We start from the raw sequence: 57,671 nt of genomic DNA, 5'->3' as shown, positions 1-57,671 counted from the left end.
GAACCAACGATTTGCTTATTAACCTGCTTATTTTTCATTTTCATCACCTAACCAAAGTTTTCTTAAGTAAGAAGATACAGAAGTTTGCAAGAGAAGTCAACCCTTTTGTTTAAATTTTCTGAATATTCATTATTTGTCATTTCTTTTTAATTATCTTATCTAAGAAGAAGAAATTCTCATTCAAAAGAATTTCGGCCTCTTTATTGGTTCATTTATCAACGTTTTAACCAGATGCATTCTTTCTCACTCTCATCTAGACTCATGGAAATTTCATGAACAAAAGACAAAGAGCTAACTTAAAGGGGAGCTTCAGGAACTGTAGCCAGCGCCTCACGTAAGATTCTTTCGAGCCTAATAAAGTGTGCAGGCAAGAAAAAAAGGCGACATCTAGTGACGTCGCCTTTTTTCTCATGACCCTTGTTTCTCTTTTTTATTTTACTCATTCTCGCCCTTTTTTGTCATCGCATGACCACCAAATTGGTTGCGTAAAGACGCAATCACTTTTTCGCCATATTTTTCTTGATCGGTACTTGCATAGCGAGTGAGCAAGGACTGTGTGATTACCGGTGCAGATAATTCCAAACGCAATACTTCTTCAACCGTCCACTTTCCTTCACCGGAAGAAGCAATTACACCTTCAATCTCGCTTAATTGTGCATCATCAGATAGGAGATTTTCCGTTAATTCCATTAACCAACTACGAATGACCGAACCATGATTAAAGACTTTGGCAACCCCTTCTAAATCATAATCATATTCCGAATGGTGTAGAATATTAAACCCCTCACCAATTGCTTGCATCATGCCATACTCAATGCCATTATGAATCATTTTTAAATAATGACCACTTCCTGCTTCGCCACAGAACAAGTAACCATTTTCGACACATAAACTCGTAAATATCGGTTCAATCGTCTGGAACACTTCGCGATTGCCACCAATCATCATACAAGCACCATTCCGCGCACCTGAAACACCACCTGAAGTCCCTACGTCAAAGAACGCAATCTCTTTTTCTTTAAATTTCTCATTATTTGTTTTACTGTCGGTATATTTCGAGTTACCACCATCAATTAAAATATCACCAGGATTTAACAACGTCAGACATTCGTCCATGACTGTATTCGTAATCGCACCTGCAGGCAACATCAACCAAACAATTTTCTGTTCCTCATTTTCTGTCAATAATTCCTCTACCGATGAATAGAAAATGCCACCTTGCGCTTCTAGTGCCTTCGCGATTTCTTTATTTTGGTCAAACGCCTTCACTGAATGTCCTTTTTCCAACAAATTTATAGCGATATTAAATCCCATTTTCCCTAATCCAATTAGATGAATTTCCACGATGGTTCCCCCTTGAATTTGAATGTCTTCTGCCATGACTCGTTATTTTATTTCCACCACGAGTCATGCAACGTGTTTCAATTTAGCATAGGATTTATTCAAGGGTCAATGATTTCTTCACAATTATTTTCAATTCTCATAGTGGAAAAAAAATACCGCTATTTTAGGTAAAATCAACCTTTTCATTACCGATAATAAGATTATTTTTTACTATAATTCACAAACAGTAGGCCATCAATCTTTCTTGTTTTTCAGTATATTTTACATAAATTCTTTTTAGAAGCATTTTATTTTATAGTAATATTTACTCAATTTAGTTACACGATTTCCATAAATGAATCTTTGATTAAATTAAAATGAGGTTCTTTCTGAAAACTTTTTTCTTTCTCTGAAAATTTCGTAAAAAAGGGAAGTGGAATAAAAGTCGTTTTGCTATGAGAAACGAGAGAGAGCAATTCGAACAATTGGCTGTTTCAATTGCTCGAATTTCGTGAAGTTTCCGAAAGGGCCGCCTTTTGTTGCCTGTTTACCCGACAAACGTTCGTAAAACACCAAGGGACTGTGATAGCTGTCACAGTCCCCTCTTTGGCCAATAATCGGCTTACTTTTTAAATTTGAAAATCATTTAATCTTTTTCTTTGAAAAGAAAGACGTCCGGTATCCCCCACAACGTAGGCTAGATAATCTTTCCGAGACACATCAAAAGATTTTCTCTCGCCATTGGACAATTCAAAAACCAACGTATAACTGGTCGAAGTGGAACCATAATTTCCACGATTCAAAGCTCGCTTATTCGCTATTTTATCAATTAACCTCGCTTGACAGACCTCTTCCATTGCATTTGTATTCTTAACCATCTCACTTAATTTATACACCATGACAACAAGAAGAAGCAGTCCAACCAATCCAAAAAAGAACGAAAACAGACTGGAAGTTCCATCTATTGAATCAACCATTAATCCACCACCAAATGCAGACATCGCCTTCACCTACTCGATTTTCTTTTATTGTAGCAATTCAACCATTTTCTGTCCAACACGGTGTAAGGGATTCACCATGCGAAGCGAGGCTGTCTTTTGGCAGCTCGGAATTGATATTGGAAGTGGCCTTGTTCACTCTTAGCTTCTAAAATACAAAGAGAATTCGGTTGGTTACCAATTATTTTTATTAATGTAAAATTTCCCCTTTTCGTAACTCGTTATTCATTTTTTTGATGATTGGTTGAACTTTCGGATACAACAAGTAACCGAGTAAGCCAAACATGACAAAAAATAAGCATAAGATTCCCAAAGCGAACCAGGCATTGGCCCAATAGATGCCTCCAACCGGTTCACGTAAAAGATTGACGGCATGCGTAAACGGTAAGAATGGATGGATCCATTGGAAGAATTTCCCTGACATCTCAATCGGATAATTCCCACCACCGCCTGAAATCGAGAGCACAAGAATAATCACTGCGGCTCCCTTACCTAAGTTTCCAAAAAGAGCAACCAGCACGTAAACCATCATCATAAAGGTCAGACCGACAAAGAGGGCAAATAAGATGCTGTAACCTGGACTCACCGCGTAGGTACCTAACAACCAATGATTGCCCAAACTCACGATTAATGCTTGGAAGAAAGAAACGACCAAGAATGTCCCCATACGTGCGGTAAATTGTTCTCTTTTGGTAAAACGTTTCTTTTCTTCTTGTGTTAGGTGAAATTCCGTTGATGCGATGCTTGAAAAAAGAACGGCCCCTACCCAAAGACACAGTGCTGTATAAAACGGCGCACTTGCTGAACCATTATTGGGTACAGGATACACATCGACTTGATCAATTTTAATTGGATTTGCCATAAAATCACTTTCGGATTGCACATCTGATTTTAATAAACGAATCACTTCTTTGACATCAATCTCGTCTTTTCCCTCACGAATAAAATTGGCACCTCGCTGGATACCACTGCGTAGACTTGGCCAATCCTCTTGAATGATGGTGGTAACTGTTGCTAATAAAGATTCCACTTTGGGCATTTTTTCATTTAACATCTCGACGGTTGCAGTCGCTTCTTTTTCAAGCGTCGGTAACTCTTCTTCGACGAACTTTGCCGCTTGATCCAGTTTAACCCCCAAGCGCGGCAAATCATTTTGGTATAAGTCAGAAGCTTGATTAATCCCTGAAGTAATCTCTGGTAAATGTTGATTGAAAATCAAATTTGCGGAATGAATTTCTTTTTTCAAATCAGGCAATTCTGCTTGGTATTTTTCTAAAAAAGCAATGGCTTGTTGCAAAGTACCGGTTGTATTTTCCAATAAATCGATTAATTGCCCTATTAAGCCTTCGTCGACAATGGTTCCAGTAATTCCGCCAGCGAGTGTTAACCCCTCTTGCAGTTGGGCAAGTAAAGGAGCAACCTTTTCTTGGATGGCTGTCGGTGTTATCGGGCTTAATCGATTCGCCAAATCATTGGCTTCTTGACTCAGTTGGTTTAACGACTGTTGAATTTCAGTCGAAGACCACTGATCAATTTGTCCATGAATCAAAGCAATTCTTTCTTGTAAAGATGGAATCTGCGCTTGGACTGCCGCTAATGTATCGATGATGCCTTGCAAGGTATCACTACCCGTTAATGCTTGAATTTTTTGCAACATCCCGATTGCGGAATGTAAGATTTGTGTCAGGCTTGAAAGTTGTGCATCTAACTGACTTAAAGCAACTTTGATTTCATTTTTTTGCTCCGGAGTCAACGCATGATCACCGATTAACTCGGACAAAAATTGACTGCTCTCAGCGACATTTTTTGAAATCGTAACAATCAACTGTATGCCCGTGCCCACGCCAGCAGAAACTTGCGGGAGTGCCGCTTGAATTTTTTCAACCTCTTCTGATAAGGTCGGGACGACTTGATTGGCTGTTTCGGCTAATTTTTGCACATCAGGTAAGACGGTTTGTGCTTGTTCAATAATCCCTAATCCCTTTTGCGCTTCTGTAATAGCTTCATTCATGATCTTGGCTAAATCATCAAAGTCTTCATCAATCATTTGGACTTGCTGCGCCGCATTTTCAATCTCGGGAATTTTTTCTTGCAAGGTTAGAACAATGGCACCGGCTGATTGCAATTGGGGAAATTTCTCATTGAGCCGTTGAACTTTTTCCCCCAGCTGATTCACCTCTGGAAGGTAGGCTAGGGCATCGTTTGCTTTCGCCAACTTTTCTTCATAGAGAGGCATTTTTTCTTCCAAACGTAAGACGTCTTGCGTGTATTGATCGATTGTTGCTAATTGTTCGTCTAAGGCTAATATTTTGCTACTAATTTTATCGAGACTCATTAAATGATCATCTAAATAAAATCCGGCTTCATTGAAGACGGTTAACAGCGTTTCACTGACTGTCTCAATGAATGATTGACTAATTGTTTCTTTAATCGTTAACGCACTCTTATCCGTGATTTTAGGCGCAATCGCGTTAATTTTTTGATTCACTTGGTAGTCAATCGTTGGTTTTTTGACCTGACCATCTAAAAAAGAAATTAAGTCTGCGGAAAAATCTTTTGGTAAATAAATCCCACCATAAAATTTCCCGCTCTTAACGCCCTGATCGAGGGCTGCTTTTGAGTCGACAAATTGCCACCCTATCGAGTCATTGTCTTTTAGATTTTCAATAATTTCATTCCCGATATTGATTTTTTTCTTATCCAGAACTTGGACCGTTTCATCCTCAGAATACACCGCAACAGCAATTTCACCTGTGTTGGAATACGGATCCCACAAGGCTGCAATATTAAACCAGGCATACAAAGAAGGGATAATCATTAATCCTATCATTAATAAATAAGTTGGTCGATTCCGGAAGATTCGCTTCCAATCTAGTAAAAATAATGTCATCATTCGTTTCAAACTTGCTTTCATCTCTAGTCACTTCTTTCACACTTACAATTCATTCCAGTTTTTTAAAGGAATTTCTTTTTCTTTCGCAAACACTTTTTCTAAGACTTCACGCACAGAAACGCTTTTTAACTTTTCTTCCCACAATTGATCCGCTTCCGAAAAGAACGTGGAAACCGTGTTATGTCCGTCCTGAGCGTAGGCATCAAACCCTGAGAAGGCACGTTTTAATACGCCGACATCAGGAAAAGAAACCAAGGGGCCTTCAATCGCCTCAACAATTTCTAACAGCGAAATATCCGTCGTTTCTTTTTCTAAGTAAAAACCGCCATTGTTTCCCGAAACACCGCCAATCAAACGGGCAACAACCAGTTTTCGCAGCAATTTCTTGACGTAAGAAGGCGAAACCGCTAATTTCGTATAAATACTTTCTGACGAGACAGGGATTTCTCGTTTTTGCATGGCCAAAATGGCCATAATCGCTAACGCTTGCTCGGTTGCATTGGTTAATTTCATTTCTTCTCCTCCTAAAACCTACTATAACGACTTGCAAAATCCATTATAGACTTTTTTTATCTCTAATTACAAATCATTTGTCTCCATCTTAAACTTTTTTAAAGAAATTCAAAACAAGGCTTTCTCACGATAAATAACAAATATTCTTTTCAACCAAAAAAAGGCTACGAGCGCCTCGTAACCTTCAAAGAATCTTCCTCTTGGACCACTTATGACTAAAGCCACGAGCATGCTCGGCTAAAAATCATCAAAACATGTACTTATTCTCGTTCGAAACGATTGAATCGTTTTCTTTGGAATGCTAAACGCCCGGTATCACCGACAACATAAAGCAAGAACACTTTGCGGGAGACATCAAACGACTTGCGTTCTTTGTTTTCAAACTCAAAAGTTAACGTATAACGAGTGGAACCCGAGTGCATACCTTCTGAATGCGTTGTGTAACTTGTTTCATTATTTTTATCAATTAAGGTCGCTCGAACCACTTCTTCTGAAGCATTGGCGTTTCTCATCGCTTCCAACAAGCGATAGCAAACAACTCCTAAAATAATAAGAAAAATGAGAACAAAAATCATCGACGGAAAAAAGAAAAAAGACGAACTTGAAAAAGGATCACTTACGGTCTCAACCATGCGACTTCTACCTTTCTATTTTTCTTTCATTGTATCAAGCCCAACAATCCCTGTCTAACATTTATTTTAAACAAAAAATCACACGAATGAAAAAACATTCGTGTGATCGATAAATGATATACCAGGAGGGATTCGAACCCCCGACCGATGCCTTAGAAGGGCATTGCTCTATCCAGCTGAGCTACTGGTACAAAATTTTGTTTGGATAATTTACCAACAAAAATGAGTTTATCATAAATTAAACTTGAAAGCAACCGTCTTTTCACTTGTTATTTTATCCGAAAATATTTTGCGAAGGAAGCTCCTTCGCAAAATACGCTTATTCCTCTACTTCAATGACAACCTCAGCTGCTTCTTTTGTAATTAAAGCGACGCCATCTCCTAAAGGTACCAGACTTGTTGTTAAGTCTGGATGAGTGTTAATTACATGTAGAAATTTCTTTAATTTCCGATGAATCGTTCTTTGACTACGAGGAATTTCCTCAATAGGATCTAAAACGGTTCCTGCTTGAAAAATATCATCGACCATCAGTACGCCACCTTTTTTGAGTAGACGTAAACATTCGGGTAAAAATTCAATATACTTTGATTTGGCACTATCCATAAAGATAAAATCATAAGGGCCAGTTAAGGTTGGAAAAAGATCTGCTGCTTGCCCTTCAAGTAACGTGACTTGTTCTTCATTTCCTAAACGGGCATACGTTTCTTTCGCCTTACGAATCATCACGTCAAAACGATCAATCGTTGTGACATGTGCCCCTTCGCCTGCATATTGCGCCATTAAGCTCGAAGAAAAGCCAATCGCCGTGCCTATTTCCAGGATTGCTTTGGGTTGAATTTGGCCCAGTAAAAATTGCATGAAGACGACGGTTTCATGGGGAATAATCGGAACTCCTTTTTCATTGGCTTCTTTTTGAATCTGCCCCAATTCACCCGGTACTTGTTTTTGTTCATTACGTAAATAGTCCACAATCTCAGGTTTGACAATGGGACGATGCATCATTTCGTTTCGCATCTTTTTTCCTCCAGTTCTTTGCTCACTGTTTGCTATTATACGAACTTCCTGCTTTTCTTGCAATGGAAAAAACTTTCACTTGCTTTTTTCACAAAATCTGATTAGTATTAGGGAGAAGCGTTGGAATAGTAGCAAAGAAATGTTTAGCAGAGAGTTTACCCTTGGCTGTAAGGTAAATAACCCCTATTTTTGTGAACCTACCAATGGGAATGATTATGAAAGTAATCGGGTTGAAGCCCTTATCCTTTAGACAAGTGGTGTTTTAAATAAAGAAAACACAATCAAGGTGGTACCGCGAAATGCAAGTGTTTCGTCCTTTTTTAGGACGGGATGCTTTTTTATTTTATCTAAGGAGGATTTTTATCAATGACTGAACAAACCAATGATTTTACCCAGTGGTATTTAAATACCGTTCAACAGGCGGAGTTAATGTCTTATTCCCCTGTCCGTGGCTCTATTATCTTCCGTCCAGACGGATTTGAACTATGGGAACACATTCAAGAAGAATTTAACCGTTTTTTACGTAGCGAAGGCATTCGTAATGCTTATTTCCCAATGCTTATTCCTCAACATTTCTTTACAAAGGAAGCCGACCATATTGAAGGCTTTGCGCCAGAACTACCATGGGTGACGGAAGTTGGGAATGAAAAATTGGAAGAACCCTTGGCACTACGCCCAACTTCAGAAACAATGATTGGCTCGGCTTTTTCCGATTGGATCCATTCTTATCGTGATTTGCCTTATGAAATCAATCAATGGGCGAACGTTTTTCGCTGGGAGAAAAAAACCTTGCCTTTCTTACGTACTTCCGAATTTTTATGGCAAGAAGGACACACGGCTCATGCCGATGAAGCCGATGCTCGCCGTCGAACACAATCGATTTTAGACGAGTATGCCCGTTTATGTGAAGAATTCCTAGCCATTCCTGTCTATAAAGGACAAAAAACGCCTTCCGAACGATTCGCAGGCGCGGTTGATACTTACTCTATCGAAGCGATGATGCAAGATGGAAAAGCCGTTCAAGCGGGAACCTCTCATTATATGGGAACCAAATTTGCAGAAGCTTTTGATATCACCTACTTAAACAAGGAAAACAAGCATGTCCTAGCACATACGACTTCATGGGGCGTTTCGACCCGTTTATTAGGCTCAGTCATTATGACCCATGGCGATGAAAAAGGCTTAATTTTACCACCTACAATTGCTGCGCATCAAGTAGTCCTCATGCCTGTTGGGCCTTGGAAGAAAAATCCAGCGATTATGGAAAAATTAGACGAAATTTATGCGACATTAAAAGGCCTAGGCATTCGGGTTCGTTTAGATGATTCAGATAATTCACCGGGCTATAAATTCAACGAATGGGAATTAAAAGGTGCATGTATCCGTATCGAATGTGGACCACGTGATTTGGAAAACGGCCATGTGATGTTAAAAGTTCGTGACTTGGCAGAAAAAGAAAAGATTCGCTTCGAAGACCTCATTGAAACGGTTCAAACGCAACTGGCTGAGATGACACCTCGTTTACTTGCGACAGCCAAAGCACGGAATCAAGCAAATGAATACTTCCATGTTGAGACACTTGATGACTTGAAAGCTCATATTGAATCGTGTAAAGCTGCCAATAAACCAACAGGCTTTGTGTTAGTTGGTTGGGATGGCACTGATGAGTCGGAAGCAATCATTAAAGAAGAAACAGGCTTCACAACTCGGAATATTCCATTTGAAGTTCCTATGGAAAAAACGACTGATATCGTGACTGGAAAACCTGCAAAACATACTTTATGGATTGCTCGTGCTTATTAATTTAATAAGCCCCTTCTTCGATTACTAACGATTGAAGGAAAAATGATGGGAAAAACCTCATCTTCTCTCTTTACAAAAAAGCTGTGATTTTAAAGGGAGTGTGACAAAAGGCTGCTCTTTCGAAAACTTCACGAAGAAGCAGCCTTTTGTTGCCCGTTTATCCGCCAAACGTTCGTAAAACAACAAGGGACTGTGACAGCTGTCACAGTCCCTCTTTTTTTTAAGCATTTTTTGGTAGGACAATTTTTCGATATAACCAGACCGTCAAGCCATAGTAAAGAAAGTAAAAACTACTATAGAGTAAAAACGGCAACCAAATTTGTTCATAGGGTTGTGGGATTAAGAGTTCAAACATCTTCAAACCAAACAAGACATGAATCATGCCTAGAATTCCAGGTATTAAGAAGACCATGAAAATTTCTTGCGCTAATGAACGCGTCAGTGCTGTTTTTTTCACCCCTAATTTGTGTAACATTTGATAGCGTTCGATGTCTTGATACGCACCCGATAAAACCTTAAACATTAGACAGCTAGCTAACATCGCTAAAAAGGCTATTCCTAAAAAGATTCCCATAAAGACAAAACCGCTGACCATGCCATCAATCATCGTATACATGGCCATCTTACTATTAAGAGCTTCTGGATCAGGCTGGTCTTTTCCAGCTATTTGATCAATCGCTTTTAAAACTGGCATTGCTTGTTTAAAATCTTGTACCTGATAGGTTACAATGTTTTGCTCTTCTCCTGCTTGTTGTTGAAAAGTCGCTTGGTCGACGACATGGTAAGTCGCTCCAGGCACATAAGAGGCATACGGATCATCTAACAAATGAAATCCTTGCATGACCGCAAAAGCATCCTCTCGTTCATACGAGTATGTTTCTCCTGCTTTCATTTTTTGATAAGGTTTTAATTGACTTTCCAAAAAGAAGTCTCCTTCTTGGACCCACAATGGTTGGTCTTGCAACTCTTCAGCTAAAAAGTAAAAATCATTTTCAACTACTTTGATATGATAGGTTTGTTCCTGCTCAACTTCTAATTTTTCAAGCAGTGGTTTGACTTCAGCCGACGGATTGTGTAGCACGACATCATAGGGAAATTGCTTCAGCAATGCTTCTTTATAATGATTAAAAGCATTTCCGACCGTGATGGCACCTAAAGACAAGGCAAATAGCATTCCGACCATCCCTAAGACTCGACTGAGCGCATGGGCCTTAAAACTAAGTTGCGACAAAGTAAACATCCGTAACCCCTTATTTGCAAAGAAATGACGATTTTTTAAGAAGTTCACCGCAAAGGGAAAAACCGCTCCAAAAAAGAGAAAGGTACCAAATGTGATCGTGAACAAGGCAATGACTAGTCCAGTGATTCCTAAGGTCATTAAGTTTCCTAAACTATAATAACCAATTGCAAATAACACCAAGGCAATCAACGTCAAGCCAAACGTCAAGATCGTATTTTTTTGAATGTTTTCACTGGAAGACTCTTCTTGCAATAAAGTGAATAATTTCGTTTTTGAAAACTTGCGCCCATTAAAAAAAGAAGTAATCAAAAAGAGCAACCCGAAAAAGGCCGCGGTGACAAGAATGGCCATACCTGAAAATGCCTGATACTGTCCAGAAGCAATCGCTAGACGCTGCATCAAGGCTTGTGTCATCACCTTGGCTAAGCCGATTCCTAAAACAATTCCGGTCACTAAGGAGAAGAGTCCAATCACAAAAGTTTCAATCCGCATCATTTGCTTGATTTTCTTTTTCTTTGCCCCGAGCATTAAATACATGCCATACTCTTTCTTGCGCATGGCTAATAAAAAGGAGTTTGCATAAAAAATATAAACAATCGTAATCATTCCAAGTAATACTGCCCCTAATTGAAAAATAATCCCGACAAGAGCAATCGTTGGTATCACTTCTTGTAAGAAAACGGTATTTAAGGACAAAGTCTGAAACAAATAAAAGGTTGCAACAGCGATCACCAAGCCCGCTAATAAAACGACATAGTCTTGCCAGCGTTTTTTCACACTCATTAAAGCTAATTTCCAAGTCATGACTACACCTGACTTTCATTAAAATCAACGTGTGACAGCGTTGCTAATATTTCTTGATAAAAGGCTTGTTGGCTCTCTTGACGCTTGATTTCTTTGTAAATTTTTCCATCTTGAATAAACAAGATGCGTTGACAATAACTGGCGCTCATTGGATCATGCGTCACCATTAAAATAGTCGTCGCATAAGAAGTATTCAAATGACGCAAAGCTTCCAACAAGTTTCTGGCATTTTTTGAATCCAAAGCACCCGTGGGTTCATCTCCAAGTAAAAGTTTGGGTTGGTGAATCAAGGCTCGAGCAGCTGCCGCTCGTTGTTTTTGTCCACCAGAAACTTCGGTTGGGTATTTTGATAAGACTTCTTGGATTGCTAGAATACTGGCCATTTTCTCAACTTTTTTAGCAATTTCTTTCGGTGGAACACCTTGTAAAGACAGGGGCAAAGCAATGTTTTGAAACAAGGTTAAATTTTCTAACAAATTAAAATCTTGAAAGATAAAGCCGATGTTTTGACTCCGAAAGTCAGCCAGTTGATTTTCTTTCATTTGTGTGAATTCTTGTCCGCCAATTTGCACGTCACCACTAGTGGGTTGATCCAATGCGGATAACATATTAAGCAAGGTCGTCTTACCTGAGCCTGACGGACCCATAATGCCAACGAATTCTCCTTCTTCAACAGAAAAAGTAATTTCTTTCAAAGCTTCGTATGATTCTCCACCTCTTTTTCCATAAACTTTTTTGACTTGATTGACTGATACAACATTTTGATTCATTCTTTTTCCTCCATTATTTTATCTTTATCAAATCTAACACAGCTTTTTCTGAAAAAAATCAGCCTTAAGTCTATATCTTTCATTTTTTTGCAAAAAAAAAGCATCGTTTCACTATTCATGAATCCGATGCTTTCTTTATTAATAAATCAACTCAAGTAAATCTTCTGCTGTGATATTACCGAAATATTTGCCAATATCAATTGTAGCAATCACTTGTTTTAATGCCTCTTTCTCATATTGCGTCCCAATCAATTGGTCTTCCACGTCTTTAATCTCTCCTAAGCCAAAGAAATCACCATGGATTTTCAACTCTGTAATTTTCCCTTTATTGACGTTCATTTTCATTTCAACGGAACCAATTGGGAAACGTTTACGACGTTCTAATTCAAATTTTGGTGATTTTCCGTAATTCCAATTCCAATTATCATAATATTTCTTAGATAAAGCATCAACTTTTTGCCAATCTTCAGTCGTCAATTCATAGGTTTTAATTTCATCAATTGAATCGACGCCAAAAATCTTCAATAAAATTGCTTGGCGGAAATCTTTGGTATCCATGGTTTCATGATTCGCATCTAGAAACGGTTTAATATTCGTTACACGAGAACGAATCGATTTAATTCCCTTAGAAGCAATCTTATCCGCACGGACTTTTAAAGCATTGACGACTTCATCAATCTCACTGTCAAACATAATGGTTCCATGAGCAAACATCCGGCCATTCGTCGCGTACATCGCATTCCCTGAGAATTTCTTGTCGCCAATGACTAAATCATTCCGCCCTTTCAATTCCGCTCCTTCCACACCGAGTTCGTGCAAGGCTTGAATAATCGGTTGGGTTACTTTGGCAAAATCTCGGAAGGAATTGCCATCATCTGGCATAATGAAACTAAAATTCAAATTGCCAAAGTCATGATACACCGCACCACCACCGCTTAAACGACGGACAACATGAATGCCTTTTTCATCGACATATGCCTGATTGATTTCTTCAATCGTATTTTGGTTCCGTCCAATAATAATTGAAGGCTCATTAATATAAAAAAGTAAAATCGGCTCCTCAATGACCATCTCTTGTAATAAGAAAGTTTCTAACGCTAAGTTGATTCTTGGATCGGTTAATTCATTTGGGACAAATAACATGGGTCGCTTCCTCCTAAATTGTAAAAACTTTATTAACTGCCGCTAGTGAAACACGGATATCTTTTCCAGCTGCCTGTTGCGCTTCTGCTTTTAATTGATTTAAATCGCCAAATTGGGGCAAATGTGTCAGAACTAAGTGTTTAACACCCGCAGCTGCCGCAATTTCCCCAGCTTCTTTGGAAGTGAAATGAGCAAAATGATTTTCATTCCCAGCAAACAAATAAGTGTCGGCTAAAAATAAATCTGCCTGATCAGTAAATTCGATAAAATCAGCCAGATAACCTGAATCTCCTGTAAAAACCAAAACCTTCCCTGTCGACTTTTCCACAATCCGCATCGCATAACAAACAACTGGATGAATTGTTTCCATAAAAGTAATAGAAAAAGGGCCGATTTCAAGGCTTTCTTCAGCTAAATAGTTCCACCCCTGTGAAACATTTTTAAGGGTCAACGATTCAAAATGGGTCAAATCACGTGGATGACCATAAATGGGTAAGATTGGACGCGCAGACGTTTTGGGATACAGTTGCCAGTAATATTGCAACACACCTAAATCTGCAATATGGTCATGGTGATAATGGCTTAAAATGACAGCATCTAGCGCTAAGGGATCCAGAATTTTTTCCAACTGCAACAAGCTTCCACTCCCAGCATCTAGCAATAGATGAAAGCCTTCTGATTCTAATAGAAAACTTGTTGTTCCTTGTCCTTGGTAGGGGTAGGCTCCTAGACAGCCTAACGTTGTTATTTTCATCGACAAACACCTCCAACAATAGCTTAGCATAATTTGAAAAAAATGGATAAAAAGAAGACCTTTTTCAAAAAAAATACAAGAAAAAGGTTAAGGCCGCTAGTTGATAGCAAGAAAAGAGAGTACAAAAGTTGTCTTGTGCTGAAAAATGTCACGAGATTCGAACCGTTGACTTTTCAATTACTCGAGTCTCGTAACGTTTCTGAAAGCGTAGACTTTTGTTCTCGTTTGTCGCTCAAATATTCGTAAAAGAGGAAAGGGACTGCGACATCTGTCACAACCCCTTTTCTTCATGGATTATTAATAGCTTAATAGTTCTTTAACTGCTGCATCATCTAAACGACGAACCACTTCGGTTACGAGTTTCACCGTATTTAAATAGTCATCTTCGTGCATAATTGAAGTATGTGAGTGTAAGTAACGAACAGGAACGGTAATCGCAATCGTTGGCACACCATTACGATTTAAATGCATTTGTCCTCCGTCTGTTCCACCACCTGGAATCACCGTGTATTGGAATGGAATCTCTAATTCTTCGGCAACCTTAATGACAAAATTCAATAATTTTTTATGCGGAATCATGGAAGCATCAAAGATTAGTACTTGTGGGCCTTTACCTAAAACAGAATCTGATTCTTTCGGAGTCATTCCTGGTGTATCGCCTGCTGTACCAGTATCTAATGAAATGGCAATATCTGGGTCGACTAAATAAGAACTTGTGCGCGCGCCACGCAGACCTACTTCTTCCATCACACTGCTACCGGCAAAAAGACAGTTGTCATGCCCTTCTTTGGCTAAATTTTCAAGTACACGTAAAGAAACGGCTGTACCTGCTCGGTTATCCCATGCTTTGGCTAGTAAAAACTTACTGCCATTTAAGCGTTTGTATTCAATATGAGGGGTAATCATGTCGCCGGGACGAATTCCCCACGCTTTCGCTTCTTCTTCACTTGATGCCCCAATGTCAATGAACATTTCTTTCACATCGTAAGGTTTAGTCCGTGCATCTGGTGTTAAAACGTGTGGTGGTTTTGAACCAATGACACCATGAATGGTTTGCCCTTCTTGTGTTTTGATTTCAACTTGTTGAGCCAACATCACTTGTCCCCACCAACCGCCAAGTGTTTGGAATTCAATAAAACCTTTTTCTGTAATTTTTGTGACCATGAAACCAACTTCGTCCATATGACCACTAATAAATATTTTCGGTCCGCCACCATGACTTCCTGCGTGTTTCGCGATGACACTACCTAAGCCATCAAAGAAAATATCTTCTGCATAATCTTTTGCATAGGCTTTAAAGACTTCTCGAACCTCTTCTTCATTTCCTGGAACGCCACGAGCAGAAGTTAAATCAATCAGTAGCTGCTCTTCTTTTTTCTCTAACATTTCTTGCCACTCCTTTATAATTGAATACGTTTTTATTATAACAGTTCTTTTTTTCAATGCTAGTCTTTCTGCTTTTTTCTAAGATTGAAATATACAATACAATCTTTTTTTATTCACTTTGTGTAAGTTTTATCAACGTATAAATCTTATACCTCGCCCTTTCTTACTAGGTGACAAAAATGAATAAACACTATATATAGTGTTATTATCAAATGTCAATAGGTTTTAGCACAATATATAGATTGATTCTCGCATCGTTTTATCTTATGATAGAGAAGACCAATTAAAGGAGTGAGTACAATTGATGAACTTAAAGAGAAAAGATACACAACTAAACACTGTACAAAAGGGATTGGCTCGTATGAAAATTATCAAACGCGACGGCCGCTTAGTTGATTTTGATGACCAAAAAATTTATGATGCCCTCGTAAATGCCAAACGCCAAATTTCAGGTGAACTTTCTCCTCTTGATCATGAATTAATTTTAAAAATTGTCGAAAAAGTCGATGTCGAAATCGCACAACGCTTTGTCGATAATATCAAAATTTATGAAATTCAAAATATCGTGGAGCATACTTTGCTTGAAAATAGCGAATATGCCTTGGCTGAACATTACATTCATTATCGGACGCGCCGTGACTTCGAACGAAGCAAAGCGACGGACATTAACTTTACAATTGAAAAATTAATGAACAAGGACCAAACCGTAGTCAACGAAAATGCCAATAAAGATAGCGATGTCTTTAATACGCAACGCGACCTAACAGCTGGGATTGTCGGCAAATCGATTGGGTTAAAAATGTTGCCTCCCCATGTGGCTAATGCCCATCAAAAGGGGGATATTCATTATCATGACTTGGATTACCATCCATACTCGCCAATGACAAACTGTTGTTTAATTGATTTTAAAGGCATGTTAAACAACGGGTTTAAAATTGGTAACGCAGAAGTCGAATCGCCAAAATCAATCCAGACAGCGACTGCACAAATTTCACAAATTATTGCAAACGTGGCTTCTAGCCAATATGGTGGTTGTTCCGCCGATCGAATCGATGAACTCCTTGCCCCTTTTGCAAAGTTGAATTACGAAAAACACCTCACCGATGCCAAACAATGGATTGAGGGGGAAGCACGCCAAGAAGAATATGCACGCTTACAAACACGTAAAAATATTTATGACGCGATGCAAAGCTTAGAATACGAAATCAATACCCTGTTTACATCAAACGGTCAAACACCTTTCACTTCTTTAGGTTTTGGCTTAGGAACCAATTGGTTTGAACGAGAAATTCAACGAGCAATCTTACAAAATCGAATAAAAGGACTTGGAAAAGAAGGACGGACAGCAATTTTTCCAAAACTTATTTTTTCAATGAAACGTGGCATTAATGCCAACCCAGAAGATCCAAACTATGACATCAAACAACTCGCTTTAGAATGCGCAACCAAACGGATGTATCCGGACGTTTTAAATTATGATAAAATTATTGAACTAACTGGCAGTTTTAAAGTACCGATGGGCTGTCGTTCCTTCTTACAAGGATGGAAAGATGAAAATGGTAACGAAGTGAACTCCGGGCGGATGAACTTAGGGGTCGTGACTTTAAACTTACCTAGAGTCGCTTTAGAAGCCAATGGCGATCGCGACCGTTTCTGGAACCTCTTAGAAGAACGCCTCTTAATTGTTAAAGACGCCTTGCTTTATCGCATTGATCGTTGTAAAGAAGCTGCTCCCGAAAATGCCCCGATTTTATACATGTACGGTGCTTTTGGCAATCGTTTAAAACGCGGAGAAGCGGTAAATCAACTCTTTCAAAATCGACGCGCAACAATTTCGTTAGGTTATATCGGTTTGTATGAATCAGCGGCAGCCTTTTTCGGTGGCGCTTGGGAGACGAACCCAGAAGCCAAATCCTTTACGCTGGACATCTTAAAAACCTTAAAAGCGCATGTCGATGCTTGGTCGGATGATTACGGCTATCATTTTAGTGTCTATTCTACCCCAAGTGAAAGTTTAACCGATCGCTTTTGTCGCCTTGATACAGAAAAATTTGGAATTGTCGAAGACATTACGGATAAAGACTACTACACCAATAGTTTCCATTATGATGTTCGAAAAAACCCAACACCTTTTGAAAAATTAGATTTTGAAAAAGCGTACGTCCCTTATTGTTCGGGTGGATTCATTCACTATTGTGAGTATCCTGTTTTACAACAGAACCCAAAAGCCCTTGAAGCCGTATGGGATTATGCCTACGACCGTGTCGGTTATTTGGGGACAAACACCCCAATTGACCATTGCTATGCTTGTAACTACGAAGGTGATTTCTTGCCAACGGAACGCGGCTTTGAGTGTCCGCAGTGTGGCAATAACGATCCAAAAACATGTGACGTCGTAAAAAGAACTTGTGGGTATTTAGGCAATCCGCAAGCCCGTCCAATGGTTCATGGTCGTCATAAAGAAATTTCTGCCCGTGTGAAACATATGAAATAAAAAAAGGAGTGCTTCGAAGTGAGAAATCCCCAACCAAAAGAGTGGCTAGCAGAAGAATACAGTCAAAACTACATCGCTGATTATAAAGCTTTTAACTTTGTTGACGGGGAAGGTGTGCGCAATAGTTTGTACGTAAGTGGTTGTCTCTTTGCTTGTGAAGGTTGTTTTAATAAAGCAGTGCAAAACTTCCGTTACGGGACCCCTTATACCAAAGCCTTAGAAGACCAAATTATCGAAGATTTGGCCCATCCTTCTGTTCAAGGCCTGACATTACTTGGTGGCGAACCTTTTCTAAATACAGAAGTTTGTTTGACGGTTGTTAAAAGAGTCAAAGAGACCTTTGGAGAAACAAAGGATATCTGGAGCTGGTCAGGCTATACCTTTGAAGAACTTCTCTTAGAATCCGAAGACAAACTCGCTTTGCTTGCCTCAATTGATATCTTAGTCGATGGCCGTTTTGAATTAAGTAAAAAAGATTTAAATTTGCAATTTCGTGGAAGTAGCAACCAGCGGATTATCGATGTCAAAAAATCCTTGACGGCGCAAAAAGCCATTCTTTGGGATAAATGCCGCGATGGCGAACAATCATTTGATCAAATCAAAAAATCAATTTAAAGAAACGGGGCTGCGAAAAAATCGCAGCCCCGTTTGGGTTCTTTCTTTCTCTTTCCTACTTGGCAACAATCGACTCAATTGCAGCCAGACAATCGCTTGCTAGCTGCATCGATGGTGTCTGTAACCAAATTTCTACTTGTTCTTCACCCGTTCGAACCAAGACGCTTTTCATTTGTGCATTTTGAGCCAAACCGAAGTCATTGGTCACTGAATCGCCCACAATGTAACATTGCTCCCGGTCAAGCTCATGTTGAAGCAAGGCTGCTTCGACAAAGAAAGCTTGTGGTTTCTTACAATGACAACCATCTTCTCGACGATGCGGACACGTGTAGACAGCCGTTACTTCTGCCTGGGCTTTCGACAATTGTTCCAATAGGCCTTCTAAGGCTCGTTGATAGTCTTCAATCGTCATTCGACCATGAGCAATCTGACTTTGATTGGTGATGATTAGATTGAGATAACCGTGACTTTGAGCGAGCTTTAAGGCTGGAATCGCTTCTTCAAAAAAAGAAAAACCTTGACTGATCAAAGTGTGGCTCTCCCCACCTAAAGTTCCTAATAAATCCCAAAAAATAGCTTTCTTTTTCATGATTGAATGCCACCTTTCATTCTTTTTTTTTGAGCGAATTCTCTCTGACTCAAACAGCCAGAACTAGGTCTCCCATAAAGGCAAGACGATGTTTTCATAAGTCAAGGGATCCAAATTGGTTATCATAATCCCTAATAACCGAATGCCCTGTTCAAAGCCAATGATTTCTTCCCAAATTTGTGTACTTTGGAAAAAGATTGCTTCCTTTTCAGAAAGATAATCAGGCAACGTTACACGCCGGGTCAGCGTCGTAAAATCATCGTAACGAACTTTTAACACGACTGTTTTCCCATGTTTTTGATGACGTTTTAAGGCCTTCTCCACTTCTTCCGAAAGTTGTCTTAATTGTCGTAAAACCTCCGCTTCAGTCACGAGAGCGGTGCCATATGTATGTTCTTTTCCAATGGATTTTCGTTCCCTTGAAATTTCTACGGGTGCATTATGAATGCCACGTACTTTTCGATAGAAGGAATAGCCTCTTTTTCCAAAACGTTGAATCAGTTCCATTTCTTTTTTCTCATATAGGTCTCGCCCTGTATAAATGCCAAATTCATGCATCTTAGGCAACGTTTTTTTCCCGACGCCATGAAATTTTTCAATCGGTAAAGGAAATAAAAAGGCTAAGGCATCTTCTGGGGTCACAACCGTTAAGCCTCTAGGTTTTTGAAAATCCGAAGCGAGTTTCGCCAAAAACTTATTATAACTTACCCCCGCCGAGCAAGTCAGGTGGAGTTCTTGCCAAATATCTTGCTGAATCAACTTCGCCACTTTAATGGCTGAGCGGCTGCCTATTTTATTCTCGGTGACATCTAAGTAAGCTTCATCAATTGATACCGGCTCAATGATATCCGTGTAACGATGGAAAATTTTTCGGACCTCTTGAGAGATTTTTTGATATTTTTCATAGCTCCCCGGAATAAAAACGGCCTGAGGACAAAGTTCATACGCTTTTTGCGCACTCATCGCTGAATGAATCCCATATTGTCTAGCTAAGTAGTTTGCCGTCGTTACGACTCCTCGACCTTTGGTATCATTGGGGTGACGAGCAATCACGAGCGGAGCCTTAGCCAGTTCAGGATTGTCTCTTTCTTCCACAGAAGCAAAAAAAGCATCCATATCGATATGGATAATTTTTCTTGACGTATCATTTTTTAAAGGAAATGCCATCACCGTCATCTTGCTCACCTCACCGTCATTATAACCCAAACAGACGTTCTTATGCAAGATTCATTCACCGAGTGCGCGTCCTTACTTCGGCCACAAGAGGCCCGTTAATAAGCCTGCCAAAAATAATAACAGCCACGGCCAGATTTTTCTTTTTTCATGCTTCTTCTCCTTCCAAAGTCGGCGTTTACTGCTCACGCTCTGAAAAATACGTATCGATCATCGTTTTGATTTGATCGACTTCTTTCGTCAAAAAGAGGATACTCGGAAGACGGATTTCAGGGATTTGATGTTCGTTTAAAATCGGCGGAAAACGGTCTGGGACAATGAAGGCATCAACGGTTTGTTCTTTTGCAGCAGCCTCCCAATGAAAGGTCACCTCGTAGGTCTTCCCTAAGGCTTGCTTCAAGGCCTTTTCGAGCGGTTTCGTTGTCGGTAATCCATTCACATACATCACACTTAATAATTGATACGTATACAAAACAAAAGCAATTTTTTTCATTTTTTTCCACGCCCTTTTCTTCTCATTTTACGCTTTCCCTGATCAAAGCGCAAACCCTTTCATTTTTACTTACAAATAAGGTTACGCCAAACAAGCAGAAAATCAACGCTTTTCTGCTTGTTTGGCAACGCTCCTTTAAATCCCATGATATTCATTATAAACCACTTGCTTTTTCAATTGATTGCGCTTGGCAACTTCCTTAATGCTTTCGTTGGGCTTTTTTCCTTCATGAATCAAGGCTTCGACTTGTTCTTTCAAACTGCGGGAATCAACGACGACTTCCGCGACGGTCGCATCCCCTGCGACAAGAAGACAACATTCACCTTTGATTGGTTGTTGCGCTAAGTAATTGTCCAACTCTGCTAAAGTGCCACGTAAATACTCTTCATGTAGTTTTGTCAATTCGCGACAAATGACTGCTTGGCGAGTTGCACCAAACACTTCCATCATCGCTTGAATCGTCTTTTGAATGCGATGGGGCGACTCGTAAAAAATCGTTGTGGCAGACGAGTCCTTAAATTCTTGTAAGACTTCTTGTTGCTCTTTTTTCTTTCTAGGTAAAAAACCATAAAAAGTATGGGGCTGTGGTGTTAGACCAGAAGCGATCAAGGCTGTTAGTCCCGCTGTCGGTCCCGGTAAGGCCACGACCTTGATGTCTGCTGCCAGACAAGCCAACACCAATTCGTGTCCCGGATCACTAATGGAAGGCATGCCGGCATCACTCACTTGTGCAATGGCGTGGCCTTGTTCTAACAAGGTGATTAATTGAGGAATGCGTTCTTTGTAGTTGTGTTCATGAAAACTTTTTTGAGGCGTCGAAATATCAAAATGATTTAACAATTTTTGCGTATTTCTAGTGTCCTCACTGGCAATTAAATGCACTTCTTTCAACGTACGCACACTGCGAAAGGTCATATCTTCTAGGTTACCAATCGGGGTCGGTACTAGATAGAGAATACCCGACTCAACCCCTTTAAAACTCATTTGTACTTGCATTTTTTCCCACCTCTTAAAAAAAGACTGGTGACCATCAAATGACACCAGTCTGACTTTCATCTGTTAGGACATCCCGCTTTCACGGTAAATCACCTCTAAACAAAAAGCACAAGGCTCGTCGTTTTCGCGACGTGAACCGTAAAGGTCATAACAAACGTGAAAGCCTTCTTCGTAAATTTTTTCTAAATTTAAACGTGACTTAGAAAGCTCTTGCTTTACTTTGCCACTGGCCGTTTGCGCGGGTTGATCGATTTCTCTTAAATGTTGACGCAAACGTTGATTTTCCATTTCCAAGGTCGTATTTTTTTCAACGACTTCTTGTAAAGCGGATTTCATCTCAGCCATTTTCTTTAGCAATCCTTGTAATTCAGATTCGAATTCATTCAAACCATCGTATAAGGAACGTTTATCCATGGACATGTTTGCCACCTGCTTTTGCAACTTTTTCAACTTCATCCGCATCGTATTCAACAGGGACTTCTTTCCCTACTAGACGAACCTTTAAGACGCGACTAAGTAAATTTAAGCCAACAATGCGCCCTCGACCGTCTGGCGTCATCACTTCCGTCCCGTAATCAGGCAACTCACGTTTAGCGACTTCATATTCATCGTTTTCATATTTTAAACAACACATCAAGCGGCCACATAGCCCTGAAATTTTTGTCGGATTTAAGGAAAGTCCTTGATCTTTGGCCATTTTAATCGAAACTGGAACAAAATCGCCCAGAAAGGTCGAACAACAAAGCTGGCGACCACAAGGACCAATCCCGCCTAGAATCTTGGCTTCATCGCGCACGCCAATTTGACGCAATTCAATTCGTGTTCGGAAAATTCCCGCTAAATCTTTCACGAGCTCACGAAAATCAATTCGTCCATCGGCTGTAAACTGAAAAATCATTTTACTACGATCAAAAGTATACTCGACATCAACGAGCTTCATCGCCAAGCCATGTGCTCGAATTTTTTGTTTAGCCACTTGTAAGGCGTCTTTGGCATCTTGTTGATTGCGCTTCTCTTGTTCCATTTCTTTTTCAGAGGCTAAATGTAAAACCGGTCGCAAGGCATCCGGTAAATCTTCTTCGGCCATTTCTTTATTAGGAATCGCCACTTGGGCCATGTATTTTGCTTGTTGAGATTCAACCAATACGTAATCGTCGTATTTGAATTGCGTCTTGCCGGGAGAAAAATAGTAAATATGACCCGCTCTACGGTAACGCACACCTATGACTTCAACCATCGCTTTTCCTCCTATTCGCTGACTCTTATTCTTTGAAAAGTATTCTCAAGGTCAACTGCTCCGCGACTCCTTGGAACGGCACGTTCGCTGCTAATTTCTGCTGCGCTTTTAAGATTAATTCCAACTCACGGTTCACTTGAACGCCAGATACTTGATGTTGTAGCATTTGGTTTCTTTCGTTTTGGAAATAAAACAACAACATGGAAAAAAGGTCCTGTTGCTGTTGCTTTTCTTTCGCAACGGCTAAGATGCTCTTTTGCACATAAATAAATGCTTGTGGGTCCTTCTTTTTCAAGTAAGAAAACCACTGTTCAATTACATCCTTAGCACCATTAAACCATTCATCTTGAGAGATTTCAACTGCTTTTCGATAACTATTTGTCAGATGCGCAAGGAGGTTGGCACTTTGTTCATTGATCCCAGTCGCTTGCAAATTTTTCGTTAATGCCATTTTATTTAATGGTTTAAAGTGAATGATTTGACAACGCGATTGAATCGTCGGCAACACTCTTCCTAAACTTTCCACTTCTAAAATGGCCAACATCTGCCCGTCTGGTTCTTCTAAAAACTTTAACAAACTGTTGGCAGCACTGTTATTCATCGTATCCGCTTGCTGGATGATAAAAATTTGCATCCCTTTTTCAAACCCTTTTTTTGAAAAATCATTTTGTAACTGGCGAATTTGATCAACTTTAATCGATTGGCCATCCGGTGCAATCACGCGAACGTTCGGGTGCTCCCCTAGACGAATTCGTTTACAATTCACACATTCTCCACAAGGCGCTTGCTCAATGACTTGTTGACAAAAAAGGCGCTGTGCAAACCATAAGCTGAGTTGGTGTTTCCCTGTCCCTTTATCCCCTTCAAAAAGATAAGCATGGGCAATCCGCCCATGCTCGACATTTTTTTTCATTAGAGAAAAGACATAGGTTTGATTCGTTGCTAAAAAATCTTGCTCAACCATTTCTCTCCCCCTCAATTAATATTGATGGAAACCATCAATTGGCAGCACAAAAACCGTCGCGCCACCCACTTCAACTTCTACCGGATAAGGGACTTGTCCATCCATTGAAATATCCAAGGACATGGAACTAGACAAGTATTGTTTTCTCGATTGACACGTCTTCTTAATTAAATCCAACGTTTCTTGCACACGATTTTCTTCAACCCCGATTAAAAAAGTACTGTTTCCAGCTTTTAAGAAACCACCAGTGGAAGGGAGTCTTGTTGCTCGAAGATTCGCATCAATAAATTCATTTGCTAAACGGTTACTATCTTTGTCTTGAATAATTGCCATTACTAATTTCATTCGGGTCCATCTCCTTTAAAATAATCTGGGTAACTTTCAATAATCGCTGTAAAACTTTCATCGACGACTTCTTGCAATCCTTTACGCGCATCAATTCGATGCATACGTGTCGGATGGTCTTCTAATAATTTCAAATAGGCGTGGCGAACACGTTGGTGGAATTCTAAGCCTTCTGAATCAAGGCGATCAATCTGATGGCTACGATTTTGTTGGATTCGTCGTAAACCGGTATCCGAATCGACATCCAAATATAAAGTAAAGTGAGGCGTCGTTCCCTCTGTCGCAAAAGCATTTAACTGAGCGATTTCTGCCATCCCAATTCGACGACCTGCCCCTTGATAAGCGAGCGAACTATCGACAAACCGATCACAAATGACGATTTTCCCTTCATTTAAAGCAGGTAAAATCACTTCAACAAGATGTTGACGGCGTGCAGCGGCATACAGTAACGCCTCTGTTCGTTCATCCATTTCACCGTTTCGTGGATCTAAAATAATTTGACGGATTTTTTCTGCAATCCGTACGCCACCAGGTTCCCTCGTCTTAATGATTCCTTTCTTCGCAATCATTTGCAAACGTGGATATAGTTCATTAATGACACTTGTTTTTCCTGCGCCATCGGGTCCTTCAATTGTTATAAAAATTCCACTCACGATAAATTCCTCCACCTAATCCTTCATTTTCATTCACAACAATTAAAGTTCTCGACGACCTTCAACTGCTTTTAATAATGTTACTTCATCCGCGTATTCAATGTCGCTTCCCACCGATAAACCATGCGCCAAACGTGTGACTTTAATGCCCGCTGGTTTTATCAAGCGCGAAAGATACATGGCGGTTGCTTCCCCTTCAGTCGTTGCATTCGTAGCGATAATCACTTCTTTTACGGTTTCATTGTGCAAACGACTAATTAAGCTGGATAGATTAATATCTTCTGGTCCCGTTCCTTCCATGGGAGAAAGCACACCATGTAACACATGATACAACCCGTGATATTCGCGTACTTTTTCTAAAGCCATCACATCTTTAGGTTCTTCGACCACTAAAATGGTACTTTGATCTCTTGTTTGATCGCGACAAATACTGCACGGGTCTTCTTCGGTTAAATTGCCACAAATTTGACAAAAACTTAAATCTCGCTTAGCACTCAACAAAGATTTCGCAAATTCGTTCACCACTTCGTCTTTCATCTCAATCGTATAAAAGGCCAGACGCGTGGCGGTTTTTTGGCCAATACCTGGTAAATTCATATAACTTGCGATTAATCTTGCAATCGGCTCAGGATACTGCACAGTTTATTCCCCTTACTCTTATTAAAATCCGGGTAGCCCTTTGGTATATTTCCCCATAACGGCTTCGGTTTCTTTTTCAATTTTTTGAATCACGTCATTTACGGCCATCGTAACTAAATCTTGTAACATTTCTGGATCTTCTGGATCGATAATCGCCGGATCAATGACCACGTCTTTGACCGTCTTATCTCCCATGCCATAAACTTTTACGTAGCCATTGGTAGATTCACCAACAAATTCACGCTCATTTAATGCTTCTTGCGCTTTGACCATCTCTTTTTGCATTTTTTGTACTTGTTTCATCATGCCTTGCATATTTCCCATGCCTCGCATCATTTGCTATCGCTCCATTTCTTTCATTAAACTTCTTCTTCAACAATTGTCGCGAGTTCGCCAAAAAGTTCTTGTGCTTTCTCAACGACGAGTGCTTGTTGTTTTTGCTGTTCCTCTTGTTTCATTATACCATTTTCTGCCTCGCTTGGTTCAATCGCTTCAATTTCATCTGTCTGCGTCTGATGGCCATTCACAAATTCTTGGCGTAATTCCCCCCAATTTTCAAGCGGGATAAAGACCACTTCAGGTGCGTAGTTTTGAATTAAATTACTCAGGTGATTATGAATGGAAAGTGCTAATTCCGTATCATTGGCTGCTCGTTGACAAATAATTTCATACTCAAAGGCAATCACTAAGCCTTCCGGACTGGCTGCTTTGGGTTCACTGGAACGCAACATGGCCTTATGGGTGACGGGTAGCAAACCAAGCAATTCTTCCCAAGCAAATTTGACTTGTTCCAAATTGGTTCTTGTGGCAGCTCGTAACACACGAAAGACTTTCTCACGCGGCAAACGGTATGGATTGGCTGACGGTTTGACTCGTTTGGCTACTTGTTCGCTGGCTTGAACGCTTGTTTGCGCAAGACCCGTTTGTTGTAAATTTTTCACTTCTTGTTGCAACTGCTTTAAAGCAGCCTTGAGTTGTTGGAGTTCCGCCTGATCAACAGCTGGCGCTTCGTTTGGTTGTCCGCTTGGTAGTCCTTGCGGCTGACTCAGTTTGACCATGGCAACTTCCAAATAAATTTTAGGATTGGTCGTTAAACGAACTTCGTTTTGCGTCGCGTTTAATACTTCAATCCATTGATAAATTTGATTGGCGGGTATTTTTTCCGCCAGCGCTTTAAAAGCTGCCGTCAAGGTACTTGCTTTGTCCGCTAATAACTGAGGGGCTTGTTGGTAAATCAACAAATCACGACAGTAAGAAAGCAAATTTTCAAGCAAGCGGCGAGCTTCTTTCCCAGCCGCTAACAGTGCTTCTAGCTGCTGCAAAGCTAAGGCCGCTTCTTGTTGTTGCCAAGCGTCAACTAATTGATCCATCCGTTCAAAGGTTAAACTCCCCGTCACTTCAAAGGCATCTTCTAGGGTGATTTGTCCCTCACTAAAAGAAATCGCCTGATCCAAAATACTTAGTGCATCACGCATGCCCCCTTGGGCCGCTTGGGCAATCACTTGCAAGGCCGCTTCCTCATAGGCAATTTGATTGACCGTTAAAATATGAGCTAAGTGCCCAATGATATCGGCTGTTTGAATTCGTTTAAAATCAAATCGTTGCGTTCTTGAAATAATCGTCGCTGGGATCTTGTGTGGCTCTGTTGTTGCTAAAATAAAAATGACATTTTTTTTCGGTTCTTCTAACGTTTTTAACAAAGCATTAAAAGCACCCGTCGAAAGCATGTGTACTTCATCAATAATGTAAATTTTATAAGTTGCTTGCGTTGGTGCATAGTTGGCCCGCTCACGAATAAAACGGATTTCCTCCACGCCATTATTACTGGCTGCATCAATTTCAATCACATCTTCTTGTCTTCCTGCAGTAATTGAATGGCAAATTTCACACTCATTACAAGGTTCGCCCGCTTGCTTATTCGGACAGTTAATTGCCTTGGCAAAAATTTTAGCGGCACTCGTTTTTCCGGTCCCCCGAGGGCCTGTAAATAAATAAGCGTGGGATATTTGATTTTGCACAATTGCATTTTTCAATGTCTGGGTAATCGCTTTTTGACCAACAATATCTTCAAATCGTTGCGAACGCCAGACACGATATAAGGCTTGATAAGCCATCTTCATCCACCTCATTTTTTAGTCACTAACTTCTATTATACGAAAAAAAACAGAAAAAAACCACAGCTTGCAAGAAAGTATTCGATTTTCTCCAACTTAGGTCGGATACAAAAAACAAAAGAACTTATGGTATAATTTTATTATCATCATATTTTCATCATACAATACGAACGGAGGATGCAACATGGGATTAATAAAAGCAGCAACAAGTACAATCGGTGGTGGCTTGGCCGATCAATGGCTAGAAGTCATTGAACCAGATGAAATGAGTGATACCACTGTTTTTACCAAAGGTGTCAAAGTCCGAAAAAACAGCAAGCGAGGATCCAATCGTAAGGGAACCGACGATGTCATTACAGATGGTTCCGTTGTGCATGTTTATCCGAACATGATGATGTTGTTAGTCGATGGTGGGAAAATTATTGATTATACGGCAGAAGCTGGCTACTACACGATCAAAAATGACCTTGCGCCTTCGATGCTAAATGGTTCGATGAAAGCAGCGATCGCAGAGTCTTTCGACCGATTTAAGTTTGGTGGGGTCACACCACAAAAGCAACAAGTCTTTTATGTTAATTTACAAGAAATTAAAGGGATTCGTTTTGGAACGTCTTCTCCTTTAAATTATTTTGATAACTTTTACAACGCGGAACTTTTCTTACGTGCACACGGTAACTACTCGATTCAAATTACCGATCCGATTCTCTTTTATACCAACGCGATTCCTAAGAATAAGGACCGCGTGGAAATAAATGAAATCAACGAACAGTACTTAGCGGAATTTTTGACGGCTTTACAAACGACGATTAATCAAATGTCAGCAAATGGCGAACGGATTTCTTATGTGCCTTCAAAAAGCATGGAGCTCAGTCAGTATATGGCAAACGTACTCGATCAAAGTTGGAACCAACTCCGCGGTATGGAGATTGTTTCGGTGGCCGTGGCTAGCATTTCTTATACGGATGATTCAACAAAACTAATCAATATGCGCAATCAAGGAGCGATGCTTGGTGACCCTTCGATTCGTGAAGGATTCGTACAAGGCGCTGTTGCGAAAGGCATGGAAGCGGCCGGGAGCAACCCTGCCGGAGCAACGACCGGTTTCATGGGCGTTGGTATGGGGATGAACGCTGCCGGTGGTTTCTTCCAACAAGCTTCACAAAATAACCAACAGCAAATGCAACAACAACAAGCACAGTCACAGCAGGCAAATCAATGGACTTGTCCGCAATGTGGAACGACGAATACGGGGAATTTTTGTAGCCAATGTGGGACAGCAAAACCACAGGCGGCCGCAGCGAATCCTGTGAGTATTCAGCTAAAATGCCATGCTTGCGGGAAACCAGTCGAACTTTCAACTGGCGTGCCGAAGTTTTGTCCAGAATGCGGCCAGCCCTTCCAAGGAGTCCCGCTCGATCAATAAAGGAGGATTTTTATGGAAATCATTACACATAAATGTCCCAACTGTGGGGGCGCCTTAACGTTTGACCCCAGCGACCAAAAATTCCATTGCCCCTACTGCGGCAGTATCTTTACGGAAGAAGAAGTGACGGCTTTTGAGGCCAAACAAAAAGAAGCAACTTTACAAACAAGCACTGAACCGTTCGTTGAAGAACGACCGGATTCACCACCTGAGCATACGATGAGTCTCTTTTTATGCCCCAGTTGCGGTGCTGAAATTGTCACAGATGAAACAACGGCAGCGACTTACTGTTATTTTTGCCACAATCCAGTTGTCTTATCGGGTCGTTTAAGTGGGGACTTTCTACCAAACAAGGTCTTGCCTTTTACGATTGAAAAAGAAGAAGCGATTCAACAATTTCTTGCTTGGACAAAGAAAAAGTGGTTCGTCCCTCCTTACTTTTTTGACCAAAAGCAAATTGAAAAACTTACGGGCGTCTACTTCCCTTATTGGGTCGTGAACGCCAAAGGTTCTGGCGAGCTTTCTGGTACAGGAACTTCCATTCGTGTTTGGCGCGTAGGTGAAATTGAGTATACAGAGACCAAACAATTCTCGGTCCATCGCCAAGGAAAAGTCCAATTTCGAAACTTAGTGAAAAACGCCCTTTCGAAAAACACCCAACAAAAAATGGTGGAAAGTGTCCAACCTTTTCCAATTGAAAAGGCTATTGATTTTAAAAATCAGTATTTGGCGGGCTTCCAAGCAGAAAAACGCGACATCGAATATCAAGACCTACAGGCGAAAGTGCAAGGGGAACTCAATGACTACGGCGAAACACTTTTGCGAAATTCCGTGAATGGCTACACCAGCTTTCGCAAATCAAACAGCCAGCTCTCTTTCGATCAAGTGGAGAAGGAATACATGCTTTTACCCGTTTGGTTAGTGACTTATCGAAACAAACGAGCAGCCGACAAGACCTTCTACTATGCCATGAACGGCCAGACAGGCAAAGTAAGTGGGATTTTACCAATTAGCTACAAACGCTTAGGGCTTGTTACCGGTGGAATTTTTCTAGTAATTGCGACACTCCTGATGATTGGAGGGTACTTTTTATGAGACACAAAAAATTTTTCTTCAGTCTATTCCTCTTTCTCAGCTTTTTTCTAAGTCACTTAACGAATGTTCCCGTTTGGGCAGACAGTCCTACGGTGACCGACGAAGCCGGGCTCTTTACTGCCGAAGAAAGAGACGAATTAACCCGTCTGGCTCAAGAAATCAATCAGGCAATTAAAGGGGAGATTTTTATTACCACGCAAATTGCCAATGAGACAGACCCTGAAACTTTTTCAGATAATTTTTTGAGAGACCGAATCGGCAATGACCAGAACGGTTCGGTGCTGTTGCTCGATATGACTCAACGCGAAATTTATATTTCGACATCGGGCAATATGATTGATTACTTAGATGATGCCCGAATTGAGACGCTTTTAGATGCCGTTTACGATGGCATGGCGAGTGGCGATTACCTGCAAGCCGCTCAAAGCTATTTAAGTTTAACCAAAGAGTATGTCGCCAAAGGAGTGCCTAGAGGGCATTACCGGGTCGACCGGGAGACAGGAAAAATTACCTATTATAAAGTCTTAACCTTAGGTGAAATGCTTTTCGCTTTAGCGATTGCGCTGGTTATTAGCGCGGGTTTCTTTATCGTTATCAAATCACGCTACCAATTAAAACGTGGTACCTATACCTATCCTTTTTTAGAACAATCTTCCTTTCAGTTGAAAAAGAAAGAGGACCACTTAACGAATTCTTTTGTCACTACACGTCGAATTCCAAAGCCTTCGTCCAATAGCGGCGGCGGTTCTGGTGGCGGTGGCAGTACCACCCACTCAAGCGGTGGCGGTTCATTTGGCGGAGGCGGTCGTAGTTTTTAGCTTTCCAAAATCAATGAAGCAAAGAAACGGTGAATCAATCATCGTTTCTTTGCTTTTTTCATTAATTATCAGAAAATAATGACAATAACTTTCATTAATGCTATACTAGTAAAAATTAAAAAAAGGTTGTGACACAATGAAAAATAAATTAGATTGGCAGACGCTTGGTTTTAGCTATATTAAAACTCCGTGGCGCTATCTTGCCAAATGGAAAAATGGTGCTTGGGAAACAGGCCACTTAACGGAAGAAAACCAACTAACAATCAGTGAAGCATCTACGGCTTTACATTACGGACAACAATGTTTCGAAGGGTTAAAAGCATATCGCCGAAAAGATGGCGGTATCAACTTATTTCGCCCTGATGAAAATAGCAAACGACTCAATCGTAGCGCGCAGCGTTTATACATGCCTGAAGTGCCAGAAGAAATGTTTATTGACGCGATAAAACAAGTGGTCAAGGCCAATGAAGCGTATGTTCCACCTTACGGGAGCGGCGGAACACTTTACATTCGCCCGCTACTCATTGGTGTCGGTGACATGATCGGCGTTCAACCGGCACCAGAATATCTCTTCACCGTTTTTTGCATGCCGGTAGGACCTTATTTCAAAGGTGGGTTGACACCTACGAACTTCATCGTTTCTGATTATGACCGCGCGGCACCTAATGGTACGGGCGCAATTAAAGTCGGTGGAAATTATGCGGCCAGCTTACTTCCTGGAAAGGAAGCGCACGCGAAAAATTTCTCCGATTGTATCTATCTTGATCCCCAAACGCATACAAAGATTGAGGAAGTCGGTTCGGCAAACTTCTTTGGTATTACCGCCGAAAATGAATTTATCACACCAATCTCGCCATCAATCTTACCAAGCATTACGAAGTATTCGTTACTTTACTTGGCCCAACATCGCTTAGGACTCAAAGCAATTGAAGGAGACGTCTTAATCGATGAATTGGACCGTTTTACAGAAGCAGGTGCTTGTGGAACGGCGGCGGTTATTTCACCGATTGGTGGCATTCAAATTGGCGAAGATTTTCACGTATTCTACAGCGAAACTGAAGTTGGTCCAATCACGAAACAATTATATGATGAACTAACCGGTATTCAATTTGGCGAGAAAGAAGCGCCTGAAAACTGGATTGTCCAAGTCCTTTAAGTTGTTAAAATACGCACAGAGGCTGTGACAGCTATCACAGCCCCTGTGCGTATTTTACGAACGCTTGACGGATAAACGAGCCTAAAAATCGACTCTTTCGGAAATTTCACGAAAATAGAGACAAAAAAAGCTAGTAGACTTGATTGCTCAAGTTTCCTAGCTTTCAAAATATTCAAAAGAATTATTTTACAGTTACAGATGCGCCAACTTCTTCTAAAGCTGCTTTTAATGCTTCAGCGTCTTCTTTAGAGATGTTTTCTTTAATAGGAGCAGGAGCGCCGTCTACTAAACCTTTTGCTTCTTTTAGACCTAAACCAGTTGCTTCACGAACTGCTTTGATTACTTTCACTTTTTGGTCGCCAGCAGCTGTTAATTCAACAGTGAATTCTGTTTGCTCTTCAGCAGCAGCGCCACCAGCAGCAGCTACAGCTACAGGAGCAGCAGCAGATACGCCAAACTCTTCTTCGATTGCTTTTACTAAGTCATTTAATTCTAAGATTGTTGCGCCTTTTAGCTCTTCAACAATGTTTTCAATGTTTAATGCCATTTTAATTTCCTCCATTTAATAGATATCTTTTTTATTTTTAAGCAGCGATTAAGCTACTTCTTCTTCGTCTTTGCTTTCGATTACTGCATTGACAGCGTAAGCCACGTTGCGGACTGGCGCTTGTAATACAGATAATAGCATTGATAATAGACCTTCGCGGCTTGGTAATTTCGCTAATGCAACAACTTCTTCCAAAGTTGCTACTTTCCCTTCAATTACGCCACCTTTGATTTCTAAAGCTTTTGCTTCTTTTGCAAACTCATCGATGATTTTCGCAGGTGCGACAACATCATCGTTACTGAATGCAACGGCTGTTGGTCCAGTAAACACTTCATCTAATCCTTCTAAACCTGCTGCTTGCGCCGCACGTGAAAGAATTGAGTTTTTGATTACACGGATTTCAACGTTTGCATCACGTAATTGTTTACGTAGTGTTGTCACTTCGTCTACTGTTAAACCACGGTAGTCAACGATCACAACGGATGCTGCTGCTTTGAATTTTTCTGTTACTTCTTCAACCATTGCAACTTTTTTTGCCATAATTGCGTTACTCATTATAATTTCACCTCCTGATTTTGATGGGAGAGTTCTCGTATAAATACAAAAAACCCTATGCCACCGTAGACATAGAGGGACTATTGAATGCTTGCATCAATAAACGTCCTCGGTAGGAATTATGACGATTGTCACCTACTGTCTTCGGTACAGTTAATATTTAACCTCAGTCATCTTACCATAGGTCCGATGACTGAGTCAAGTATTTTTATTTCATTTTATTAAAATGAATCTTCTGCAACATGTACTCCAGGTCCGAATGTTGTCGTTACTGAAATATTTTTCATGTATTGACCTTTAGCAGCAGCAGGTTTTGCTTTTACTAATACGTCATGAATTGTTTTGAAGTTTTCTACTAATTTTGCATCATCAAAGGATACTTTACCGATTGGAACATGAACGTTACCTGCTTTATCTACACGGTAAGTTACTTTACCAGCTTTTACTTCTTCAACTGCTTTTGTTACGTCCATTGTTACTGTACCAGTTTTCGGGTTAGGCATTAATCCTTTTGGACCTAAGACACGACCTAATTTCCCAACTTCAGCCATCATATCTGGTGTCGCTACTACAACATCAAAGTCGAACCAGCCACCTAAGATTTTTTGTGCTAAGTCGCCTTCACCTACAAAATCTGCGCCAGCAGCTTCTGCTTCTTTTGCTTTTTCGCCTTTAGCGAAGACTAAAACAGTTTGTGTTTTCCCTGTTCCGTTTGGTAAGACAACTGCTCCACGGATTTGTTGGTCCGCTTTCTTAGGGTCGACGTTTAAACGGTAAGCAACTTCAACCGTTGCGTCAAATTTTGCAATGTTTGTTTCTTTTGCTAAGGCAACTGCTTCTTCTACTGAATAAGCTTTCGTCGCATCAATTTTTTTCAATGCATCTTGCATTTTTTTGCTTTTTTTAGCCATTTTTGTGTTTCCTCCTTATGTGGTTATAACGGTAGAACCTCCCACGTATCCTATATTTTTCAATATAGTACGAACTGAGAAGCTACTCCTTAGGGTCATAGAAATTACTCTACAGTGATCCCCATGCTTCGTGCAGTTCCTTCAACCATACGCATAGCCGCTTCAATCGTTGCTGCGTTTAGGTCTTCCATTTTCAATTCAGCGATTTCTTTAATTTGGTCGCTTGAAACTTTTGCAACTTTATCTTTGTTCGGCGTACCAGAACCTTTAGTAATGTTTGCAGCTTTCTTTAATAATACTGCTGCTGGTGGTGTTTTTGTAATAAATGTGAATGAACGATCTTCATAAACAGAAATTACTACAGGAATGATTAGTCCTGCTTGGTCAGCGGTACGAGCGTTGAATTCTTTTGTGAATCCCATAATGTTCACGCCTGCTTGACCTAATGCTGGTCCTACTGGTGGAGCTGGTGTTGCTTTACCTGCAGGAATTTGCAATTTAACGATTTTTTCTACTTTCTTTGCCACGAGACATACCTCCTTGGGTCCGTGATGTGGTTAATTGGAGATCCAAATTTCTCCTCCCACTTTAAAACTGTTACTTGTGAACGTGCACAGACACGCACACTCAGAAAATTATAACAGAAAAAAAATATATTTCAACTTTTTTCGTTTCTTTTATTCATTTCCTAAAATTTCTTGTGCCAAGCGTTGACCAGTCGGGCTCATTGCTAAGCCTCCTTCGGCAGTTTCTTTGAAAATACCTGGCATTTGACGTCCCACGCGATACATCGTCTCCACGACTTCATCTGGTGGAATCACACTTTGAATTCCCGCTAAGGCCATATCTGCTGAAATAAAAGCTTGTGAAGAGCCAAGAGCGTTGCGTTTGACACACGGCACTTCCACCAGTCCGGCTACCGGATCGCAAATCAAGCCCATCATATTTTTCAAAGTAATGGCAACGGCTTGAGCGGAAGCTGCGGCACTTCCTCCTTTGGCAGAGACCAGAGCTGCTGCAGCCATCGCACTGGCGGATCCGACTTCTGCTTGACAGCCTCCTTCGGCACCAGAAATCGAGGCATTGTTCGCCATTACGAGGCCGAAAGCACCGGCTACAAATAAAAAGTCCAACTGTTCTTCTCGCGTCAAATTTAAACGTTCCCGACAAGCCATGAGTACCCCCGGGACAACTCCCGCACTTCCCGCAGTTGGTGTCGCGCAGACCAAGCCCATCTTGGCATTGACTTCATTGACACCAATCGCATTGCGGACGGCATTTAAAATGACTTCCCCGCTTAAAAAATCACCGGCTAACAAATACGCATTCATTCGCTTCGCATCGCCACCTGTTAATCCGGTCACTGAGGTCACACCGGCTACCCCTTCAGCAACCGATTGTTCCATGACCGTTAAATTTCGGTCCATTAATTCAAGGATTTCCGCTCGGCTTCGACCGGTTAATTCGATTTCTGTTGCAATCATTAATTCTGCCACCGATGGGTAAGCCTTACTTTGTTCGACTAGTTCTTCGATTGAATAAAACATTTTCTTGCTCCTTTATCCAAAATAAGATGCGCTATGGATGGCATCGATTTGTTGAATTTTTGCTAAAAAATCATCGCGGCGTTCATCGGTTTCAATAATCATAATCGCTTTTTCGCCTTTTGATTCTCGGGTGACCGTCATCGTTCCGATATTCACATCCGCTTCAGAAAATAACTGCGTCACTTTGGCAATCATTCCCGGAACATCTTGTTGCACGATAATAAACGTGGGGGTACCTAGCGAAAGGGAGAGTTTAAAGCCATTGACTTCCGAAATTTGGATATTCCCACCGCCAATTGAGATACCAGTCACGGTCAGTTTATGATTGCCTTTGGTGACTTTTAGTTGAACCATGTTCGGATGCTCTGCTTTTTCTTTTTTCGGAACAAAGCACACTTCCATTCCTGACTCATAAGCAATTTTTAAGGAATCAGCTAAACGCGGATCGTCGGGCTCCATTCCTAACAAGCCACCAACTAAAGCAATGTCCGTTCCGTGACCACGATACGTTTTTGCAAATGATTCGTATAAATAAATATCCACGCTTTCCGGTTGTTCACCAAAAATCCGTCGGACCACTTTCCCAATTCTAGCTGCTCCCGCAGTATGCGAGCTACTCGGACCAACCATAATAGGGCCAATAATATCAAAGACACTCCGGTATTTTAATTGTTCCATTTTTTTCGCTCATCCTTTCTTTTTCAACCAAACTTCATATTGTTTGGCGATTCATTTGTGAAAACCCCTACATGTATTCAGGCAAGAGAAAAGAGCTGCAACGCGAGTTACAACCCTTACTTTTTGAAGAGAATTAATCAATTTTATCGATTTGATCAAAATCAAGTTCGGTGCTTGTTTCACGACCAAACATCTCAATATTCACTTTGACTTTATGTTTTTCATCATCGACTTCTGTCACTTGTCCTTCAAGACCAGAAAATGCCCCTTCAATGACTTTCACCGTTTCTCCTAGTTCCACTTGAATCTCGGAAGTTCGTGTGCTCATACCTAACGAGCGTAAAATTGAGTTAATTTCTTCTGGTAACAAAGGAGCGGGCTTGCTTCCTGCACCGTGTGAACCAACGAAGCCTGTTACTCCCGGCGTGTTCCGCACGACATACCAAGACTCATCCGTCATCGTCATCTCAACTAATACATAACCTGGAAACGTTTTGTTGATGACTTCTTTTTCTTTGCCATTTTTTACTTCTTTCGTCGTTTCTTCAGGGACAACCACACGGAAAATGTAATCCCCCATACGCATGCTTTGCGCACGTGACTCGATATTTGCTTTCACGCGGTTTTCGTATCCTGAATAAGTATGTAAGACATACCAGCTTTTCTCAAAAGATTCCATTTTTATTGGCTCCCTATTCTTTAGTCTCTTCTTCTGCAAATAAAAAAACCTCAGACCATCCGAAGTTTTTTTCTCAAGAAGTATTATACCATTTTTTTTTATGCTCTGCTAGTGAAATCCTCTTGCGCTTACTTCAAAATCCAACTGAAAAGCGATTGAATTCCCGTATCCATTACATAGAATAATAACGCAAAGATCAATGATGTTTCAATCACAACAATCGTATCCTTACGTAATTGTTTCCCTGTTGGCCAAGTGACTTTTTTCATTTCTTCATTGACACTACGTAAAAATTTCATGGCACGCCCTCCTCTACTTGGTTTCTCGATGCAATGTATGTTCTTTACAATACTTACAAAATTTATTGATTTCTAATCGGTCGTTCTGCTTCCCTTGGCTGACTGCTCTTGCGTAGTTACGTGAACCACAAACAGAACAAGCGAGAGCTGATTTTTTAACTGCCATCTCACGGCCTCCTTTGTTGCCTAACACATCGGTCATTCTTAATAAATTTAGCACGATTTCAAAAAACTGTCAATTCGAACTAGGACTTTCTTTCGTAATGTGATATTATAATCAAGTTAGAAATGAATGAGATTTGGAGGTGCAAAAAATGTTATTGGAGTCCATCGTCACATTTAAAAAGGACTTAACTGTGGTCAACGAGTCTCAGACACTCGCTGAAGCTTTGACGATTTTAGAAACATCAAATAACCGTTGTGTACCGATTTTAGATGATGTCAATCAACTATTTAGAGGCAATATTTATAAAATGCATATTTATCGTCATTTAGCCAACGGAGGCGATATGAACCTCCCTGTGACCTATTTATTAAAAAATGCAACAAAATTTATTTATGATGATTCTTCTTATTTTAATCTTTTTTTCTCAATAAGAGATTTGCCTTATATTGCTGTTCTCACACACGATAAAAACTTTTTAGGAATTTTACCTCATGATCGCTTGCTAGAAATTTGGCATGAACGCCTGGGTCTCAATCATTATAGTGATATTTTAACGATTGAAACCAACGGCGCCCAAAATGACTTGGCAATCATTACGAAAATTATTTCCAAATATACCTTTATTCAAAATTGCCTTACTTTAAATAGCTTCCCTCACGAGAAAAAACAAGAAGTCTTAATTACATTACCACCAACGCTTCCATCTGAAGTAAAAGAAAAAATTGTTCAACGTTTAGAAAGAAAACGTTACACGATTACACGGATTGATTCTTCTGTCCCCCGGCCTTCTCTCTAAACAAAAACATAAGAAATGAAGAAAGTTTGATTCTTTTTTCATTTCTTTTTCATTTTAAGCTTAAATTATTCTTTCATTCACCGATTCTTAAAAAGGAGTGACGTCTTTTTTTACTAAGATTAAAAAGGAGTTAGGAATGAATGAAAACAAGCATCATTAAAAAAATCACCAGTTTTGTTGTCTTAATTGTTTTCACCAGCATTGCTTTGCTTGGCAGCCTCACCTTGTTCTTTAGTTATCGCCAAACATTAAGTGCTGCTGGCGTTGAGTTAACCAGTTGTGCCAATATTACAACGGGAATTATTGGAGCCAAAGATCTCATGAAAGTACTCGAAGGTGATCCAGAAGCGACTCTGATTGTTAATCAACAAATTGAGTGGACCATCGAACACAAGCCAATTTTTGCGACCAACTATATTTTAGCGCTGGATGGAACCATTATCGCGAGCGATTCCCACTTAGCGGACATTGGGCGCTCGACAGGCGATCAGGTCGAACTCTCTGAAGAAGCACTTGCGCAGTTACAGGCCGGACATACGTATCACACGGGCCTTTATACAGTCAATGGACAGGAACGCCAAACAGGGTACGCCCCGATTTATCGTGACCACAATCCTAAAAATGAACTCATTGCCATTAACGCGATTGACTTTGAAGGTGCGCTCATTCGGCAACGAATTTGGGAAACCAACCAAGCAACATTATTATTGACAATTCTTTTGCCTCTCACTGTCGCATTGCTTACCTTTCTTTTCATCAAGAAAACCATGGCGCCCATTCAAGCTTTGCAGGCTCATGTACAGGAACTCGCAAGCGGCAATTTGACTTCAGACGACCTCGTCATTCAGCAGCAAGACGAGCTTGGACAATTAGCTACCGGCTTTAACCAAATGCGTCGCGAGTTAAAACAACTGATTTGTGAAATGGAAGCGTCCGCTACCACGACCAATGAAAGCGCCCAAGAGTTACTTGCCAGTTCCGAACAAACACAACAAGCCACACAAGTGATTGCCAAGGCTTTTGCAGAGACTGAAATGCTCATTAACGAACAATCTACCTTAACTGCACAAGCCGATTCTGAATTAACGGAAATGTCTCAGCAAGTCCAGTCGATGACTGAAAAGATTCATCGCTCAACGACCACTGCGACAGAAACAGCTAACTTTGCTCATTCCGGTCACCAAGTAGTCGAGCAAACGTTAACCCAACTGGACAAGATTCATACGAATACAACGGAAGCCAATCAAATTTCAGAAACCTTAAATCAAAAAGCACAAGAAATTAATCAAGTGATGACCTTAATCACTCATATTTCAAATCAAACCAATTTATTGGCGCTCAATGCATCGATTGAGGCAGCTCGTGCCCAAGAACACGGAGCAGGATTTCTCGTTGTTGCCGAAGAAGTTCGTGAGTTATCGGTCCAGACAAAAGAAGCTGCGGAACAAGTTTCTGGCTTAATTCAAGAACTACAAGCCAACGCGACACACTCACTAACAAAAGGGCAAGAAGGCCATACGATTGTCAAACAAGGAGTGCAACTCATCCATCAAACCAAAGAAGCCTTTGCGCAAATTTCTTCCAATGCGATGAAAACAGCCGAACAATCTCAAGCCCTCTCACTTGAAACAGAGACGATTAAAAAAAGAATGCTAGACTTGGTTGATGAAGTCCAAAATATTACGACTTTAGCGAAGCAAGTGACCGAAAACAGCCAACAAACGAGTGAAACCAGTCAGGAACAAACCATCGTAATGGGTGAACTCGTTGAAGTTTCTCGTGGCTTATCTATTCTCGCAGAGCAATTACGCTTTCATATCAAGAAATTCCAACTCTAGGATATGAGGCAACCAACTGATTGTGCGAACAGAAAAGTCAAATAGGAGGCGACAAAAGCACTGCCTTTTGTGGCCCGTTCACCCGCCAGACCTTCGTAAAATACCAAAGAGGCTGTGACATCTGTCACAGCCCCTTTTTTTAGGTTGTTTTTTATCTTTGTTAAACTTTTTGATCAAAACGAACGGTTTGGTTAATCCAGTACATGAGCGGTGCCGATAGACTCATGATAATGAACTCACTCAGTGCTGTTGTACCAAATGTTAACCAAAAAGGCAATTCGGCTGTAATCATTAACATAATGGCAATTAAGAACATACTTGCAGTAAAAAAGAAAACATTTAAGGCAAGGCGTTGTTTTACATTGGGAACGACTCGATACAAACTAGCGGTTAGTAATAAGGCAAGTAATGTCTGCCCGCCACCAAATAAAACATCGAGTGGTCCAAAACCAAAAAATAAGTTGTAAACGATGACTCCTCCAAAGACTCCCCAAAGAAGCTTTCGATTGAACACGACTAAATGATTCAAACTTTCAGATAAACGAAATTGGATCGCTCCGGATGAAAAGGGTAAAACTAAACTTAGGACGACATAGAGCCCCATAATCATTGCATTTGCTGCAAATACTCGAATTCTACTACTGTTAGTACTCATTTTTTTCCTTCTTTCTCCAAGTTTTTTTAACGCGGGATGGTTGATGAACCGCAAAGGGTATTATAGCATATCTTAGATACGTGTCAAATGACCTTGTTTTAGTCGGTGCCCTCTCCTTTTCCCATTGTTTGAAAGCGACGCCCTTGTTTTTTACGATGAACCCTCCGTGCAACGAAATAAGTGAAATACAAAATAAGATAAATGAAAAACAAAAAACCTTGCGCACAAGCGAAGAGCACTCGGAAAAAGGGCGCTAAGTCAAAAAAAGTTAATAGGAAAAATTCGAAAACAACTAAAAAAAACGACACACCAATCAAGTGATAAAACTTCATTTACTCTCTCCTCCGAAAGAGAGTATAGCAAAAAATCGCGCAAACCTTTATTTTTTTGCCTCACCTCTCTTTTTCCTCCCCCCTCCGAGTGTAAACGCTTGCATTTATTCAGATTTATGCTATATTATAAGTGTAAGGAGACATAGGAATTCCCGGTAGGGTAGCCGAAAAAGGTGCTACATGAAAAGAATGATTGTGATTTCTCTGAAACATCAAGAAAAGGACGTGGGAATTTGAAGAACTCCTTACTAATTGAATAGGGATCCGATGAGTTTACACCAATAAGAAGTGGACATAAGAACCTTCTAGTGTAAAGTAGCCGTAAAGGTCGAACGCAACAGGCGTAGACAAAACACATAAAAAGGCTCATCGGATTCTATTTTTTTGCCTTTTTTCGCTCCTTTTTCTACATTCATGGTATAATTATAGGAAAATTTAAGATAGATGAGGTTCGTCATTTTGAAATTCCATTATCATTTACTGATTAATCCCGCTTCAGGCGGTGGTAAAAATAAGCAACTCAGTCAAGAAATCATTGGTTTACTCGAAAAAAATAATTACCTTTATACGACTTATCAAACAACCTATGCTGGGCAAGAACGGTTGTTTACGAAAGAACTGCTTGAACAGACCTTAATTCCGTGGAAAGAAACGAGCATTGATTCGGAGACTCCCTTCCCACTTTTGATTGTCATGGGTGGAGATGGTACCTTGCATCAAGTGATTGATGAGTGTTACCAGTTAAGAAAAGAAATTCCTATCGCCTATATCCCTGCTGGATCAGGCAATGATTTTGCTCGTGGTTTTGGGATTTCTCGTGAAGCGAAAAAGGCCTTTTGGCAAATCGTGAAGACCCAGTCACCAAAGACCATCAATATTCTTTCCTATCAAGAAAAGATTTCAGGTGATACTGGGATCATCCTCAACAATATGGGAATGGGCATTGACGGGGCTGTGATTCATCAAACGACCCAAACGACGACAAAAAAATGGTTACGTCACTTGCATCTAGGCTCGATGACCTATCTTTTTTCTGTTTTCAGTGTGCTCTTTAAGCAAAAAGGCTTTCCGATTTTAGTCGAAGCCAACGGGCAAACATGGAACTTTAAAAAAGCTTTCTTGTGTACGATTACCAACCACCCTTACTTCGGTGGCGGGATCGCCATTGCCCCCATGGCCAACAGCGCCATTGCCAATTTTGAATTTGTCTTAGTCGAACGGCATTCAATGCTAAAAATATTTCAACTAATTTTAATGCTCTTATTTAAACAACAGGAACGCTCCAAGCATTTTATCCATTTTTCAACCAATCGACTCCGACTCGTTTCAACCGTTCCCCAATACGGGCAGGTCGACGGTGAAGTCATTCAGAAAAAGCCACTTGACCTCCTATTCACACCTATCAAGCAACAAATTTGGTTGTAGAAAATCGCATGCTAATCAAAAGAGGTGTGACAACAGTCGTTTTTCTCTGAGAAACGGGAGGGCAATGGACCCAATTGACGGTTGCAAGCGCCCGGATTTCATGAAATTGCCGGTTTATCCATCAAAAACTCGTAAGCACGAAGGTCCTGTGGCTATTGTCACAGGACCTTCGTGCTTATTTTTAATTCACTGGCATAAAATCAAATGGACTGAGATTTTCCATGCCAATCATCGGATCCACTTGTGCTTTTTGGACCATTTCAATCGTTAAATAGTCTGGGGCTTCAGCGGTTTCTTCCACTATTTCAACAGGCATATCCTTTACGGTACGTCCGTTTGAACTCGCTGCTTCCTGCTTTTCTTCTCGCACAACAGAAACTGCGATTTCTTCACCTAAAATCCGTTCTTTTAAAGCAGTCAAGCGAATGTGCGACTCTTGCTCAATGCTTCGTTGATAAGCAGACGGCTCTCCGAGTAAGATCAAAAGTTCCTTACTACGCGTTACTGCTGTATACAAAAGATTGCGTTGCAGCATACGCCGATACTGATGAACCATCGGCAAAATGACCATCTTAAATTCGCTTCCTTGCGCTTTATGTATGGAGCAACAATAAGCCAGCGTGATTTGTTGCCACTCATTCCGAGTGTAGCTGACCTCATTCAAGTCAAAACGAATCAGTAATTCATCGACCTTATCTTCCGATTCTTTGGCATAAGTAATCCCAACAATCTGCCCCATATCACCGTTGAATACATTTTTTTCTGGGATATTTTGTAACTGCAAAACTTTATCGCCAATTCGATAAGCCACATCATTAAATTGGACTTCTTTTTTCTTCCCGTTTTCATTCGGATTAAAAATTTCTTGCATCATTTGATTTAAGGCATTAATCCCTGCTACCCCACGGTACATTGGCGCTAGAACTTGGATATCTTGTGGAGTAAAGCCTTTTTCTTTTGCCTTGGTCACAATATTGGCAATAATCGGCTCAATTTGCTGCGCATCACAACGAAAATAAGAACGATCCTTTTGATTTTCGAGCAAATTCGCAGGAACTTCTCCATTTTTAATTTCGTGGGCTAAAGGAATAATACTCGAACCATCTCCCTGACGATAGATTTCTGTTAACTCTTGTTTGGGGATTGTCGGTATTTCTAACAAATCATGCAACACTTGTCCCGGTCCAACCGAGGGCAGTTGATCTTTATCTCCTACCAAAATGACTTGCATCCCTTCAGGAATCGCTTTTAATAACGTATTCGCCAGCCAAGTATCGACCATAGACATTTCATCGACGATTAACAAGGCGCCTTCTAGCTCTTTTGTGCCTTCTTCAGAAGGGGTTTCATGACTGTTTAGACCCAATAATCGATGAATCGTACTGCTAGGCAGTCCAGTCGTTTCGTTCATCCGTTTTGCAGCTCTACCAGTTGGTGCTGCAAGTAGAATCGGAAAGTTTTCATCCGTCTGTTTCTTTACATCAAGTTCGATGTCATGTAAATCAGCAAACATTTGAACGATGCCATTAATCACGGTCGTTTTCCCGGTCCCTGGTCCACCTGTCAAAAGAAAGAGCGGCGAGGAGATTGCTGCTTTAATCGCGACTTCTTGAGAGGGACCATAAGTCATCCCAAGACGCTTTTCTGTTTTTCGAACCAGTTTATTTAACGTTTCTTCTGGGTAATTCAAGGACGCTTGTCCGTCCAACAGCCGCTGAATTTGCGAGGCAATCCCGACTTCAGCAAAATACAAACTGTTTTCAAAAAGACGTGTTCCTTCTTGCTGGATTTTCCCCTCTTCTACCAGTTGAATCACACAATCCGCTAGTTTTTCCGGTTGAATTTCAACCGGTCGACTAGTTTCTAAAAGCGTTAAAGCTTGCTCCAACAATACTTGCGCCTCGACATACGTATGCCCTGTCTGTAGGGATTGCTGCATCACTTGAAAGAGAAGTGCCGCTCGTAACCGTTGAGGCGAGGTCGACTCAATCCCAATTTCTTCTGCAATCTGATCTGCTTTTTTAAACCCAATCCCTTCAATATCTTCGACGAGACGATAAGGATTTTCCTCGATGATTTCAAGCGCTTCGTTTTTATAACATTTATAAATGGCAAACGAAAAATGACTGCTAAAACCATAGCGGTTCAAACCAACAATTACTTGGTCCATTCCATAATTCAGCCGTAAGGTTTCCACCAAGGTCACCCGACGTTTTTCGTTTAGTGCAGGGATGCTTTCTAAGACACTCGGATCCTCCAAAATGCGATCAATCGCTTCTTCGCCTAGTTCATCAATAATTCGTTCGGCGGTTTTTTTCCCAATTCCTGGAAACTGATCACTGGACAAATATTGAATCAAGCCACTCTCAGAAGTCGGTTGCTCTTTTTGATAGGTATCCACTTGCAATTGTCTCCCATACTTTGGGTGTTCAACAAACGAGCCAAAAAAGCGATACAACTCCTCTTCTTGAATCTCGCCAAAACTGCCAGTCACAACGAGTTCATCGTCGCGGCAATCACTATTTGTTTCGACAATTTTAATTAAAATAACTTTATAAAAATTGGATGGATTTTGATAAAAAATCGCGACAACTTTGCCGACGATATACAGACTCTCAGACACCGTTGTACGCTCCTTTCCCTATGAATCATCTCTCAATCAATTTTATCATTTTCATAATGATGTGTCACTTCTAATCCTGGAAAACCTTGTTGGCGCAAAGCCTCATAAACAATCATACAGGCCGTGTTGGATAAATTTAACGAACGAACGTGTTCATCATTCATTGGAATGCGTAAACACTTCTCCGCATTTTCACGCATGAAACTTTCTGGCAACCCAGTTGTTTCCTTACCAAAAATAAAAAAATGATCTTCCCCATCGGCGTAGTTTACTTCGCTGTATGAACGATTCGCGAATTTCGAAATCAAATGGAGGGAACGATCACCTACAAAGGATAAAAAAGCCGCTAAGTTCGGATGGTAATAAATTTCAACGTCATGCCAGTAATCTAAGCCCGCTCGTTTTAGCTGCTTGTCATCGACTGAAAAGCCCAATGGTTCAATTAAGTGTAAGGGCGTATTGGTTGCTGCACAAGTTCGAGCGATATTTCCTGTATTGGCTGGAATTTGCGGTTCAAATAATGCGATATGGTTCATGACTTTTCCCTCTTTTTCTGTAAATTTACATTTTTTCAAAAAAAAAACGCAGCAACTCGGTGTCTAGCACGGCGAGTCGATACGTTAGTGAAGTTCTTTTCACTAACTTTTATCAGAACAGGATGCTGATAAAAACCAATGAAAATTAACTTGTTCTTAATATACCATTTCCTTCTGAGTAATTCAATAAAATACTATAAGAATTTTCACATAATGTTCATAATTTCGCGTGAATTCCGACCAATTAGTACTTCTAAGTCAATTGTAATCTTTTTTAGCGGATTCTTTTGTAATTCTTTTTTTATTTCTGGCGCAACTCCCCACTCTAAGGGTGACATTTCTAACAAGGAAAGTTGTGAATTTTCAGGGACCTCAAAGACATACGTCAACAAATGACGCTCACTTTCGTGAAAAGTTTCTTGAAACTTATCCACTACTGCCTGATTCGAATAGTTTTGTTTGGCTTGATCTTCAGGGTAAAAAGCCGCCCGTAATTCTTTCAAATACCCACTTCCAGGAACCACTTTAATTAACTGTCCTCCTGGAGTTAAGACACGTGTAAATTCTTGATAGTTCGATGGTGAAAAAAGATTAAGAATGGTCTCAAAACTTTGACTTTGAAAAGGCAAATTCGTTAAGTCGGCCACACACCAAAACAACTCCTCGCCATAGTCTGAAGCTAAATAGACCCCTTCTTTCGATAAATCAAAGCCAATACTTGGCAACAATGGCGTCTGGGTCTTTAATTGATGTAAAAAACTCCCCTCGCCACAACCAACATCTAAGACCCTTTGTTTCGCACAATAAGGTGCAATGAAATCAAGGAGCGGCTGATACATGCCCGCCAAGATTAACTGCCGACGATGTTGAAACATGGCTTGATTATATTCTGTTTTCACTTGATGATTTAAAAAATATGGCGTCCCTTTTTTCGATAAATCAAAACGATGCCCTTGCTCACAAAGCAACGTTTTTTCTTTGGCCAACATTTCTTGATGGCAAATCGGGCAACGGAAGCGTTGTGCTTCCTCTTGAATAAATAATGCCCCTCGATCAATTTTTTTTAACATTTGATTTCCCCTACGCTTTCTTCCTTACTTTAGCACACTTTTATGCTAAAATGGAACTATCTGTGAGAGAAATTTAAAGGAGAATGAATACATGCTAAAAGAATTTTGTGCTGAAAACTTTACCGATATTCCAAAAGCGATTGCCCAAGGAGCAAAACGAATCGAACTATGTGACAACTTAACAATGGGCGGAACAACCCCCAGTGCAGGTGTCATCGAAAGTGCCGTTGCTTACGCTCATGAACACGGCGTACAAATTATGACGATTATTCGTCCTCGTGGTGGTGATTTCGTCTACAACGACCATGAGCTAAAAATTATGGAAACGGATTTAATTGAAGCGAAAAAATTAGGGACAGATGGTGTCGTGCTAGGCTGCTTAACTGCAGAAGGTGATTTGGATGAAGAGGCTTTAGAAGTCTTAATTGACCGTGCAGTTGGCCTCCCCATTACTTTCCATATGGCTTTTGATGCGATGCCTGTCGACAAACAATTTGCAGCGATTGATTGGTTAGTGGCGCATGGCGTCGATCGTATTTTAACTCACGGCGGTGTCGCTGGAACGCCAATCAGCGAGAACTACTCACACCTACAAGAACTGATTGCCTATGCCAATGGACGTATCATCATCTTGCCTGGTGGCGGTGTCAATTTTGAAAATGCTGCAGAAGTAGCTGAAGTTTTAGGTGTTTCAGAAGTGCATGGGACGAAGATTGTTGAATTATAAGCATTAGAAAAAAATCACTGAGATTGTAAAATCTTGGTGATTTTTTTCTTTGTTTGAGTGAAAAAAGAGCGAGTAATCAATGGTATTGATTGTTTCACTCTTAACGAGAAATACAAAGAAGAACTCGATGAAGATCAAAAACCTTTCTTACATCACTATTTATTAGAAGTAGTCAGAACTTCATTACGCGAGCTAGGTACTGTATCTGATTTCACAAAACATGCACACTTCATTTAAGAGATCGAATTTCTATCATTCAGGGTTTGATTTTTTCTACCTCTTAAATGATTTGACAATCGATAAATGTTGTTCAAGCAACATTAGCGAATCGGAGAAAAAGGCCTTGTGCTCGCTACGTCAAAAGACGAAATGTGAATGACTCGAGGTTAGTGCCTTGCACTTATCCTCGAGTTTGAAGCTTTCGAGCTGAGAGACTACGGGCTCGAAGTGGTCTCGCAGCTTACATCCACAAGGAAATTTTTCGTAGAAGAGCGGCAGGTTTCCCCTCTTTTTTCAAGCAAAAAAAACGATAGAGAAATCATTTCTCTACCGTTTCCGACGATTTTTTACTCATTCGGGTCCATCCACACGATTTGACGAACAACCCTCTTATTTAAATAATTTCTCTAAGAAACCATCAATGTCTGTTTTTGTCGCAAAGACTTCGCCTGATTGCTTTTGCATCACAGCAAATAAAATCGGTGAGGCATTCGTTAACACTTCTTCTTCTGTTTGCGCTTCTGGACGGTCACTCCAAATCGCAACAGCCACACCCGGTAATTGAACTGGATCTAACGCGACGACTTGGTCTTGCGGCCACATCTCTGGCGTCCACTTATCCGTAATCTTCTCGTATTCTGGATACGTATACCCTGCATGTTCCCCTAACACATAGTAGAAGTAATTATCGTTAAAGTTGGTAATGGTATACCCTTTTTCAACAAAAGTGTCCACAGGTGCCATGTTTTGGTTCCATTTCGTCCAGTAACTGATTTCTACTTCCTTTGAAAGTTTCACAATCTCAGCACGATTCAAACGGAAGAACCCGTCATTCCAAACTTGCGGGATGAAACCAAGGCCGTTGATTTCTTCAATCACACGATTCACGTAGCCAACGAAAGCATCAATACCTTCTGCTGCTTCGCCATACATTTCTTTCGCGTAGCCACGAATTTCTGGATAAGCTTCCATTTCATCAAAGTCAACAAACTCATCGGCTCCAATATGGAAATAACGGCTACTTGAAAAGAGTTCTGCAAATTCACGATAGATGGATAAGATAAAGTCAACGGCTTCTGGGTTTGAAATATCCAAAGCAGTTGGATTTTTTTCCCAGTCTCCCTCTGCATTTTTCTTAACCAATTGCCATTCTGGACGGTCTTTCAAAATTTGTTTCAAATGCCCAGGGCTATCAAAGTCCGGAATAATTTCAATCCCTGCAAATTGCGCATATTGAATAATTTCCCTTATCTCAGCTTTAGTTAAATGCTCTTCTGATACAATTTCAGGTGCCGTTTCACATTCGATTCGGAACCCTTCATTTTCAGAAAAATGCAATTGTAAGAAGTTAAATTGCGCAAAACTTAAGGCGTCAATCAACTTCATAATCATTTCTTTCGAAAAGAATTTCCGACCCATATCCAACATCAGTACTCGACGATCTTGTGCGTAATCAACCTTTGTTTCACCAGCAGTCAATTGTCCTAAAGTTTCTCGTAAAATCGCATAAGCCCCTGTACGAAGAACGCTCTTCGTACAAGTACCTGTAATCACAATTTTACCAGACTTTTCAATTTTATTGGTTGAAGCTTTTCGATCCAAATTTAAAGAAATCGCACCATCTGTTGCAGTCTGAGAAATTGCTCCAGCAACCCCACCAGTTTTTTCAATCAATTGGTTTAAACGTCTTGCAACCACTAAAAGGCTCGGATGGTTTATAGAAAGTGTCCAATCATTTTTAAAAGTCATTATTTTTCTCCTATTGTAAATCCATTGTTATTGATAACATCTTTCATCCAGTAGCTACTTGCCTTATCTGAACGACGGTAATTATCATCGCGATTAATCCGGTAGTAACCGTAACGGTTTTTGTAGGCATTTAACCATGACCAACAATCAGAGAATGTCCACATGTGGTAACCAAAACAGTTGCTTCCTTCATCGATTGCTTTTGCTAGGAACTCTAGGTGTTCTTCTAGGAATTCAATTCGGTAATCATCTTGGATAATTCCGTTTTCATCCATGAATTTCTCTTCGCCTTCCACACCCATACCATTTTCAGAAATGAACCAAGGCATATTGCCGTAGTCATTTTTCATGCGCATCGCAATCGTATAAATCCCTTCTGGGAAGATTTCCCATCCACGGTGAGGGTTAATCCGTTTTTCAGGCCAGTTGTAGCCACGTGCCCATGCCCCTGGTGACTGCGCTGGGAAGACTGGATTTTCTGGTGCTTGCACACGTAATGGTTGATAGTAGTTAACACCGACAAAGTCAACGGTATTGGCTTCAAAGATTTGACGGTCACCTTCTAAAGTCGTTGGTAACAAATCGCTTTCACGGAACATCTCGATTAATTCTTCTGGGAAGTAACCATTTACAACCGTATCAACAAAGCTACGGATATAAATTAAATCTGCTTTATGACGTGCTTCTTGGTCAGCAGGCTCGTCACTTTTCGCGTAGACCGGAGATAAGTTTAAAATAATTCCGATTTTCCCATCGTTGTTTGGTCCTTTTTTGTATTCTTCGACTGCTTTCGCATGCGCTAACATTGTATGGTAACCGACTTGAATGGCACGTTTGAAGTCACGTACTTTCGGCCAGTGCGCATCCCCCATGTAACCACATTCGATATGAACTAAAGGTTCGTTGAACGTTGCCCATGATTTAATTAAATCACCGAATTGTTCAAAAGCAGTTTTAGCATAAAAGGCAAAATGGTCAACGGATTCTCTTGCTTCCCAACCACCTTTTTCCATTAACCACCAAGGCATATCAAAGTGAAATAAGTTAATCATTGGCTCTACGCCATTATCAATCATTTCTTGGAAGTAGTTACGGTAAAATTCAACTGCTTTTAAGTTCAACGTTTTACCGTCTGGTAATAAACGTGTCCAAGCAATTGACGTACGGTAGGAATTCATATCCATTTTCTTCATTAATGCTACGTCATCTTTATATTGGTAATAGACATTTGATGTATCATTTGGTCCGACTTGATCGAAGAATAATTCTGGTTCCATTTCAAACCATTTGTCCCATGTCGACGGGCTCTTGCCATCGGCTAATGCTGCTCCTTCAGTTTGCGGTGCAGAAGTTGCTGCGCCCCATAAAAAATCTTTTGGAAATTTAATCATCTTTTCTTCAGTCCTCCTCATAGTATTAACTCTACTTTACTAAGTAAACGAATACAAAACAATATGTGTTTCTCTTATTCGCGCTTTCGCAAGGAATACACATCAGTCATTTTTGATCATTTTCGCAGCTTTAAACGACCAGGCTTCCCCCAGTGCTAAAAACTTCTCTAAGAACCAAGCATACACGACACTAAAAATTAAACCAATTGCAACCGCCTGCCAGCCGTACGTCACAAAGCCTAAAATCAAAACAAGGACATTTAAATGTCGAATCATCTTGGCTAAATTTCGTTTGGGATTTTTTTTGTACAAAACAAGCGCAATCACATCGACGCCGACCGTTGAAGAACCTTCGGATAGGCAACAGTAATAACCAAAAGCAATGACAAAACAAGCCAACAAGAAATCAATCGGTAAGGCAATGCTTAGCGAAAAAGGGAGCGAATAAAACAGCGTGAAAAAAAACATATAAGATAGGCTGCTCACAATTGATTTCATAAAACTCGCTTTTCCAAGGAAGATGCCACAAATGATTAACAAAAGAACCGTTAGGCTATTCGTTAATACAGGCAAAGGCAATTGCGTGACTTTTTGTAAAACCAGAGACAAACTGGTGACGCCCCCGTTAATAATATTATGAGGAACCATCCATTTGGCATAAGCCAAAGCTAACAAAACATTTCCAAACATAATTTTAATAAGCGATCGGCTGATTTCTAGCACATTTTCTTTTTTCATCCAAACCCCATCCAATAAAATAGAGGATAACAAAGGGGGTACCTTTGATCCTCTAACTATTTTTTCTTTTTAAATGTTCAAGTTTTTAACGGTTAATCGAGCGTGACATAATTTGAATCGTGTGTTTCATTCCGCGAATCGCCACGGATAAATGATAAATATTTTCGCAAGGTGCCACGCCACTATAGCCAGCATCCCCGATGTGCTGCAAGTCGACACCACACATTTTATTCCATAGAGCAATCTGACGAATCGTTTCTGGTGACGCGCTTTCTTGACTCGTACCAATCGCTGACATGGTTAACATCCCTAAGCGCTTGGCTAATTTTACCGCTTCTTTTAATTCTGCTTGATCAAAACCTGGAACGGTCCCCACAGCTGGCAGCAATAAAATATCTGCCCCAGCCTGAGCAAAGGCATGAATTGCTTCTGAAGTCATGATTGGTTCGTCCACGCCTGAACTATGCATTTTCCCAGCAATAATTAAGCCGTTGAAGTTTTCTTTACCGACCTTAATGGCTGAGGCAATTTGTTCATTTGTCACTCCAGTACCTGGGTTACCTGTTAAACAAATATAATCAACACCTAATTTTTCTGCAGCTTGAAAGGTTGCGGCGGTACTTTTCCGCCCGTTGCCAATTTCAACTTTTTGACCCATGGTTGCTTGCTCTTCAGCAACTGGCTCTAAGTTGACCCCAATCAACCGACCGGTTAAATGTTTCAGTTCCTCAATTGGATTTCGTGTGTTTTTTTCTGGGTGCGCCCAGTAATCAAAGGCTTCCGATAGACCAATTCCTGGCAAGCCAATCACGACTGGATTGAAGCAGTCAAATAAATTCAGTAAAAGCATGTCTGCCCCAAAAGCGGCGGCTAGTTCCGCATTCGTTGTACTATCCGAAGCGGTTGCCGAACAACAAACGTTCTCGCTAACAATGACGCGCCCTTCACTTGCTTTGATCGACTCAAACAGTTCCTCTCGATTCATTTGACGAATTTGTGATGCTGTCGCACTAATTAATCTGTTAACCACAATCAAATCTCCTTTTTTTTAACGATTTTTTTCGCGATATTGTCCAGGAGTCATCCCGACAATCGACTTAAATTTTCGAGTGTAATTTGATACATCGTAATAACCAGCTGCTGTAATAATATCTTTAATCGGCGCACCCGTTTCAATTAGATCCCGTTTAATTTTTTCTAAACGACGGTCTTGAATATATTTAGAGAACGTGACGCCACTTTCTTTTTTGATAAAGCGACTTAAATAAGAAACGGAGACTTCAAAGGCCTCGGCCACTTTTTCTAATGAAAAATCTTGTGAGGCATAATGGGCGTCTAAGTAAGCAAAAATGTCTTTTTGCAACTGCGATTCTTGGTTTTTTGGATTTTGTTCCACAACCAAACAAATGCGTTGACTCATCTTAAGCAGCTCTTTTTGTAGTTCAAAAATATTGGTGAATTCTGCTGTTTTCTCAGCTTCTTGGAAGAAATTTTGACCGACAATTTCAACCCCTATTGTGACAACGCTATTTAATAAATAGTAGCTATAAAGCTTCATGCCCGCAATCGTGGGCTGTTCTTGGATGCCTTTTTGTACCAGCTCATTAATCGTTTCTTCTGCAATCGCGTAGTTCCCTTGTTGCAAACTTTGACGAAGCTTCAATTGCTCTTCTGTTGGGTAAGAAAAATCTTCATTTTTCTTCGTGTATTTAATATCGTTGAAGAATAAAATCTGATTGGGTAAACCAGAGATTGTATGATACTCCAACGCAGCTAACCCTTCAATATAGGAATGGTTAACGGCCGATAACTCTTGTACAACGGCCCCGACACCGACGGCCGGTGCGACCACATTTTCTAGAACGATCTTCGCCAGAATCTCTTTCACAATTTGATGTGGATCGCTGTTTTTTTCCATGCTGACCAGTAAAGCAATTGCTTGGCTAGAAAGTAATTCGGAACCGTAGGCATGGTAATCTTCACCTGAAAGGTCATCTAAAAAACTCATTAGGAATTCTTGGTTTTGAATACTCGTTGCTGTCGTCACCATTTTCGTATCGACCAACATCACAAAGTAGCCTGCTTGAAAGAGTTGAACATCCACCGCTTTTAGTAACAATTGGATTTCTTCTTCATCTCTAAAACGGCCAACCAGTAATTTCCGTAAGACTTGTTCTCGCGCATGTGGCGTTTGGCGACGAATCTCTTGATGGAGCTCTTTGTTTTGTTTTAAGAAAGTCACCACTTGATAGCCAATTTTATCTAAGCTATCAAGTTCCTCATCCGCAGCCACGTCACCGACTTGTTGTTCCATTAATTTTTCAAGTTCATGGATGGGTTTGTACTGACGACGACTAATAAAGAACACGACACTCACACCGGCTCCAAGTAAAAAGAGCACCAGTAAGAGGGAACGCATCTGAGTCGCTTTCACGTCTTTTAAAGCTAAACTGGCATCCGTCATCGCTAAATAAGTAATGCCAAAATCCTCATCTTGAACGGCCGTCACTCGAAAAACGCCATCCTCTGTTTTTTTAGTTGTTTCTTTGAGTAAGGCGTTCACCGCAGCAGGTCGACGCATGAATTCAGGTATCGTTGTCGGAGAAGAGGCTGCTAACAAGCGGTTCTCACGGTCAAACATAAAGACTTTCCCAGTTTCTTCATTCACGGCTTTTTCTAAGGCACGTTGAATGTCTGTCATCTTCATGGTATACATGACCGAACCATAAGGACTCCCTTCTGGCGTGGTCAGTGGCACAAAGTAAGACATCAATCCGAGTCCATCCTTATATGCCACTTCCGGAACCGTCAGAATCAAAGGAACCGTTGTCTTTAAAGATTCTCTTAATTCTTTTTCATTAAAGACAAAGTTATCATAACGGCGACCGATAAATGTCGACAAATCTAACTGTCCACTCGATGAAAAAATTTTGTCTGGTAAATCATAAAAATACATGTATAACTCTTCAATAAGCGAACTATACAGTTTGTAACGCTGTAATTCTTTTAACATTTCACTTGCATAGTATGGATGCGTTGCCATCTTTTCGGTTAGTGCAGAATTATAGGTCATTTGTTTGGTAATCAAGTCTAATTGACTCAAGTTACCAGACATGATCGACTGGACTTGGATTAACTGATTTTTTGCCGATAAGTCAATTTGGTCGTTAATACTCGTCGTCGATGTGCGATACCAAATAAACGAAACAATCGAAAACGGTAACAAGAAAACGAGTAGGTAAGAATAGACATAGCGGTGAAAGGTACGTCGCTTGAAATCAAACCGTAGCTTTGGGATGGAACGAATCGAAAAGGTTGGCTTTTTCATAAAGACTCAACCTTCGCTTCTGTTTTCTTCATCCCTTGTAAGGCAAACCAGATGACCGGTGTGACAATTAAGGGAATCCCTGCAATCACGAGTAAGATCGGTAAGCCGACATAAATCCACATCACGACAAAGGTACCCACAAGCATAGCGATTGATTCCGTTAAATTGGTGAAAAAGAGTGCGACTGCTTGACGCAAGTACTGTTTATACGTCAGTTCATAACGGCATAAGACTGGAAATACGAACAGGCAGGCCCCTAAAAAGAGCACTAAGACAATAATTAAACCGTAGTGAATGAGTGCTGAACGAATAAACGTTTTATTCACTTGTAAATCGAAGTATAAAAAACCTCCGATGGCGGACATCGTGTAACCTAAGTAATTACTCATTTTAAAGTATTTTTGATAAAACCGCCCAAATTCTTCACGAATCTTTACCATTTCTTTTCCACGAATGAAAAAGAGATAAATGACTTGGAAGACTGACGCGAGCGCCGGAAAAATGCCCAGGATGATTGCTCCTCTTAAGGTGTATAAGACGAATAAAAGTTGTAAAAACAACCCATCAATGATTGTCTGCCCGAGAACATAACTTCCTTTGATAATTCCTTTCATTTCTCTCATAAATTGGTTGCCCCCTAAAAGCTGATAAAAAACCTATAGTCATAGCTTAACATAAAACGTTAAAAATTTTTAGTTTAAAACAATGAAAATACACTAAGAATCCACATTTTTCTGTTAATTTTAATGATTTTTCCTTCTTTTTTTCGTCAGGAGAAAAGACAGCAACCCCTTTCAGGTTCTTTGTCCTGCTTTTCTTCCAAAAAGGCCATGACCTTAAGCCAGCGGAACAAGGATTTTTTGCTAAAAAAAACGAAGACGCGAGAGCTTTTCTCTGTCTTCGTTTTTTGATTATACATTATTCTGCACTTGCCCAACGATCATAAGCTGTTTGGTAAGTCGCAATGTATTGCTCTAGACCCATACCTTCGATTGTTTTCACATAGTTGTCCCAACCTTTATCGATTGACTCTAAACCAGTGATAAACTTCGCTTCCATTTGTTCCACATAAGTACTTAAGTCCGTTGCAGAGTCACGTACTTTTTCAGACTCTTCCGTTGTTAAGTATAATAATGGGAATGTTACTTTTGCAAATGGCGTAATTTTTTCTTCTGTTTCAGCAGTAATGAAGTCTTGGAATGTTGTATCGTTGACTGCATCTGGCTCTGGTAAAACAGAAGCTGCTGGATCATCGGTATCTGTTGGGAATTCTACTTTTGGTACCATGATTCCGTAGTCAGGTGTGACTTTTGAACGAGCATCTTCTGACTCAGCTGGATCAACGCCTTTGGCAAAGACACGTACTTGCTCACCTTTTGCATTTTCAGCATATTCCCAGAATCCGCCTTCTGGTCCTTTGTTCAAGTAGTCTGAACCTTCTTCGCTGTAGAAGTAGTCAACCCAACGTAAAGTTGCTTCTGGTGAAGGGTTATTACTTGTAATTGCAAATGTTGAACGACCCATTCGTGGGCTACCTGGGGTGATACGCTCAGGATTGATGTCTGATGTTAATGGGTAGAACATCGGATCCATGATTGCTTCATTTTCTTGACGACCCGTTGTAAAGAATGAGAACCAATCTGGGAATAAACCGATTTGGTTATTTTGTCCTTTGGCTTTCTTTTGTTCATCCGCTTGCGAATAAACTTCTGGGTCTAATAATTTTTCAGAATATAATTTATTCATGAATTTTAAATACTCTTTATAGTTTTCTGTTACTGGTGTAAAGACAACTTCCCCGTCAATTTCTTCGATGGTACGGTCTGTAATCCCAAATGCCGCCATTAACCATGGACGAGTCGAATCCATTTTAACGTCAGTCAATGGAATTTCATCTTTTTTGCCGTTCCCATTTGGATCTTCATCACGGAAACGAACAAGCAATTCATAAAATTCATCGGTTGTTTTTGGTAATTCTGTTACGCCTAATGCGTCTAACCACTCACCATTGTACCAAATTGGACCACGTGGCCAGATTGCAGTATTTCCACGGTGCACCATTGGTAAAGAATAAATATGACCGTCTGGTGTCGTAATTGATTTACGGATTTCTGGATTTTCTTCTAAAATTTTGCTAAAGTTTGGCATATTTTCAGCAATCAAGTCTTCAATTGGAACTAAGATGCCTTGACTACCATAATCCATTTCCATGGCAGGTGTTAACGTATTTGTATCTGTTCCGAATAATACGTCTGGTAAATCACCGGATGCGAACGCTAAGTTTAGTTTTGTTCCAAAGTCAGCCATTGGTGGCGTCGTGAATGAAAATTCAATATTTGATTTTTCTTCCATTCCTTTGAAAAAATCCATATCTGCCCACTCAGCGGAACCCGTACCTGGTCCCATCATTGTCATTTTTAATTTTTCTTTGACAACTGGGAATTCACCTGCGGTACCTAATTCAACGTTTGCCGCTTCTTTGTCTTTTCCTCCGCCGTTACCACATGCTGCAAGTAAAACACCACAAGCAAGTAGACCGACAAGTACTTTTGTTTTCTTCATTTCCTAATATCTCCCCTTGTAACATTTTTATTAAACAGTGTTTTTACACTTTTAATCAAATTTAGCGGTATCGAATAAAAGACTAACCTTTTACCGAACCAACCATCATTCCTTTTACAAAGTATTTTTGTAGGAATGGATAAACCACAATGACTGGTAAAGTAGATACAATCATGACACCGTATTTAATAACGGCTGCCAATTGTTGTTTGGAATACATTA

54 protein-coding genes, 1 tRNA gene, 1 pseudogene and 2 other annotated features are annotated in these 57,671 nt (G+C 40.4%); of the genes and pseudogenes, 11 read left to right on the top strand and 45 right to left on the bottom strand.

The window, feature by feature from the left end:
- Nucleotides 1-435 precede the first annotated feature (435 nt).
- From gnd to ACYSNO_RS11540, 7 genes are all read right to left on the bottom strand, one after another.
- Nucleotides 436-1,344, bottom strand: a complete 909-nt coding sequence (gnd, locus tag ACYSNO_RS11570) for a phosphogluconate dehydrogenase (NAD(+)-dependent, decarboxylating) (protein WP_461731235.1) — start codon at nucleotides 1,342-1,344, stop codon at nucleotides 436-438.
- Nucleotides 1,345-1,952: 608 nt separating this feature from the next.
- Nucleotides 1,953-2,324 (bottom strand): DUF2500 family protein, encoded by a 372-nt coding sequence (locus tag ACYSNO_RS11565; RefSeq protein WP_461731234.1) that lies wholly within the window; start codon nucleotides 2,322-2,324, stop codon nucleotides 1,953-1,955.
- 187 nt (nucleotides 2,325-2,511) lie between these two features.
- Complete coding sequence (locus ACYSNO_RS11560) at nucleotides 2,512-5,235, bottom strand: YhgE/Pip domain-containing protein (protein WP_461731233.1); 2,724 nt, start codon at nucleotides 5,233-5,235, stop codon at nucleotides 2,512-2,514.
- Nucleotides 5,236-5,256: 21 nt separating this feature from the next.
- Complete coding sequence (locus ACYSNO_RS11555) at nucleotides 5,257-5,727, bottom strand: RrF2 family transcriptional regulator (RefSeq protein WP_461731232.1); 471 nt, start codon at nucleotides 5,725-5,727, stop codon at nucleotides 5,257-5,259.
- 260 nt (nucleotides 5,728-5,987) lie between these two features.
- Nucleotides 5,988-6,359 carry a DUF2500 domain-containing protein gene (locus tag ACYSNO_RS11550; protein WP_461731231.1) on the bottom strand — a complete coding sequence of 124 codons (372 nt, stop codon included), beginning with the start codon at nucleotides 6,357-6,359 and terminating at the stop codon, nucleotides 5,988-5,990.
- A 117-nt stretch (nucleotides 6,360-6,476) separates the two neighbouring features.
- Nucleotides 6,477-6,550 (bottom strand) — tRNA-Arg (locus ACYSNO_RS11545).
- A 128-nt stretch (nucleotides 6,551-6,678) separates the two neighbouring features.
- Nucleotides 6,679-7,374 (bottom strand): O-methyltransferase, encoded by a 696-nt coding sequence (locus ACYSNO_RS11540; protein ID WP_461731230.1) that lies wholly within the window; start codon nucleotides 7,372-7,374, stop codon nucleotides 6,679-6,681.
- Nucleotides 7,375-7,486: 112 nt separating this feature from the next.
- Nucleotides 7,487-7,695 (top strand) — a binding site (T-box leader).
- Nucleotides 7,696-7,740: 45 nt separating this feature from the next.
- Between ACYSNO_RS11540 and proS the strand changes: the two genes are divergently transcribed.
- The gene (gene proS / locus ACYSNO_RS11535; RefSeq protein ID WP_461731229.1) at nucleotides 7,741-9,177 is read left to right on the top strand and encodes a proline--tRNA ligase; all 1,437 of its coding nucleotides are present in this window, start codon (nucleotides 7,741-7,743) and stop codon (nucleotides 9,175-9,177) included.
- 220 nt (nucleotides 9,178-9,397) lie between these two features.
- Here proS and ACYSNO_RS11530 read toward each other — a convergent pair whose 3' ends face one another.
- The 5 genes from ACYSNO_RS11530 to ACYSNO_RS11510 form a co-directional block, all read right to left on the bottom strand.
- Nucleotides 9,398-11,221 (bottom strand): FtsX-like permease family protein, encoded by a 1,824-nt coding sequence (locus ACYSNO_RS11530; RefSeq protein ID WP_461731228.1) that lies wholly within the window; start codon nucleotides 11,219-11,221, stop codon nucleotides 9,398-9,400.
- Nucleotides 11,222-11,223: 2 nt separating this feature from the next.
- Entirely contained in the window at nucleotides 11,224-11,991 is a 768-nt protein-coding gene (locus ACYSNO_RS11525) for an ABC transporter ATP-binding protein (protein ID WP_461731227.1), read from the bottom strand.
- Nucleotides 11,992-12,129: 138 nt separating this feature from the next.
- The gene (locus ACYSNO_RS11520) at nucleotides 12,130-13,134 is read right to left on the bottom strand and encodes a lipoate--protein ligase (protein WP_461731226.1); all 1,005 of its coding nucleotides are present in this window, start codon (nucleotides 13,132-13,134) and stop codon (nucleotides 12,130-12,132) included.
- Between the two features lie 13 nt (nucleotides 13,135-13,147).
- Entirely contained in the window at nucleotides 13,148-13,888 is a 741-nt protein-coding gene (locus ACYSNO_RS11515) for an MBL fold metallo-hydrolase (protein ID WP_461731225.1), read from the bottom strand.
- A 297-nt stretch (nucleotides 13,889-14,185) separates the two neighbouring features.
- Nucleotides 14,186-15,274, bottom strand: a complete 1,089-nt coding sequence (locus ACYSNO_RS11510) for a M42 family metallopeptidase (RefSeq protein WP_461731224.1) — start codon at nucleotides 15,272-15,274, stop codon at nucleotides 14,186-14,188.
- A 304-nt stretch (nucleotides 15,275-15,578) separates the two neighbouring features.
- Between ACYSNO_RS11510 and nrdD the strand changes: the two genes are divergently transcribed.
- Both nrdD and nrdG read left to right on the top strand, forming a co-directional pair.
- Nucleotides 15,579-17,768: an anaerobic ribonucleoside-triphosphate reductase gene (gene nrdD, locus ACYSNO_RS11505; protein WP_461731223.1), complete on the top strand. Its 2,190-nt coding sequence runs from the start codon at nucleotides 15,579-15,581 to the stop codon at nucleotides 17,766-17,768.
- Between the two features lie 18 nt (nucleotides 17,769-17,786).
- Nucleotides 17,787-18,383, top strand: coding sequence for an anaerobic ribonucleoside-triphosphate reductase activating protein (nrdG, locus tag ACYSNO_RS11500; protein WP_461731222.1), 597 nt, complete (start codon nucleotides 17,787-17,789; stop codon nucleotides 18,381-18,383).
- 55 nt (nucleotides 18,384-18,438) lie between these two features.
- Here the strand turns inward: nrdG and ACYSNO_RS11495 are convergent, their stop codons facing one another.
- From ACYSNO_RS11495 to dnaX, 12 genes are all read right to left on the bottom strand, one after another.
- Entirely contained in the window at nucleotides 18,439-18,972 is a 534-nt protein-coding gene (locus ACYSNO_RS11495) for an HAD-IIIA family hydrolase (RefSeq protein ID WP_461731221.1), read from the bottom strand.
- Nucleotides 18,973-19,035: 63 nt separating this feature from the next.
- A complete protein-coding gene (dinB, locus tag ACYSNO_RS11490; protein ID WP_461731220.1) occupies nucleotides 19,036-20,148 on the bottom strand; it encodes a DNA polymerase IV in 1,113 nt (370 codons plus the stop codon).
- 175 nt (nucleotides 20,149-20,323) lie between these two features.
- Nucleotides 20,324-20,638, bottom strand: coding sequence for a hypothetical protein (locus tag ACYSNO_RS11485; RefSeq protein WP_461731219.1), 315 nt, complete (start codon nucleotides 20,636-20,638; stop codon nucleotides 20,324-20,326).
- 135 nt (nucleotides 20,639-20,773) lie between these two features.
- A complete protein-coding gene (rsmI, locus tag ACYSNO_RS11480) occupies nucleotides 20,774-21,634 on the bottom strand; it encodes a 16S rRNA (cytidine(1402)-2'-O)-methyltransferase (protein WP_461731218.1) in 861 nt (286 codons plus the stop codon).
- Nucleotides 21,635-21,697: 63 nt separating this feature from the next.
- On the bottom strand, nucleotides 21,698-22,048 hold the full coding sequence (locus ACYSNO_RS11475; RefSeq protein ID WP_461731243.1) for a DNA replication initiation control protein YabA: 351 nt from the start codon (nucleotides 22,046-22,048) through the stop codon (nucleotides 21,698-21,700).
- A complete protein-coding gene (locus ACYSNO_RS11470) occupies nucleotides 22,041-22,871 on the bottom strand; it encodes a PSP1 domain-containing protein (protein WP_461731217.1) in 831 nt (276 codons plus the stop codon). Before ACYSNO_RS11470 ends, ACYSNO_RS11475 begins: the two co-directional genes overlap by 8 nt.
- A gap of 25 nt (nucleotides 22,872-22,896) precedes the next feature.
- A complete protein-coding gene (gene holB / locus ACYSNO_RS11465) occupies nucleotides 22,897-23,835 on the bottom strand; it encodes a DNA polymerase III subunit delta' (protein WP_461731216.1) in 939 nt (312 codons plus the stop codon).
- Between the two features lie 15 nt (nucleotides 23,836-23,850).
- A complete protein-coding gene (locus ACYSNO_RS11460; RefSeq protein WP_461731215.1) occupies nucleotides 23,851-24,180 on the bottom strand; it encodes a cyclic-di-AMP receptor in 330 nt (109 codons plus the stop codon).
- Complete coding sequence (gene tmk, locus ACYSNO_RS11455; RefSeq protein ID WP_461731214.1) at nucleotides 24,177-24,833, bottom strand: dTMP kinase; 657 nt, start codon at nucleotides 24,831-24,833, stop codon at nucleotides 24,177-24,179. The genes ACYSNO_RS11460 and tmk overlap by 4 nt, the downstream gene beginning before the upstream one ends.
- 42 nt (nucleotides 24,834-24,875) lie before the next feature.
- Complete coding sequence (gene recR, locus ACYSNO_RS11450) at nucleotides 24,876-25,472, bottom strand: recombination mediator RecR (protein ID WP_461731213.1); 597 nt, start codon at nucleotides 25,470-25,472, stop codon at nucleotides 24,876-24,878.
- Between the two features lie 21 nt (nucleotides 25,473-25,493).
- The gene (locus ACYSNO_RS11445; protein WP_461731212.1) at nucleotides 25,494-25,808 is read right to left on the bottom strand and encodes a YbaB/EbfC family nucleoid-associated protein; all 315 of its coding nucleotides are present in this window, start codon (nucleotides 25,806-25,808) and stop codon (nucleotides 25,494-25,496) included.
- 23 nt (nucleotides 25,809-25,831) lie between these two features.
- Nucleotides 25,832-27,586, bottom strand: a complete 1,755-nt coding sequence (gene dnaX / locus ACYSNO_RS11440) for a DNA polymerase III subunit gamma/tau (protein WP_461731211.1) — start codon at nucleotides 27,584-27,586, stop codon at nucleotides 25,832-25,834.
- A gap of 184 nt (nucleotides 27,587-27,770) precedes the next feature.
- On the opposite strand from dnaX, the gene ACYSNO_RS11435 reads away from it, so the two are divergent.
- The 4 genes from ACYSNO_RS11435 (at nucleotide 27,771) to ACYSNO_RS11420 (ending at nucleotide 32,078) form a co-directional block, all read left to right on the top strand.
- On the top strand, nucleotides 27,771-29,009 hold the full coding sequence (locus ACYSNO_RS11435) for an SPFH domain-containing protein (RefSeq protein WP_461731210.1): 1,239 nt from the start codon (nucleotides 27,771-27,773) through the stop codon (nucleotides 29,007-29,009).
- A gap of 12 nt (nucleotides 29,010-29,021) precedes the next feature.
- Nucleotides 29,022-30,104, top strand: coding sequence for a TFIIB-type zinc ribbon-containing protein (locus tag ACYSNO_RS11430; RefSeq protein WP_461731209.1), 1,083 nt, complete (start codon nucleotides 29,022-29,024; stop codon nucleotides 30,102-30,104).
- Nucleotides 30,101-30,922, top strand: coding sequence for a TPM domain-containing protein (locus ACYSNO_RS11425; RefSeq protein ID WP_461731208.1), 822 nt, complete (start codon nucleotides 30,101-30,103; stop codon nucleotides 30,920-30,922). The genes ACYSNO_RS11430 and ACYSNO_RS11425 overlap by 4 nt, the downstream gene beginning before the upstream one ends.
- A gap of 136 nt (nucleotides 30,923-31,058) precedes the next feature.
- Nucleotides 31,059-32,078, top strand: a complete 1,020-nt coding sequence (locus ACYSNO_RS11420) for a branched-chain amino acid aminotransferase (RefSeq protein WP_461731207.1) — start codon at nucleotides 31,059-31,061, stop codon at nucleotides 32,076-32,078.
- Nucleotides 32,079-32,259: 181 nt separating this feature from the next.
- Here ACYSNO_RS11420 and rplL read toward each other — a convergent pair whose 3' ends face one another.
- The 9 genes from rplL to rpmG all read right to left on the bottom strand — a co-directional run bounded on the left by rplL (nucleotide 32,260) and on the right by rpmG (nucleotide 37,460).
- A complete protein-coding gene (rplL, locus tag ACYSNO_RS11415) occupies nucleotides 32,260-32,625 on the bottom strand; it encodes a 50S ribosomal protein L7/L12 (RefSeq protein WP_461731206.1) in 366 nt (121 codons plus the stop codon).
- 48 nt (nucleotides 32,626-32,673) lie between these two features.
- Entirely contained in the window at nucleotides 32,674-33,180 is a 507-nt protein-coding gene (gene rplJ / locus ACYSNO_RS11410; RefSeq protein ID WP_461731205.1) for a 50S ribosomal protein L10, read from the bottom strand.
- Between the two features lie 37 nt (nucleotides 33,181-33,217).
- Nucleotides 33,218-33,346, bottom strand: a sequence feature (ribosomal protein L10 leader region).
- 55 nt (nucleotides 33,347-33,401) lie between these two features.
- Nucleotides 33,402-34,091, bottom strand: a complete 690-nt coding sequence (gene rplA, locus ACYSNO_RS11405) for a 50S ribosomal protein L1 (protein WP_461731204.1) — start codon at nucleotides 34,089-34,091, stop codon at nucleotides 33,402-33,404.
- 104 nt (nucleotides 34,092-34,195) lie between these two features.
- Entirely contained in the window at nucleotides 34,196-34,618 is a 423-nt protein-coding gene (gene rplK, locus ACYSNO_RS11400) for a 50S ribosomal protein L11 (protein ID WP_461731203.1), read from the bottom strand.
- 150 nt (nucleotides 34,619-34,768) lie between these two features.
- Nucleotides 34,769-35,638: an L-serine ammonia-lyase, iron-sulfur-dependent, subunit alpha gene (sdaAA, locus tag ACYSNO_RS11395; protein ID WP_461731202.1), complete on the bottom strand. Its 870-nt coding sequence runs from the start codon at nucleotides 35,636-35,638 to the stop codon at nucleotides 34,769-34,771.
- A 12-nt stretch (nucleotides 35,639-35,650) separates the two neighbouring features.
- The gene (gene sdaAB, locus ACYSNO_RS11390) at nucleotides 35,651-36,316 is read right to left on the bottom strand and encodes an L-serine ammonia-lyase, iron-sulfur-dependent subunit beta (RefSeq protein WP_461731201.1); all 666 of its coding nucleotides are present in this window, start codon (nucleotides 36,314-36,316) and stop codon (nucleotides 35,651-35,653) included.
- A 133-nt stretch (nucleotides 36,317-36,449) separates the two neighbouring features.
- Nucleotides 36,450-36,995 carry a transcription termination/antitermination protein NusG gene (gene nusG / locus ACYSNO_RS11385; RefSeq protein WP_461731200.1) on the bottom strand — a complete coding sequence of 182 codons (546 nt, stop codon included), beginning with the start codon at nucleotides 36,993-36,995 and terminating at the stop codon, nucleotides 36,450-36,452.
- 128 nt (nucleotides 36,996-37,123) lie between these two features.
- On the bottom strand, nucleotides 37,124-37,294 hold the full coding sequence (gene secE / locus ACYSNO_RS11380) for a preprotein translocase subunit SecE (protein WP_461731199.1): 171 nt from the start codon (nucleotides 37,292-37,294) through the stop codon (nucleotides 37,124-37,126).
- A gap of 13 nt (nucleotides 37,295-37,307) precedes the next feature.
- On the bottom strand, nucleotides 37,308-37,460 hold the full coding sequence (rpmG, locus tag ACYSNO_RS11375; protein ID WP_461731198.1) for a 50S ribosomal protein L33: 153 nt from the start codon (nucleotides 37,458-37,460) through the stop codon (nucleotides 37,308-37,310).
- A gap of 148 nt (nucleotides 37,461-37,608) precedes the next feature.
- Here rpmG and cbpA point away from each other — a divergent pair, with 148 nt between their 5' ends.
- Both cbpA and ACYSNO_RS11365 read left to right on the top strand, forming a co-directional pair.
- Nucleotides 37,609-38,256, top strand: coding sequence for a cyclic di-AMP binding protein CbpA (gene cbpA / locus ACYSNO_RS11370; protein ID WP_461731197.1), 648 nt, complete (start codon nucleotides 37,609-37,611; stop codon nucleotides 38,254-38,256).
- 140 nt (nucleotides 38,257-38,396) lie between these two features.
- On the top strand, nucleotides 38,397-40,094 hold the full coding sequence (locus ACYSNO_RS11365; protein WP_461731196.1) for a methyl-accepting chemotaxis protein: 1,698 nt from the start codon (nucleotides 38,397-38,399) through the stop codon (nucleotides 40,092-40,094).
- A gap of 160 nt (nucleotides 40,095-40,254) precedes the next feature.
- On the opposite strand, the gene ACYSNO_RS11360 is transcribed toward ACYSNO_RS11365, so the two are convergent.
- Nucleotides 40,255-40,749 (bottom strand): QueT transporter family protein, encoded by a 495-nt coding sequence (locus ACYSNO_RS11360; RefSeq protein WP_461731195.1) that lies wholly within the window; start codon nucleotides 40,747-40,749, stop codon nucleotides 40,255-40,257.
- Nucleotides 40,750-41,540: 791 nt separating this feature from the next.
- Between ACYSNO_RS11360 and ACYSNO_RS11355 the strand changes: the two genes are divergently transcribed.
- Nucleotides 41,541-42,506: a diacylglycerol/lipid kinase family protein gene (locus ACYSNO_RS11355; protein ID WP_461731194.1), complete on the top strand. Its 966-nt coding sequence runs from the start codon at nucleotides 41,541-41,543 to the stop codon at nucleotides 42,504-42,506.
- A gap of 181 nt (nucleotides 42,507-42,687) precedes the next feature.
- Here ACYSNO_RS11355 and recD2 read toward each other — a convergent pair whose 3' ends face one another.
- The 3 genes from recD2 to ACYSNO_RS11340 all read right to left on the bottom strand — a co-directional run bounded on the left by recD2 (nucleotide 42,688) and on the right by ACYSNO_RS11340 (nucleotide 46,735).
- Entirely contained in the window at nucleotides 42,688-45,129 is a 2,442-nt protein-coding gene (gene recD2 / locus ACYSNO_RS11350; RefSeq protein ID WP_461731193.1) for an SF1B family DNA helicase RecD2, read from the bottom strand.
- A 32-nt stretch (nucleotides 45,130-45,161) separates the two neighbouring features.
- Nucleotides 45,162-45,665, bottom strand: a complete 504-nt coding sequence (trmL, locus tag ACYSNO_RS11345; protein ID WP_461731192.1) for a tRNA (uridine(34)/cytosine(34)/5-carboxymethylaminomethyluridine(34)-2'-O)-methyltransferase TrmL — start codon at nucleotides 45,663-45,665, stop codon at nucleotides 45,162-45,164.
- 206 nt (nucleotides 45,666-45,871) lie between these two features.
- Nucleotides 45,872-46,735, bottom strand: coding sequence for a methyltransferase domain-containing protein (locus ACYSNO_RS11340; protein WP_461731191.1), 864 nt, complete (start codon nucleotides 46,733-46,735; stop codon nucleotides 45,872-45,874).
- A 91-nt stretch (nucleotides 46,736-46,826) separates the two neighbouring features.
- Between ACYSNO_RS11340 and ACYSNO_RS11335 the strand changes: the two genes are divergently transcribed.
- Complete coding sequence (locus ACYSNO_RS11335) at nucleotides 46,827-47,462, top strand: copper homeostasis protein CutC (protein ID WP_461731190.1); 636 nt, start codon at nucleotides 46,827-46,829, stop codon at nucleotides 47,460-47,462.
- Between the two features lie 609 nt (nucleotides 47,463-48,071).
- Here ACYSNO_RS11335 and ACYSNO_RS11330 read toward each other — a convergent pair.
- From ACYSNO_RS11330 to ACYSNO_RS11295, 8 genes and pseudogenes are all read right to left on the bottom strand, one after another.
- Nucleotides 48,072-49,430 carry a family 20 glycosylhydrolase gene (locus tag ACYSNO_RS11330; RefSeq protein ID WP_461731189.1) on the bottom strand — a complete coding sequence of 453 codons (1,359 nt, stop codon included), beginning with the start codon at nucleotides 49,428-49,430 and terminating at the stop codon, nucleotides 48,072-48,074.
- Entirely contained in the window at nucleotides 49,430-50,821 is a 1,392-nt protein-coding gene (locus tag ACYSNO_RS11325; RefSeq protein ID WP_461731188.1) for a glycoside hydrolase family 1 protein, read from the bottom strand. The genes ACYSNO_RS11330 and ACYSNO_RS11325 overlap by 1 nt, the downstream gene beginning before the upstream one ends.
- A gap of 102 nt (nucleotides 50,822-50,923) precedes the next feature.
- Entirely contained in the window at nucleotides 50,924-51,559 is a 636-nt protein-coding gene (locus ACYSNO_RS11320) for a YitT family protein (RefSeq protein ID WP_461731187.1), read from the bottom strand.
- Between the two features lie 85 nt (nucleotides 51,560-51,644).
- On the bottom strand, nucleotides 51,645-52,589 hold the full coding sequence (locus tag ACYSNO_RS11315; RefSeq protein ID WP_461731186.1) for a DUF7916 family protein: 945 nt from the start codon (nucleotides 52,587-52,589) through the stop codon (nucleotides 51,645-51,647).
- An 18-nt stretch (nucleotides 52,590-52,607) separates the two neighbouring features.
- Nucleotides 52,608-54,887 carry a helix-turn-helix domain-containing protein gene (locus tag ACYSNO_RS11310; protein ID WP_461731185.1) on the bottom strand — a complete coding sequence of 760 codons (2,280 nt, stop codon included), beginning with the start codon at nucleotides 54,885-54,887 and terminating at the stop codon, nucleotides 52,608-52,610.
- Complete coding sequence (locus ACYSNO_RS11305; RefSeq protein ID WP_461731184.1) at nucleotides 54,884-55,510, bottom strand: YesL family protein; 627 nt, start codon at nucleotides 55,508-55,510, stop codon at nucleotides 54,884-54,886. The genes ACYSNO_RS11310 and ACYSNO_RS11305 overlap by 4 nt, the downstream gene beginning before the upstream one ends.
- A gap of 295 nt (nucleotides 55,511-55,805) precedes the next feature.
- Entirely contained in the window at nucleotides 55,806-57,449 is a 1,644-nt protein-coding gene (locus ACYSNO_RS11300; protein WP_461731183.1) for an extracellular solute-binding protein, read from the bottom strand.
- An 82-nt stretch (nucleotides 57,450-57,531) separates the two neighbouring features.
- Nucleotides 57,532-57,671 (bottom strand): annotated as a pseudogene (locus tag ACYSNO_RS11295) (carbohydrate ABC transporter permease); the annotation flags it as partial.

Source organism: Enterococcus sp. LJL98, assembly GCF_054871745.1.
Note: the sequence above shows the minus strand (reverse complement) of the source record. Positions and strands in the feature narration are given on the sequence as shown.

Bases quoted from the DNA above. Each gene is read 5' to 3' on its own strand.
- ACYSNO_RS11460 (WP_461731215.1), bottom strand. From the start codon at position 24,180: ATGAAATTAGTAATGGCAATTATTCAAGACAAAGATAGTAACCGTTTA.
- ACYSNO_RS11550 (WP_461731231.1), bottom strand. From the start codon at position 6,359: ATGGTTGAGACCGTAAGTGATCCTTTTTCAAGTTCGTCTTTTTTCTTT.
- secE (WP_461731199.1), bottom strand. From the start codon at position 37,294: ATGAAATTTTTACGTAGTGTCAATGAAGAAATGAAAAAAGTCACTTGG.
- ACYSNO_RS11560 (WP_461731233.1), bottom strand. From the start codon at position 5,235: ATGAAAGCAAGTTTGAAACGAATGATGACATTATTTTTACTAGATTGG.
- ACYSNO_RS11485 (WP_461731219.1), bottom strand. From the start codon at position 20,638: ATGAAAAAAATTGCTTTTGTTTTGTATACGTATCAATTATTAAGTGTG.
- ACYSNO_RS11325 (WP_461731188.1), bottom strand. From the start codon at position 50,821: ATGATTAAATTTCCAAAAGATTTTTTATGGGGCGCAGCAACTTCTGCA.
- cbpA (WP_461731197.1), top strand. From the start codon at position 37,609: ATGTTATTGGAGTCCATCGTCACATTTAAAAAGGACTTAACTGTGGTC.
- ACYSNO_RS11470 (WP_461731217.1), bottom strand. From the start codon at position 22,871: ATGGTTGAAGTCATAGGTGTGCGTTACCGTAGAGCGGGTCATATTTAC.
- ACYSNO_RS11525 (WP_461731227.1), bottom strand. From the start codon at position 11,991: ATGAATCAAAATGTTGTATCAGTCAATCAAGTCAAAAAAGTTTATGGA.
- nusG (WP_461731200.1), bottom strand. From the start codon at position 36,995: ATGGAATCTTTTGAGAAAAGCTGGTATGTCTTACATACTTATTCAGGA.
- ACYSNO_RS11565 (WP_461731234.1), bottom strand. From the start codon at position 2,324: ATGTCTGCATTTGGTGGTGGATTAATGGTTGATTCAATAGATGGAACT.
- holB (WP_461731216.1), bottom strand. From the start codon at position 23,835: ATGGTTGAGCAAGATTTTTTAGCAACGAATCAAACCTATGTCTTTTCT.
- ACYSNO_RS11365 (WP_461731196.1), top strand. From the start codon at position 38,397: ATGAAAACAAGCATCATTAAAAAAATCACCAGTTTTGTTGTCTTAATT.
- dnaX (WP_461731211.1), bottom strand. From the start codon at position 27,586: ATGGCTTATCAAGCCTTATATCGTGTCTGGCGTTCGCAACGATTTGAA.
- ACYSNO_RS11300 (WP_461731183.1), bottom strand. From the start codon at position 57,449: ATGAAGAAAACAAAAGTACTTGTCGGTCTACTTGCTTGTGGTGTTTTA.
- ACYSNO_RS11425 (WP_461731208.1), top strand. From the start codon at position 30,101: ATGAGACACAAAAAATTTTTCTTCAGTCTATTCCTCTTTCTCAGCTTT.
- trmL (WP_461731192.1), bottom strand. From the start codon at position 45,665: ATGAACCATATCGCATTATTTGAACCGCAAATTCCAGCCAATACAGGA.
- ACYSNO_RS11335 (WP_461731190.1), top strand. From the start codon at position 46,827: ATGCTAAAAGAATTTTGTGCTGAAAACTTTACCGATATTCCAAAAGCG.
- ACYSNO_RS11435 (WP_461731210.1), top strand. From the start codon at position 27,771: ATGGGATTAATAAAAGCAGCAACAAGTACAATCGGTGGTGGCTTGGCC.
- ACYSNO_RS11430 (WP_461731209.1), top strand. From the start codon at position 29,022: ATGGAAATCATTACACATAAATGTCCCAACTGTGGGGGCGCCTTAACG.
- sdaAA (WP_461731202.1), bottom strand. From the start codon at position 35,638: ATGTTTTATTCAATCGAAGAACTAGTCGAACAAAGTAAGGCTTACCCA.
- rsmI (WP_461731218.1), bottom strand. From the start codon at position 21,634: ATGCAAGTACAAATGAGTTTTAAAGGGGTTGAGTCGGGTATTCTCTAT.
- ACYSNO_RS11530 (WP_461731228.1), bottom strand. From the start codon at position 11,221: ATGACTTGGAAATTAGCTTTAATGAGTGTGAAAAAACGCTGGCAAGAC.
- ACYSNO_RS11495 (WP_461731221.1), bottom strand. From the start codon at position 18,972: ATGAAAAAGAAAGCTATTTTTTGGGATTTATTAGGAACTTTAGGTGGG.
- ACYSNO_RS11320 (WP_461731187.1), bottom strand. From the start codon at position 51,559: ATGAAAAAAGAAAATGTGCTAGAAATCAGCCGATCGCTTATTAAAATT.
- ACYSNO_RS11475 (WP_461731243.1), bottom strand. From the start codon at position 22,048: ATGGATAAACGTTCCTTATACGATGGTTTGAATGAATTCGAATCTGAA.
- rpmG (WP_461731198.1), bottom strand. From the start codon at position 37,460: ATGGCAGTTAAAAAATCAGCTCTCGCTTGTTCTGTTTGTGGTTCACGT.
- ACYSNO_RS11310 (WP_461731185.1), bottom strand. From the start codon at position 54,887: ATGAAAAAGCCAACCTTTTCGATTCGTTCCATCCCAAAGCTACGGTTT.
- sdaAB (WP_461731201.1), bottom strand. From the start codon at position 36,316: ATGGAACAATTAAAATACCGGAGTGTCTTTGATATTATTGGCCCTATT.
- ACYSNO_RS11555 (WP_461731232.1), bottom strand. From the start codon at position 5,727: ATGAAATTAACCAATGCAACCGAGCAAGCGTTAGCGATTATGGCCATT.
- nrdD (WP_461731223.1), top strand. From the start codon at position 15,579: ATGAACTTAAAGAGAAAAGATACACAACTAAACACTGTACAAAAGGGA.
- rplL (WP_461731206.1), bottom strand. From the start codon at position 32,625: ATGGCATTAAACATTGAAAACATTGTTGAAGAGCTAAAAGGCGCAACA.
- ACYSNO_RS11305 (WP_461731184.1), bottom strand. From the start codon at position 55,510: ATGAGAGAAATGAAAGGAATTATCAAAGGAAGTTATGTTCTCGGGCAG.
- dinB (WP_461731220.1), bottom strand. From the start codon at position 20,148: ATGACGGTGATGGCATTTCCTTTAAAAAATGATACGTCAAGAAAAATT.
- ACYSNO_RS11540 (WP_461731230.1), bottom strand. From the start codon at position 7,374: ATGCGAAACGAAATGATGCATCGTCCCATTGTCAAACCTGAGATTGTG.
- proS (WP_461731229.1), top strand. From the start codon at position 7,741: ATGACTGAACAAACCAATGATTTTACCCAGTGGTATTTAAATACCGTT.
- ACYSNO_RS11445 (WP_461731212.1), bottom strand. From the start codon at position 25,808: ATGATGCGAGGCATGGGAAATATGCAAGGCATGATGAAACAAGTACAA.
- ACYSNO_RS11360 (WP_461731195.1), bottom strand. From the start codon at position 40,749: ATGAGTACTAACAGTAGTAGAATTCGAGTATTTGCAGCAAATGCAATG.
- rplA (WP_461731204.1), bottom strand. From the start codon at position 34,091: ATGGCTAAAAAAAGCAAAAAAATGCAAGATGCATTGAAAAAAATTGAT.
- ACYSNO_RS11330 (WP_461731189.1), bottom strand. From the start codon at position 49,430: ATGACTTTTAAAAATGATTGGACACTTTCTATAAACCATCCGAGCCTT.
- ACYSNO_RS11420 (WP_461731207.1), top strand. From the start codon at position 31,059: ATGAAAAATAAATTAGATTGGCAGACGCTTGGTTTTAGCTATATTAAA.
- ACYSNO_RS11515 (WP_461731225.1), bottom strand. From the start codon at position 13,888: ATGAAAATAACAACGTTAGGCTGTCTAGGAGCCTACCCCTACCAAGGA.
- ACYSNO_RS11340 (WP_461731191.1), bottom strand. From the start codon at position 46,735: ATGTTAAAAAAAATTGATCGAGGGGCATTATTTATTCAAGAGGAAGCA.
- ACYSNO_RS11510 (WP_461731224.1), bottom strand. From the start codon at position 15,274: ATGTTAGAGAAAAAAGAAGAGCAGCTACTGATTGATTTAACTTCTGCT.
- rplJ (WP_461731205.1), bottom strand. From the start codon at position 33,180: ATGAGTAACGCAATTATGGCAAAAAAAGTTGCAATGGTTGAAGAAGTA.
- ACYSNO_RS11520 (WP_461731226.1), bottom strand. From the start codon at position 13,134: ATGTTATTTGTCCCAAATGAATTAACCGATCCAAGAATCAACTTAGCG.